This is a genomic window from Hymenobacter duratus, assembly GCF_014698995.1.
Taxonomy (GTDB): domain Bacteria; phylum Bacteroidota; class Bacteroidia; order Cytophagales; family Hymenobacteraceae; genus Hymenobacter; species Hymenobacter duratus.
Genome location: NZ_JACWZZ010000004.1, coordinates 172,618 through 228,492, shown reverse-complemented (window position 1 = coordinate 228,492; position 55,875 = coordinate 172,618). Strand labels below are relative to the sequence as shown.

Below are 55,875 nucleotides of genomic sequence, written 5' to 3'. Positions count from 1 at the left end.
ATTCCAACACTTCCTTTATAACAACTCCTATCATGCAGCTCGTGCTGTTCTGCGGAATCCAGGCCACCGGAAAATCGACGTTTTACCAACAGCGGTTTTTCCATACGCACGTGCGCATCAGCATGGACCTGCTGCGCACGCGCCACCGGGAACGGCGGTTGCTGGAGTTGTGCCTGGAAACCCAGCAGCGTTGCGTAATAGATAACACGAACCCCACGCAGGCCGAGCGGGCCGTGTACCTAACGGCGGCCCGGGCCGCGGGATTCGAGGTGGTCGGCTACTTCTTTCAGTCGGTGGCGGGGGAAGCGCTGGTGCGCAACCAGCAGCGTCCGCCGGAGCGACAAATACCCGACAAGGGTATTCGGGCCACCCGCAATCGGCTGGAACTGCCGTCCCGCGCTGAGGGGTTTGACCAACTATACTTTGTGCGGGTGCTCGATAACCAAGCGTTTGACGTTACCAGTTGGCAAGATGAAATTTAACGACCTCGACGCGCGACTACGGGTATTCGAAACAGCTCACGACCATTGCGCGCTGCCCGGCCTCTACCTGGTGGCCCGTCTGGATGGGCGCGGCTTCACCCGCCTGACCAAGGAAGTACATCCGTTTGAAGCTCCGTTCGATGTGCGGATGCGCGACTACATGGCTGAAACCACCCGGCACTTGCTGGAATGTGGTTTCCGAATCGTGTACGGCTATACGCAAAGCGACGAAATTTCTCTGCTGCTGCATCCTTCGGAGGACTCTTTCGGCCGTAAGCTGCGCAAGTACACGTCGGTACTGGCGGGGGAGGCGTCCGCCAAATTCTCGCTGTTGCTGGGCGACATAGGGGTATTTGACTGCCGAATTTCCCAGTTGCCGCGTCGGGAAAACGTGGTGGATTACTTCCGGTGGCGGCAGGAAGATGCTGGCCGTAACTCCCTGAATGCCCATTGCTACTGGTTGCTGCGCAAACAGGGCCGCACCGTGGCAGAAGCAACGGCGCAGGTGAAAGGCCAGCGCACCGCTACCAAGCACGATTTGCTGTTCGCGCACGGTATTAACTATAATGAGTTGCCGAGCTGGCAAAAGCGGGGTCTGGGAATTTATTGGGAAGATTACCTGAAGGACGGATTCAACCCCTACACCCAGGAACCCGTGCATACTCTCCGCCGCCGACTCGCTGTAAATCTGGAATTGCCGCTTGGCGACTCCTACGCAGGCTTCATTCGGAACCTGTTACCCGCGGCTGACTAAAGGCCGGGGTTTCTCTTTTTTGTTTCTCAAGCCGTGGAGCTACAGTGGCTCACCGGCATGTTTACTCTTCATGAAAAAAGTACTCTTCATTGACCGCGACGGGACCATCCTCATCGAGCCGCCGACGGACTTCCAGGTGGACGCGCTGACGCGGGAAAAATTTCAGTTTGTGCCCTGTGCCATCACCGGCCTGGCCCGCATTGCCCGCGAGCTGGATTACGAGCTGGTGCTGGTGAGCAACCAGGACGGCCTCGGCACCGAGAGCTACCCGGAGGAAACCTTCTGGCCGGCGCACAATATGATGCTCGACGTGCTGCGCTCGGAAGGAGTGGAGTTCGTGCGCGAGCACATCGACCGTAGCTTCCCCCACGAGAACCTGCCCACCCGCAAGCCCGGTACCGGCATGCTCACCCAGTATCTGGGCGAAGCCAGCGGCTACGACCTCAAAAACTCCTTCGTCATCGGCGACCGGCTGACCGACGTGGAGCTGGCCCAGAACCTGGGCTGCCAGTCTATCCTGCTGAAGCCGGAAGGGGAGGGCGACGACCGCGCCGCGCTGACCACGATGAGCTGGGAAAAAATATACCAGTTTCTGCGGCTGCCCGCCCGCACCGCCGTGGTACAACGCGACACCAACGAAACCAAAATCAGCATCGAGCTGAACCTCGACGGCAACGGCCGCCCCGAGATGCATACCGGCCTGGGATTCTTCGACCACATGCTCGACCAGCTCAGCAAACACTCGGGCGTGGATATGAAAATCACGGTGCAGGGCGACCTCCACATCGACGAGCACCACACCATTGAGGACACGGCCATTGCCTTGGGCGAAGCTTTCACCCAGGCCCTCGGCGACAAGCGCGGCCTGGCCCGCTACGGCTTCCTGCTGCCCATGGACGACGTGCTGGCCCAGGCCGCCATCGACTTCTCGGGCCGTCCCTGGATTGTGTGGGATGCCGAGTTCAAGCGCGAGAAAGTAGGGGATATGCCCTGCGAAATGTTTTACCATTTCTTCAAGAGCTTCTCCGATGCCGCCCGCTGCAACCTCAATATCAAAGCCGAGGGCCAGAACGAGCACCACAAGATCGAAGCCATCTTCAAGGCCGTAGCCAAGTCTATCAAAATGGCCCTGGTGCGCGACGCCGGCCGCATGGAAATCCCCAGTACGAAAGGTATTTTGTAGTTTATTCATTTGTTTAAACAAATGAATAAACAGTTGTCCGGGTGTGCGTTGTGTGCATAGCTTTCATTCTAGATGGAGCGAAGAACCTTATAACATCGGAACTAACCGCTCATACGTGGTAAGGTCCTCCGCTCTGCTCAGGATGACAACTGGTAAGCTTAAATGGCTTTATACATTTGTTTAAACATAAGAATAAACACCAGTCGACTTCTGATATTCTCAAATGGAAATAGCCATCATTGATTACAAAGGCGGCAACGTGCAGTCGGTGCTGTTTGCGCTGGAACGGCTGGGCGTGCAGGCCACGCTCACGGCCGACCACGACGTGATTCGCCGCGCCGATAAGGTGCTGTTCCCGGGCGAGGGCGAGGCTGCCTCCGCCATGCGGGAGTTGCGGGCCCAAGGCCTGCATGAGCTGCTGCCCACGCTCACGCAGCCGTTCCTGGGCATCTGCCTGGGCATGCAGCTGCTGGGCCGCCACACCCAGGAAGGCGGCGGTACCGAGCTGCTCGGAATTCTCCCGTTCGACGTGGTGCGGTTCCCGGCCACCGCGGAGTATAAAGTGCCGCACATGGGCTGGAACAATCTGCAGGCATTGCGCAGTCCTCTGTTCGAGGGTCTCAGCGCCGAGGACTACGTGTACTTCGTGCACAGCTACTACGCCCCAGTAGGCGAGTATACGATTGCCGAGGCCGCGTACCCCGCGCCGTTCAGCGCCGCCGTGCAGCACGAGAACTTCTACGCTGTGCAGTTCCACACCGAAAAGAGCGGCCCCGTCGGCACCCGCATCCTAGAAAACTTTCTCAAGCTGTAAGCTGGTGATAAAAGAACGTCATGCTGAGCTTGTCGAAGCATCTCTACCGCTTCGTTGCAGTAGTAATTCAACGAGGCGGTAGAGATGCTTCGACTTCGCCTCCGGCTTCGCTCAGCATGACGTTCTTTTGATCCGTTACCAGCACCAAGCACTAAATTCAACATGGAAATCATTCCCGCTATTGACCTCATTAACGGCCAGTGCGTGCGCCTGACGGAGGGCGACTTTGCCCAGCAGACCACCTACGACGCCGACCCGCTGGCCGTGGCCCAACGCTTCGAGGCCGCCGGCGTGAAGCGCCTGCACCTGGTGGACCTCGACGGAGCCCGCGCCAAGCGCCCCGTGAACCTGCCCGTACTGGAGCGCATTGCCCGCCACACCAGCCTGCACATCGACTTCGGGGGCGGGCTGCAGAGCGAGGAAGCCGTGCGCCAGGCCTTCGACGCCGGGGCCCGGCAGGTTACCGCCGGCAGTATTGCCGTGCGTGAGCCGGAAACCGTGAACGGCTGGCTACATGCCTTCGGGGCCGACCAAATCATCATCGGGGCGGACTACCGCGACAACCACATTTCCATCAACGCCTGGGCCGAGCAGAGCGAGCGGACTTTGCGCGAGTTTGTGGAGGGCTACCTGGCCAGCGGAGCCAGCACCTTCATCTGCACCGACGTGAGCAAGGACGGCAAGCTCCAGGGCCCGTCGCTGGGTACCTACACCGAGCTGCGCGAACAGCTGCCCGCTGCCCGCCTCATTGCCAGCGGCGGCGTCACCACCATTGCCGATGTGGAGGCTCTGGCCGCTGTGGGCATGCACGGGGCCATCATCGGCAAAGCCATCTACGAAGGCACCATCACGCTGGACCAGCTGCAGTCCTGGTTGTAACAGTAATACTTTTATAGAGCAGCTTCTTAAGGTAAATGTGCTAAGTCTGGATGATGGTGACGGCTTTTTGCATTATGAAATTGCCATGTCCAATGGTGATGCAGCGGCTGCCCTCGACTTCTATGGATACGATGACCAGTTCAGAGACTTTGGAGAGCAACTCAAGAATTTTCCGTTGACTGGCAAAAGCACTGTCAGGCTACAAATAGGAGAAAACTCCCCTAAATGGGCATACTACATGCTGCTGGAAGTCTTCTGCTACCAGCCAAATGGTGCATCAGCCATTCTAGTAGATATCAAGAATCACTTAGAAGCACCTTATAGCTGTGACTGCAGATTCTATATGCTGACTAATCCAGCAGAGCTAAATAGGCTAGGGTCTCTACTCAGTGGTTGGGACCCACGTGAAAAGTCAGTTCTTAACTGGCCCAACTCAAATCAGACAGAAGATTAATCTAGTCAACCAAGCATGCTAACCAAACGAATCATACCCTGCCTCGACGTGAAGGACGGGCGCACCGTGAAAGGGGTGCGCTTCGAGGGCCTGCGCGACGCCGGCGACCCGGTGGCCCTGGCCGCCCGCTACGCCCGCGAGGGCGCCGACGAGCTGGTGTTCCTCGATATCACCGCCACCAACCAGAAGCGCGCCACGCTGGTGACCCTGGTGCGCGACGTGGCCCGGGAGCTGGATATCCCGTTCACCGTGGGCGGCGGCATCGGCACTGTATCCGATGTGGAGGCCCTGCTCATGAATGGGGCTGATAAAGTGAGCATCAACTCGGCCGCTTTGGCTCGCCCCGAACTGATTGACGAGCTGGCGGCCCGCTTCGGCTCCCAGTGCATTGTGGTGGCCGCCGATGCCCGCTACCACGACGCCGACGGCTGGCAGATCTACACCCGGGCCGGCACCCACAACACCGGCCGTGACGCGGTGCAGTGGTGCCGGGAAGCTGCCGACCGGGGCGCGGGCGAAATCCTGCTAACCTCCATGAGCAACGACGGCACCAAGGACGGCTTCGCGCTGGACATCACCGGGGCCGTGAGCCGGGCCGTAACCATTCCGGTTGTAGCCTCGGGTGGTGCGGGTTCCAAGCAGGATTTCACGAACGTGTTCCAGCAGGCCCACGCCGACGCCGGCCTCGCCGCCAGCATCTTCCACTTCGGCGAAATCGGTATCCGCGAGCTAAAAGAACACCTGCGCCAGGACGGCATTGCCGTGCGGCTGTAATTTTAGTTGTCAGTTGGTAGTTGTCCGTTGTCAGTTTATTGACTGCTCGCGCCTGTACTAACAACTGCCAACTACCAACTAACAACTAGATCCAATGGATTTTGCCAAAATGCCCGATGGGCTGATTCCGGTGATTGTGCAGGATGCCCACACGGGGCAGGTGCTGATGCTGGGCTACCAGAACGAGGAAGCGCAGCGCGTAACCCGCCAGACGGGCCGCGTGACGTTCTTCTCCCGCTCCAAGCAGCGCCTCTGGACCAAGGGCGAAACGTCCGGGAACTACCTCACCGTGGTGAGTGAGCACGAGGATTGCGACCAGGATGCCCTGCTCATCCTGGCCCGCCCCGACGGCCCCACCTGCCACCGGGGTACCACCAGCTGCTTCGAGCAGCCCCAGCAGACGCGCTACCCAGCCCCGGCCGTGAGCTTTGTGGCGGAGCTGGAGCGCCTGGTGCAGCGCCGCCACCAACACCCCGACGAAGACCCCAAGTCGTACACCGCCTCCCTGTTCCGGAAGGGTATGCCCAAAATCGCCCAGAAAGTGGGAGAGGAGGCCGTGGAAACCGTCATCGACGCGGTGGGTGGCAACCTAGAAGGCCTGAAAGGCGAAGCCGCCGACCTGCTGTACCATTTGTTGGTATTGCTGACGGCCTCCGGGCTTTCCATGGAAGACGTGGTGGACGTGCTTAAGCAACGCCACACCACCATTTCCGGCGGGGTGCGGCGGGAGTAGACAAACTTCTCTAAACCTGAAAGCCCCTTACTGACTACAAATCGGCAAGGGGCTTTTTCGATTTAAGGGTTGTATCTATTTGTTAGTCAGATTCTTTCTTATTTTCTCTAACAGAATACGGACAATCTCCAGGTCGTCCACGTCCTGAATGCTTAGTTGGGTGTCCAGGCCCGGGCCGGCAATGTGAATAAGATAGCCTTCGGTGGGTGGAGTCATTATCTGCTCAGATACTCGGGGTGGGGCCGGCGAGGCTGGACGGGGCGCCGGTGTTTGGATGGGCTCAGGATTGGCGGCAGCGGCCTGAAGTATAACAGGAGGTACAACCGCTGTTTCCGGGGAATACTGTATGGCCGGATTGGGAGTTGTCCGGTTTAAACCAAACAGCGCCGACACCGGATCTGAGTCCATTGTAGCCTCTGTAAGCGACTCTGGAGGCGAGGCTGGTATAAGACTGGTCTCAGGTAATGTGCTATCTATGGCGTAGCGCCCTGAAGGGTCTAAACGAGAGGAATCAGAATATGCTGTAGCAGGAGAGACGGAATACGCTGTAGATACATCCGAAGCTTTGAAGAGATTCAGCGGCATCTCGCCACTGGCAAGCTCGCGGCGCGGACCCTGCTGTGCGGCGAGCTGGTCGATGTCGGCCACTACGTTGCGCTCATCCAGAATCCCGGCCATCCGGGCACCATCAATGAATGCCTTGGCTACGTTCTGTGCATTAATCTCTTCGACACCAAACTCGCGGATCAGCATAATGTCAAACATCTGCACGGGGAGTTCCTTGTTTCTGAATTTGCGGCTTATCTGGGAGAACAGCGGCGGATGCAGGAAAGCTTCGCGGTGGTAGAGTAGTTCCTCCTGCTTATCGTACGCGTGTTTGATGCGGCGAAATAAGTTTGTGGTTGTGAGTAACTCTCGTTTGCTGGTAAGCAAACCAAACTTCACTGCCGAACCGAGAATGGCTTTAAAGGAACCGCTCACTTTTCGGTTCAGCTTACGAGCACATGCCTCGATAGAGCACTTTCCACCAGTGTCGTCAACTACTTCTGCTACTTCCCAAGCTCCAGCATAAGAAGTTCTTGGGTAATCGATAGTCTTAGGCATATAACAGGAAGGTTCAAGTGGTAAAAGAGTATGTAAATATAAAAGCACATAATTACAATGCAAGTAGTAAAAAGCACAAAAAAGTTAATAAGAGTAATACTATTTAATACTTTTTGTGCTTTTTTGTGCTTAAACTGTTATTAGTGCTCATAACTCGTTTCATCAACCTTCTTTATTTATATACCACACTAACCTCGGGCAGGAGCGGGGCTTTGCCTAGGGGCCTGGATAAGGCATTATATCGGCCCTCAAACTAGCGCCCATCAAGTCTTGCCTAGTCCATGGGCTATTTCGACTTATTGCGGAGTGAGGCTGCTGTACACGTCAATATTGATACCCAAGACATACCCATGTAAACAGCTATAACGAACATTGCATTTCGGATACACGAAGTAGCAGAAGACACACGCAAGAAAAGATAAGGCAGATAGGGTAGAGGATCTACTTTTCTTTCCTGAGGAGCCTTTTCGACTTAGCGGAAAACTATCATGCCGAACGAAGCCCCAAATGCTACTTGGCTTCGGACGTAACTTGGTAACGGCTGGAAGTCGGCCACGCTGGCTGAAAAACCAGACAGAAAGGGGGAACATGACATCCACCCAAAATGTGCACATGCTGCCGTCTGACTAAATTGCCTAGTGAAAAATCCAGCATGCAGTTTTATTACCCGTTGCCAAACAACCACAGCAGCTGCTCTAATCAACCACGCATCATACGGAACACTCTTTACTGCAGGTAGCAGATATACGCTATGATTTTCCAGACGATTCTCAGAAAGCAAGCAACAGCTGAGCCAAGCCGGAGCTGGTAAGGCCTTACGCTTAGCAGGCGGCCAGCATCGCCAAAGCCTTTGTTGATCTTTACCATAATATCAGCATGAGCAAGTAGCTCATTTTCCTTGTCTTATAATTTATATTATGTTAAGTGATTATTCGAAAAAGAACCCCAAACATCGTTCGGGGCTCCTCTACTGCTACAGATTAACTCTTACTTCTTCAGGGTATCAAGCTTTGCCATCATGCGTTCAGAATCTGCGGTGCGCCCCAGCGTCTGATACGCTTTCTGCAGTGAGGAAATGGTAGCCCGATCCTCTGGCTGGATAGCCATTGCTTTTTCAAAGTATGGAACAGCATCAGAGATATACTTCTTGCCTTCCGCTTCCAGACGCTTACCCGTCTTCTGGTATGTCGCCAGATCCATCTTATTGGTACGCTTAAAGATGTCAGCCCCTCTGTTGAAGCTATATACTCCCAGGTTGAAGTTCGCATCAAAATTGCTCGGATCAATTTCCACCGCTTTCCGGTACGCTTTCAACGCTTCTTCCGGCTGCTTGTCCTGATCCAGAATAGAACCTTTTACGGCGTACAGGTTAGAATTTGTGGGGTCAGCCTGGATTGCCCGTTCAATTTTACCAAGGGCTTCTTTCCCACGACCAGCACTCAAATACATGTTGAGTTCTTCCAACATAAAACCCTTGTTGTTGGGATATGCCTTCAGCGCCTGCTCCACTACCTTCATAGCTTCCTGGTCGTTTTTCTCCTGGCGCGCAATCTGTAGCATGCGGCCATACATCTGCGGCGACTTGTAATTCATCGCCACCAGCTGGTCGTACGTGGATCTGGCAGAGGCAAAATCCTGCTTGGCTTCGGCAGCATACGCAGCATACAGATAGGCTGTGGTATCCTGTGGCCGGATCTGCTGGGCCATTTTATACGACTTGATGGCTTCGTCGTAGTTTTTGCCGTTGTAGCTTTCTACACCAGCGTTCAGGGCCGCACCATACAGGTTGTCAAGCTTGGCAACCGCCTGCTTGCCAAACTCGCCGTCTTTACCGTCGAGCTGGATAGCCTTCTGATAGGACTCAAACGCAACGCGGGTGCCTTCGCCGGCGCTCAGGTTTTTGCTATAGATTGGGCTGGCGGCCATGCCCTCGTAGATTTCGCCACGCGTGTACCAGGTTTTGGCTTTGCCCTGCGTTTTCTCGTTAACAATGGCCTTGTCAATATCAGTGCGTGCTTTATCAAGCAGGCCCTGCCGTTGGTTCAGGATGGCGTTGGTTACGGCCGAATTCTGGGCCGAAGCGGATGTCAGCGCCGCCGCAGCGACAAGCGTCAGAAGTAGCTTCTTCATAGGGAGTGTTTCTGAAGAATGTTCAGGTGAAAGAAAGGAATTGCACAGGAAACGGGGAAATACGATGCGAAGTTCAGCGCTACTACTACCCCGGCCGAAAGAGAGAAGCTGGACGCTTTGAAACGTCCAGCCTCCGCTTTCTAAAATTTCTTACAGTTCGTCATCAGATGCGTCGTCGTCGGTTTCCTCAACGTCCTCATCCTCATCGGCCTCAGTTTCATCCGGGTCTGCATCCAGCAGTTCCGCATCAACAGCCGTGGCAGGCACGCCTTCGAGAGCAGCCTCAGTCTCCGGATCCTTATCTTCTTCGGCCGCTACTTTAGCTACCGAAGAAATTTCGTCGCCTTCGTTGATTTTCAGCAGCCGCACTCCCTGGGTAGCCCGGCCGATAATGCGCAGATCAGCCACCCGCAGGCGGATGGTGATACCGGACTTATTGATAATCATCAGGTCGTCCGTATCATTGACGTCCTTGATGGCAACCAGGGCCCCGGTTTTATCCGTGATTTTCATGGCTCGCACCCCTTTACCACCACGGTTGGTAATGCGGTATTCGTCCAGCTCGGAACGTTTGCCGTAGCCATTTTCGGATACCACCAGCAGTTCCTGTGTCGGATCCGAAACACAAACCATACCCACTACCCGGTCTGAGTCGTCGGCCAGCGTAATACCGCGCACCCCGGCGGCAGTGCGGCCCATGGAGCGCACTTTGCCTTCCGGAAAACGAACGGCCCGACCGGAGCGCAGAGCTACGACCACCTCTGAGTTCCCGTTGGTCAAACGCACATCGAGCAGACGGTCGCCTTCGTTGATAGTAATGGCGTTGATACCGGCGGCACGCGGCCGCGAGTACGCCTCCAGCGGCGTTTTCTTCACGGTGCCCTGCTCGGTGCAGAACATCAGGTAGGTATTTTCCAGGTAGTCCGGGTCGCGGAGGCCGCGCACGTTGAGCACGGAGCGTACCGAGTCTTCGCGCGGAATCTCAATCAGGTTCTGGATAGGCCGGCCTTTGGCAGCCTTCCCTCCTTCCGGCACTTCGTACACCTTCAGCCAGAACACCCGGCCCAGTTCCGTAAAGAACAGCAGGTACTCGTGCGTGGTGGCCACAAACAGATGTTCCGTGAAATCATCCTGCTTGGAAGCGGCACCACGGGCCCCTACGCCGCCACGGCCCTGCGAACGGTACTCGTTCAGAGCGGTACGCTTGATGTAGCCGTCGTTGGAGATGGTAATGACCATACTCTCGTCTGCAATCATGTCCTCCATCGAGAAGTCGCCGCCGGCGTACTCAATGGCCGTGCGGCGGGCATCGCCGTACCGTTCCCGGATTTCGGTCAGCTCGTCCTTGATGATCTGACGCTGCAGCTCATCGGAGGCCAGCACCGATTTCAGGTAGTCCACGAGCTTCATCAGCTCGTCGTACTCGGCCACTATTTTGTCGCGCTCCAGGCCGGTGAGGCGCTGCAGACGCATATCCAGAATGGCACGGGCCTGCACTTCGCTCAGCGAGAAACGCTCAATGAGCTGGGCACGGGCCACTTCGCCGTCGCGCGAGCCGCGGATCAGGGCAATAACTTCGTCCAGATGGTCCAGCGCAATGAGCAAGCCTTCCAGGATGTGGGCGCGCTTCTGGGCCTCGGCCAGCTCGTAGCGGGTGCGGCGCACCACCACATCGGCACGGTGCTCCACGAAGTAATGAATCAGCTCCTTGAGGTTGAGCGTCATCGGGCGGCCTTTTACCAGGCACACGTTGTTGACGCCGAACGAAGACTGCAGCTGCGTGTAGCGGTAGAGCTGGTTGAGCACCACGTTGGGCATGGCGTCGCGCTTCAGGTCGTACACGATGCGCATACCGTCGCGGTCCGACTCGTCGCGCAGGTCGGCAATGCCTTCAATCTTCTTGTCGTTGATCAGGGCAGCGGTTTTCTCAATCATTGCCGCCTTATTCACCATGTAGGGAATTTCGGTAATGATGATCTGCTCCTTGCCGCTGGGCAATGTCTCGTAGTGGGCTTTGGCCCGGACCACCACGCGGCCCCGGCCGGTTTCAAAGGCCTGCTTTACACCCTCATAGCCGTAAATGGTGCCACCCGTCGGGAAGTCCGGCGCGGTAACATGCTCCATCAACTCGGCAATGGTAATTTCCGGGTTATCGAGGTAGGCAATAATACCGCTGACCACTTCCGTCAGGTTGTGGGGCGCCATGTTGGTGGCCATACCCACGGCAATACCGGTCGTACCGTTGACCAGCAGGTTCGGGAACTTGGCCGGCATCACGCTGGGCTCTTCCAGCGAGTCGTCGAAGTTAGGCTGAAAGTCAACCGTCTCCTTGTCCAGGTCGCCGAGCATTTCGTCGGCCAGGCGCTTAAGGCGGGCCTCGGTGTAGCGCATGGCGGCCGGCGAGTCGCCGTCGATGCTGCCGAAGTTGCCCTGCCCATCTACGAGCGGGTAGCGCAGGCTCCAGTCCTGGGCCATGCGCACCATGGTATCGTATACCGAGGAGTCGCCGTGGGGGTGGTACTTACCCAGCACCTCCCCCACAATACGGGCTGATTTTTTGTAGGATTTGTTGTAGGAGACGCCCAACTCGCTCATGCCGTAGAGCACGCGCCGGTGCACGGGCTTGAGGCCGTCGCGCACGTCGGGCAGCGCCCGGGAGATGATAACCGACATCGAATAATCGATGTAGGCGCCGCGCATCTCGTCTTCGATGTTAATCGGAATGATTTTTTCGCCTTCCGCCATAGGGAGAACTTGAGGAGGCCGGCCGCTGCTGAAAAAGAGCAGTTCCGGCACCGTGAATGAAGGTTGCGTTAAGCCTGCAAGATAGGCAAAAAAGGCCGTTTTTCCTACGGTCTGCGGCCCTTTCGGCCTACTTCAGCGACTTGCTCTTATCGGCCTTGTGCTTACCCGATTTAGGGTTGTAGGTCTTGATTTTTTCGCCGATTGCCGGGTTCTGCTTCTTGAACAGCGGCTGCCCACGATACTTCACTCCATCATGGAAATGAATCTTGCGGGTGTGGCAAGACATGATGGGACAATTGCGGCAGGAGGCCACCGTAAGCAGAACAACCAGCGGCAGCAGGAACCGGAAAACGAGTACTCGAAATGTCATGAAGCAAAGATGAGAGTTTCTTAGCAGCAGTAGCGAATCGGAAGCTATGAACTACTACGTTTTAGCCGCCGCTGGCAGGATGCAGGTCCTGGCCTTCCCATTCCCGAAGAAACTGCGTGAGGTAGGTTTCCATAAATGCGTGCCGCTGCGCAGCCACACGGCGGGCCGCCGGCGTATGTAGCCGCTCCTGTAGGTGCAGCAGCTTTTCATAGAAGTGGTTGATAGTAGGTGCCACGTTTTGCTTGTAGCTGGCAAAAGACTCGTGCTGCACTGGCGGAATATCTGGGTCGTGCAGCGGGCGCCCTTTGTGGCCACCGTACGCAAAGGCACGCGCCACTCCGATGGCCCCAATGGCATCGAGCCGGTCGGCATCCTGCACCAAAGCTCCTTCCACCGTACTCATGGGCGTGGGGACGCCTACTCCCTTGAAACTTACCTCCCGGATGATGGTTTCGACAGCCCTGATAACGTGTTCATCCGCCTGCAGGCCTTCCAGCCAAGCCCGCGCGGCCCGGGGGCCAGCCTCCTCGTCGCCATCATGAAACTTCCAGTCGGCAACGTCGTGCAGCAAAGCCCCTAGCTCAGTGATGAGCGGATTGGCTTCCGGGGTTTCTTCGGCAAGGGCACGGGCGACCTGCCACACCCGACGAATATGTTCCCAGTCGTGGCCGGAGCCTTCGTGCAAAAATTTCTCGCGAACAAAGTCGGCGGTGCGTGCAATCAGGTCAGTATTCAAAGGATGTAGCATGATGGGTTCTGGTCGCAAAGCAACGACTCCTTTTGCAGAATATTGATTCCCCCTCCGCTGCGTCGCGGACATGTATCCACTGTTCTTGCTTTCGACATAGAAAATACTTAACTTATCCCAACTGGTCTGCGTCGCTATCAAGACGGAAATTTTGCTTTCTGCCAACGGCTACATGAAGTAAATCTACTCGCTCAGCTCTTTACGGCGCTTCTTGCCCCTACTCCCATGGCTTGGTTAAGAAGTAGCGCACGCGCTGCTATTTTCTGGATGGTTCTGGCCGGTAGCGCGCTTGCTCCGGTGCAGTCATCGGCGAAAGAGGCCAACTGTTTCCTATCGGTGCCGGCTACTCACCCGGCCGCACTTACACTTCGCTCCCTGCTGGACACGGTAGCTCTGGGACCGACAGCTACTTATGCTCAGCTGGGCCTGCAGGCCGGAGCCGCCGTCCAGCAGTTTTACAGCCTGCGCAATTTTACGGCGGCCTGGACTCATCCCGATTCTGGCTGGAATCACTCAGCAGAGCAGGCCCTGGCACTACTGCGCCGGGCGCCGGAATTTGGTCTGGACCCTGCAACCTACATGTGGGCGGAACTAGCGGCCCTACCTGACTCACTTTCCCGCTCAACTACCGCATCCAGTAACATCACGGGGTATGAACTGCGCCTCACCGACGCCCTACTACGGTTTGCCACTCATCTCCGCTACGGGCGCCTGCAACCTGCAACCCTCACTCCTGTTCCCCTCAGCAGCAACTCGGCCCAACGGGCTGCCACGCATCTGCAGCAAGCCCTGCAAGCACCAGACCTGGCAGCGGAGTTTCTGCGCTACCAGCCCAGCAGCCGGGCCTACCGGCAGCTGCAGCAGACCTGGAGCCGGCAGCTTCCTTCGGACTCGACGCAGCCGACCCGGGGAAATGAAGCAGACTTTCGGCGGGTTGCGCTTAATCTGGAGCGCCTGCGCTGGGATGAAGCCCGAAACGACACTGCCGAGTATGCGCTGGTCAATATTCCTGCTTATCAGCTTCAGATTATTAAAAACGGCCTGATAGTGCAGACGCACCGGGTGGTGGTGGGCAAACCGCAGACTCCAACGCCACAGCTGGAAAGCCACATTAACGTGTTCATCACGGCACCCGACTGGCGCGTGCCCTATAGTATTGCCGCAAACGAAATCCTGCCGGAGCTACAGAATGACCCCAGCTTCCTGGCAGATAACCACTACCGCTTATTCGACTATCGGAATCGTGCCGTCAATCCGTGGCGGGTTCAGTGGGACCGAATTACTCCTCAGACCTTCCCCTACACGATTCGTCAGACGCCGGGCCGGCACAATGCCTTGGGCAATATCGTCTTCTACTTTACCAACGACCACGCCATCTACCTGCACGACACACCCGCCAGACTACTGTTTCGGGAAACCCGCCGGGCCCGCAGCCACGGCTGTATCCGGTTGGAAAAGCCGCTGGAGCTAGCGGCATATCTGCTCAAGAGAGAAGGCCAGCAGGCTGCCTTGGCGGATATGCGCCGGAGCATTGCCACCCACCAAAAATGCCGCTACGATCTGGCAAAAGGCCTGCCAATCCGGATTCGCTACTACACCTGCGAAGCACGCAACGGCCGTCTGTATTTTCATCCGGATGTATACTGCGAAGATGAGGTGCTGGCAGCGGCATTATTAGTGCCGTGAATCACAATACGTTGGATAAAAGTTGTGCTTTTTTTTCGCTTCCAGCTTGAAATAACGGCAGCAGCCCGTAGTTTTGCAGCACAATTCGCCTCCTTAGCTCAGCTGGTAGAGCAACTGACTTGTAATCAGTAGGTCGTTGGTTCGATCCCGACAGGAGGCTCTTCTTATCACTACCGGAATGCCCGGAAACTTGCTCCTCGCGCTGCGAAAGCTGGTTTCCGGGTTTTTTGCGTCTAGGGGTACTCGGTTCTCTGGGCGCGAATCTTTCAACTCTGGGTGGGAGTCACGCCCCCCCTTACGCCCCCCATACCGGTATGGTGACGCAATTCACGCTTCGCACCGACAAAAAAGACAGCACGGGCCGGTGCCCCGTACATTTGGTCGTCTACTTCGACGGGTTGCGCCTTCGCTGCGCCACCGGCGAAAAGTGTAAACCGGCCGACTGGAATACCGAACGGCAGCAGTTCCGGCGCTCCTATCCTCTAGCCGACGAGGCCAACGACCTACTGAAGCTAATGGCCGGAAACGTGCTGGCTTGGTGGCGCACCACGCGCGCGGCCGGCGAGACGCCCACAGTGGCTGGCCTAAAAGCGGCCCTGCGGCCTGCCCCAGCTCCCACACCTGCCTCCGAACGGCTGGTGGTCGAGGAAATAATGCAGTTCCGTGAGGTCATGCGCCGGCGCGGGCTGATGTTGAACACGTTGCGCCACTACCTGGTGACGGCAAATTGGCTGCGTGATTTTGAGAAATGGGCCGGCCGCTCGCTAACCGTCAGCGGCTACGACCTGGCCACCCACGACCTGGTACTGGCCTACCTTCGCCACGAACGAGAATTAAGCCCTAATTCCCTCTACACGGTGGGCAAGGATCTGCGGCGGCTTTTCGGCTACCTGCGCGATGAGCGAGAATTGCCCATCAGCGTGGAACCGCGCAAGCTGCGCGTAGCCTGTCAGGACACGGAAAAAGTGTACCTCACGGCACCGGAGCTGGAGCGACTTCGTGTAACCGTACTACCCACTACGCTGGCGCCGGTACGGGACGTGTTTCTCTTCTGCTGCTATACCGGCCTACGTTATTCGGATGTGCTGCAGCTACACGGGGGCAACGTGGAAGCCTTGCCCGACGGCTCGGGCAGGGTGTTGCGCCTGACCCAGACCAAGACCCGCACGCGGGTGAGCGTATACCTGACGGCCGCGGCCTCTACCCTGCTGGAAAAATACGCCGGCCCGGAGCGTGAAGGTGTGGGTGCGCGTCTGCTGCCGGTGTACCAGAACCAGGTGATGAACCGCTACCTCAAGCGCATCTGTCAGTTGGCCGGCGTCACGGCGGGCGTGGAAGTGGTGGAGGTACGGGCCGGACAGGTGATTAAGTCAATGCGGCCCAAGCATGAGCTGGTGACGATGCACACGGCCCGCCACACCTTCGCCACCCAAAGCCTGCTGCGAGGTATGCCGGTGGAGGTGTTACAGAAGATTCTAGGTCACGCCAGCATCAAAACCACGCTGGTGTACGCCAAAATCGTGGAGGATTTCCAACATCAGACCATGCGGCGCATCTGGGACGACGCGCCTACGCCGGCGCCGGTAGCTGCCGAAACAATCTGCACAGTGCAATCCTCGGCTGCCTGATTGACCGTCTGATTTACTGCTATAATACCCCAGCCCACCCAGTGGGCTGGGGTATTATTATGTCGTCGGGTGTGGGGCGGCGGCGTTGATGGCGATACTCAATAGCAGTGGCAGCAAGGCCAGCAGGAAATGAGCAGCAGCGGTAAAAAGGCAGGCACCGTCAAACAGATAGGGTAATACAGGAAAAAGGGCCGCCTTGGGCCTGAAGAAAATTTACCGCAGGGCGGCGGCTACCTCGTGCTCGGGCAGGCCAGTGAAGCGGCAAAACTCGCCGATGGATACATAGGATCCGGTAGGCTTGCCCAGATGCCGGCGCACGCGCTGGAGCAGGCGCTTGGCGCCGTCGTAGCTATGGCCGGTGAGGGTGGCTACATCCTTGGGAAATACGCAGACCTGGGGCATACGGGGTATCGTGGGGTAGTATCGGAAAGTGAAGATACGAAGCGCCAGGATGCGGTGCTAGGTTTGGGCCATGCAGGTTTTTCAAGCACTTCTGACGGGTATGCTGCTGACCGGTAACTGGTCGGTTCAGGCCCAGGTGCGCGCCAGCCGACTCCCCGCCCTGCTGCGCCCCACGCCGGCGACCGTAACGCTGCCGGCCTCGCCGGTGTGGCAGCTGATGCGGATAGAGCGGGTGGTGGACGCCGATACCTACGAGGTAGCCACGGCCGGCGGGCGGGCCAGAGTCCGGCTGCTGGGAGTGGACGCGCCGGAAGCAAATCAGCCCTTCGGACGGCAGGCCACGGCACTGGTCGGGGCCCTGTTGCAGGGGCAGCACGTGTGGCTGCAAGTGCGGGGCCGGGACCTGTATGGGCGGCACCTGGCCGCGGTACGACTACGGCCGGCGGCCTTCTCCCCCTTTGGAACAATGGCACTGGACAGTCTGCTGGTGGTGCGGGGCTGGGCCTGGGCCTATGAGCCGAGCCGGACCATTGCCCGCCGGCTGGCCGAGCAGCTACAGGCGCAACGGGCCGGCAGAGGCTTGTGGCAATGCGGCCCAGCGGGGCCGATAGAGCCGCGCGTATGGCGCAGCATGGACGCAGAAACGAAGCGGCGCAACCGGGGCGGCTGCCCCCGGATGTAGGAAGGCCGTTGAAGCAGCCGTTTTTCTCACCTCTTTCCTTTATTTACAATGGCACGCATTTACAGCCCGTTGGGCAACATCAAAGGCAGCCTGGGCAACCTGACCTTTTCGGGCGGCGCAGGTGACAACCAGATCCGCACCAAAATTGCCAGCAACAGCAGCAACACGCCCGCGCAGCAGAACACGCGCAGCCGCTTCAAGCTGCTGGCCGACCTGTTCCGCAAGTTCGGTGGCGCGGCCCAGGCCGGCCTCAAGCCCCAGGGCGGAAAGTCGGCTTACAACCGTTTTGTGCAGCTGAACTTCATTAACACGACGGCCGACGCGCTGGCCGTGGCCAGCATTGACTATTCGAAGCTGGTGCTGTCGGGGGGCTCGGTGGAGCCGCTGGCCGGCGTGGGCGCTGTGCTGGACCCAGTTACGGGCAAGGTAACGGTGAGCTTCGCCGACAACACCAACGGCAACACGGCGCTGGAAACGGACGGCGTGAAGGCCGTGGTGGTCAACAAAGCTACGGGCCGCTTGGTGGCTGCTTCGGATGAGGACATTGCCCGGGCCGATGGGAGCATTGAATTAAATGATGACACGCTGATGGGCGTGGTACCCGCCGATTTGATGGTTTTGGCCTTCGCCTACCGCGCCGACGGCTCGGATGCCTCGGCGACCTCGCAGGCGCAAGTAGCCTAATCGGGCAGCAGCACAACTGCCCTGGCCTGCCGTTGGTTGGGGCGGTTTTGTGTTTAAGCCAGTTGGGGCGGACGGGAGACGACTAGGAAGAAGCTAGGAGCAACCTACCGGAAAACCACCCGGCTCGGCTGATCATCCTTCTTGTATTTTTTCAATTCAGACTGCAGCACAATGCCTAGAAAGACAGATTATCAGAAACAAGCCGACAAGCGCACCCGGGATGCACTGCGGCTACGGGCCCGCTTTGATGGCCGCCTCCGCAAGTATTCGGGGGCGCTGCTGGCGGCGCTTGCCGGGGCACTGGACGCCAGAAACCGGATCAACCGGATCAACCTGCTTTACGGGGTTGATATCAGCACTGAAACCCTTTTAGCGCACGAAGTACGCGTATCCGGGCTCGGGGACCAGTTGGGCACTATGCTGGGGAATAGCACACCCGGCGAAGAAATTCAGCTATTCAACCTAACGATAGACGGTAACAGCGGCGCGGTGCTGGCGCTGGAAGCGTTGTTTGGGGAAATAACACCTGACCTTGGCACGGGTCCGGGCTCGGGTGTGGACACCCCACCAGCTCCGATGTACAATACCTCCTTGACGGGCCCAGACGAAAGCGCCTCCGGCGTGACACTGGCAGCCTCGGCCGGGGACGTGCTGCGCTTCAACACGCTGGCGGAGGGCGGCTCGGCTCCAAGCAGCATGGACGTGAACGTGGGTGGCCAGCAGGTAGCCAGCGTGGCGTACCTGGACCGCTACAACGGCAAGGCGTTCAGCTTCACGACGGGTGGGGTAACCCGCACGGGCAGCTTTGCGGCCGTGGTAAACTTCTAGGATCTGTCCTGGAAACAGAATGGGCCGGTCTGGGTGTGTAAGCCAGGACCGGCCTTTTGTTTTACTCTTTACTTTTTCTCAAAATGAGCACTATCAGCAAACAGCTTTCGGGTATTCTTTTCAACGGGGCGGCGCTGGCGCTGGCCTCGGCTCCCTGGAAAAACAACGTGCGGGCCATTTACGGCTTCAATGGGGCGGGTAATGGGTACACATTATTCAAGCCCACCAGCAACTTCAACTCACTCACGCAGCTGCAACAGGACGGGGCTTATATCGTGGACGCGGCCACGCTGGGGTTTGAGCTGCCGGGCGCTACGATGGTGGCGGGTGCCGGCGCCTCCACTGGGTCTAGAGCTACGTTATCAGTTACTCGTGCCGTTATTACCAACGTGACGTCTAACCCCGGTTCTACCATCGGGTACGTTAGGGCTGAGCTTACGGTGCATTCAACTGATAGGGATGATATGGCCTTTTTGGTGTACTACTCCCCTACTGTATCGCCGGGTATTGTTTATAGCAATCAGGAATCCACCATTCAACTCGGCTTCTTTGAGGCCGGTTCTGAGGGCACTTTTACTATTTACAATCGGCAAGGGGTTGCCATTGAACATCAGTTTGTTGTTCCTGCTGCTGAATACCGGGACCCGAACGCAGCATAGCCTGCATACATATTCAGTATAAAAGCCGGCCCATCACAGTGGGGCCGGCTTTTTTGTTTGGGGTGCTAGTTGCCTATATCGTTGTGGCTGGGTCGGCCGACCCCGTCGCGCGTGGCGCTGCTGGAGCACCGTTGGCGGCGGTGGGAGTGGAAATGGTTGTTAATCGGCCCATGTACGCGTCGGCACCTGCTGAACCAATGGAGCTACTACTTTCTGCCCTTGCTCAGCGTAATATTTTAGCAGCCGCTGGTACTTCTTGCGGCCTTGCTCCATACTGTAGTTGTCGGCCGACAGCTCTACCAGCCAAATATCGTGCGGGGCCTTCTTTTGCACGCCCACAATCAGAAAGCGGTCGGCGCCTAGCACATCCGTGTACAATGCGGCCTGGCGGTCGTAGTCGTAGGCTTCGATGGTGGCCACGAACTGGGCGTAATCCTGGCAGCTGGTGGTTTTGAAGTCTACAAGCACCTTGCGGCCGAGTCGAGGCGTCACTACGAGCAGGTCGGGGCGGATTTTAACGGGGAGGCCAGTTTCCGCGTGGATGGCGGTGTGGGTCACCTCGGCAGTGCCTCTATATAATAGGTCGCGGCAGTAGCGTTGGCGGCGCACGGCGGCGGCCAGGTTGTCGAGCAGGCGCAGCTGACCCGGGGGCAAGTCCTGCGGGGCGTGGTAAAGGTGCGGCTCCAGCACCGCCTCGTGGAAGGCGACGCCGAAGATGAGCGCCTGGGGGTTGCCGGTGCGCGTGATGCCCAGGGCCTCGTTTTTAAGGTTGGACAAGTCGGTGTTGCTGATGTGGGGCAGGGCGCGGTGTTCGGCCTGGGTGATGCCGGGGTGAGCGGTGAGGGTATGGAACATCGTGGGGGAAGCTGAAAGTCGGGAGTTAGAAGCTAGAAGGATAGCTAGCAGATGAAGGCCAGGCGTTGGGCTTCCCCCTGGCGGTGGAGCCAGATATGGGCGCCGCCGCACCCAACCAAGTAATCCGGGGACGGGAACAGCTCGCGCACGGCCGGGGCCAGGTCGCGCAGGTCAGGCAACGGTGCGACGCCCTCAATGAGCTGAGTCAGCCGGGTGAATTGCGTGGCTTCGGTTTCGTCGCGGGCAGGCTCGTGTACTACCAGCTGCGGCATATCCAGGGAAGTAGACATAATGAGTAACTGGGGACATGGATTCGTTTTGATGGCCAATAGCCTGGGTGGCCCCCTCTCCTGCTGCTGGGTCGGGGGCCGGTAGGTCAGGCAGCTAGTGCCGCCGCTTTGGCAGCCGGCGCGGCTTCCAGTTCAGCGGGCTGGGGCTCGGTGTAGCGGGCCGGCAGGCGGTAGCCCTGGCAAATGCGCAGCTCGGCGGTGTTAGTCATGGTTTCCGCGCGGTAGATGTCGTGGTCCTGGGTGAATTCCTGGCGGGCCTGCACTTCGGCTAGGTCGGCGGGTATGTAGCTGAACTCGGCAATGAAGTAGGTAGCGGGCTTGCCGTCCTTCTCGGTCTGCTTCTTCTGGGGCGTGACGGTGAGCAGCACATCGGTGAGCTTGAGGTCGTCGTAGAACAGGCTGGCGTTGAGCTTCTGCAGGTTTTCGACGCTGTAGCCGTGGAACAGTACGGCGCACACGGCCCCGATTTCGTCGACGAAAAAAAGCTCGGCCCACACCTTGCGGCCCATATTGAGGATGTTATCCGAGAAGATGCGCAGGGCCATTGGAATGAAGCTCAGGGTTTTGCCGAGCACCTTTTCTCCGTTGACGTTGAACACGCCGGCTTTCAGGTCGGCGCGGATCTGCTTGGGGTGGCCGGGCAGGTAGCGGAAGCGGCTGGATTCGGTGACTTCGCCGGTGGCCTCGTCCACGGTGGCCGTCAGGTAGGCACGGCTAGGCGTAAGGGGTGCGACCGAAGTGGCGGGCGTAACGGTAGCAGCTGAGGCGGTTTGTGGGGTTTTGGTGGCGGTTGCCATAATGGAAGGAGGTAAAAAAGTGGGGTCAGTCGGCGGCCGGCCCCTTCGCCGTGATTACTGGTGTGGGTGCAGGGCGCGGGGCCTAGCGGAACTGTTTGTCGTGGCAGAGAATGACGCGGCCCACGATGCTATCCTGGCCGCGGGCTTCGGGCTGGTACTGGTACCACAGGTAAGTAGCCAGCAGATTCAGGTAGCAGGGCTGGCGGAACTTGCCTTCGTCGTCGATGATGAGAATCAGCTCGGGCGTGAGGCGCACTACGTCCACCGTCTGGCAGTCGAGCAGCCGGTAGAGTTCGGCCAGCTTGAAGCTGCGGCCGTTGGCCGGGTGGATGGGTTGCGGCTCGGCGCTGTGCGGGTCGAGCAGATGGGGCTGGTATGTGGTAGCGGTGGCGGGCATGAGGTGAGGTATTGAGGCCCACGCCGGGTGGGCGCGGGCCGGTGAATAGCTTATTTCAAGTCCTGAGGGTGCGGGTGGTACTCGTCGCAGTGCGCGCTCAGCGGCAGGGTTCGGGCTTGTTTAGGGCCGCGGCAGCAGCCGTAGCGGCTTCCTGTGTGGTATGGCGGCCGGGCGCTGCTTGCATCTGGTAGAGGCCGGCGCGGCCGGGCATGGTACCGTGCTGAGGCACGTCGTGCACCACGGCCCAACCGGGGCCGGCGGCGTAGAGGCAGGCCGCATACCAGCGGCCTGCCTGCGTTGCGGGGCCTAGGCTCATGGCTGGCCTTCCTCAAATAGTAGCGCCTCCAACTGCTCAGTTAGCTCCTGCTCCTGGGCGCTGCCCACATACAGCGGGCGGCCGGTGCGCAGGCAGTACACGCCGCGCAGCCGTACGTGGGGCTGCCGGCGACTGGACCAGCTGAACTCATCGGCCGAAACCCACTGCACATAGTAGGACACGGCCGCCAGCACTTGCCGAAGCCCGCCGAACAGTGACACCGCTAGCTCACGCTCCGGAAAGCAGTGCCGGCGGGAGTAGCTGCCCGCCCCAGCCGGGGCAGGCGCTACAGTGGTGGCCTGGCTACGCATGAAGGCGGCGAACTACCTGGTGGCGACGCGCCCGGCAGGCAAAGCCGGGACGGGTGAGCTGCACCCCGCACAGAGCAGCGGCCGTGCGGCTAATGATGCGCTGAGCGTGGTGGCGGCTGACCGGAACGCCGGCAGCCGCGGCAGCGGCCACAGCGGCGGCTACGGCCTGAAACGGGCACGCTTGGGCGGCGTAATGACAAACGCCCTGGCTGGTGTGGTAGGAAACCTGGTACTGGGTGGCCTGGTAGCCGCAAGCGGCAGCGTAGACCTGGATGCTAGCATGATGGGCCACGGCCGGGCCGCACCAAGCGGCGGAAACGAGCTGCGAGAACTGCAGGGGGGTGAGCATAGCCTGTAGATGTTAGGCGTGGGGTGCGCTGCAGTGCGGGCCGGGCCCAACACGCGCCGCGGGCGCAAGGCGTCCGGGCCTCTCCCGAACTACTATACAAGTATACGGAAAACTGTAAATATATACAAAGAAAAGAGTAGGTATATTTTTACAGAATTACGGAAATATGTATTATATTTATATATGGAAAATATGCTAAAAACAGTGGGTGTAGTAGGTAGCCGTGGCCTGACGCACTGCCCGGCGCTGCTGAAGCGACTGGACGCGCTGCACGGAGCCGGTGAAGTGGCGGCGGTGGTAAGCGGCGGGGCGCGGGGCATAGATGGGCTAGCGGCCGGCTGGGCTATGCGCAACCAGGTGCCGCTGACCGAGTACCGGCCGGACTATGCTGCCCACGGAACTGCCGCCCCACTGGTGCGCAACGCCGCCATAGTGGCCACTGCTGATATAGTGCTGGTGTGCTGGGACGGGAAAAGCAGGGGCACGCTGGACGCCGCCCGCAAAGCGGCCCGGCTGGGCAAGCAACTGGAGTGGCTGCACAAGCCCGCACCCAGCAGCACCCAGGTGCCGGGCGGGCTGGGGCTATGATAACACCTGTCCGGCTGCCGGTGGTGGGCCGCCGGGGCCATGGCGGGCCGGAGCAGCACACCTACTGCCACTAAATGTCCGGGGGGGCTGGGGGGGCCGCCCCCAGAAAACACCGCCCGGAGGGCACCTTATGAGGCCCTGCTGCAGCAAGCCGCTGTTGCCGCTGCAAGCCGCCTCTACGCTGCAGGGCCGAGGCCAATGACTGGCCGACCAACGGAAGGCTGGGCATGAAAGCCGCCGTGCGAAACGTCCTTCAATGTGTGAAGCCTGACGCGGCGGGCTGGTGTGCACCAGACTCTTTGCCCGTCGTCTGCGAAGCCGCTGTAGCCACTGTGATGCAGTGGACGGGCGCCGGGGTGCTCGTGGGGATGGGTGGGTAGAGGCTGGCCGACCAGCAGGAGGCGGGCCGGGGCGGGTGGTTTTGGTGAGCGGAGGCCGGGGGCCCTTTTCGGGCCCTGGGGCGGAGCGTGGAACGACATTGGAGCAGAAGGCAACCTTAGAATCGACCGGAATGCGCTAGGGATGGGAAGGGCTGCGACGAAGGAGCGGGTGCAAAGCACCGGAGCGCAGCGGAGCCCTGGACAGCCTGGGCCGTAGGCAGCGCCCACCTGAAATAAGTCAATTTACACGCTTACATATTCTGCATTCATATATTACATAATAGTGTAAATCATACATCTTTGCAGTTACACCTTTTTACTGCACCCTTTATGCCACGTGTACTATCTGGGCGCTTGGATCAACCGCCCCGACTTACGGTAAAACAGTTGGCTGCCCAGGCACAGCGGCTCAATCAGGCAGTACCGTATCTGGCGGCAGCTTACCGGCAGGCGCTCAATCGGTGGCAGGGCGACCCGGTGCTGCGGCTAACGGGGCGGCCCATTATCACGGAGTGCTACCGTTCATCGGAGCGGCAGAACGAGCTGTTCGCGCTGGGGCGCAGCAAACCGGGACTTATTGTGACGTACAAACGAGGGGGCGACTCGAAGCACAACCAGGGCCCTCCCACTCCTGCTATTGACGTGGCGTTTCAGCTGGCCGATGGGTCGGTGTCGTGGTCGGGGCTGCTGCTCTCGAAGTTTGCGCGGCTGATGAAAGCGGCCGACGCACGGGTGGTGTGGGGCGGCGACTGGGTGACGTTCAAGGACCGGCCGCATTTTGAGGTGCTAACAGCGGGGAAAGGAGGTGATAAACGTGGATAGCCCGATACTAGCTAACTGGGGCGTGGTGTCGTCGGTGGTGGGCGGGGCAGTGGCGGTGCTGCTATACTTCGTGAAGAATTGGCGGGCGGTGGAGGAGCTGAAGATGACCTGCCAGAAGCAGGAGCAGCAGTCGGCGGCGCTGGCGCTGAAGGTAGACGACTACCACGTGTCGGCGGTGGCGCGGGAGGCCAAGCTGCGCGAGGAAATGAAGCTGCACGCCGAGCAGGTGCGGGTGGAGAGCCTGCAGCAGCGGGCCGAGCTGCGCAAGGAAATGACCGACCTGGTGCTGAAGCTGACGGAACGGCTGGCCAACATCGACAAGACCATGGCGCTGGTAGAGGAACGCACGAAGGTGCTAACTGAGGCCAGCAAGGAGCAGGACTCCCGGAATAAGTGGGCCGACCGGATTCTGGCGCGGCTGGAGCAGAAATAAAGTTGTCAGGGGGTAGTTGTCCGTTGTCAGTGGCTGCCTTCCCGACCGGTACTAACAACTGACAACATGCAACTAACAACTACTCACATGGACAAGAAACTTACAGTGCTGGACCGGGTAACGCTGCCAACGCCCCGGTTCTTTCGGAAAGTACGCACCATTGGGGCCGCGCTGGCGGCGGTGGGCAGCATCTTGGCGACGGCGCCGGTGGCGTTGCCGGCAGTCGTGGTGGCATTAGGCGGCTACCTGGTGCTGGCCGGCTCGGTGGCGGCGGCCGTGTCGTCCGTGGCGGTGGACCCGGATACGACACCGGTTCAGGTGGATGGGCGCACGGCAGCCGAGGTACGCGAGATTGTGGAGCGTGGGGACGCGGCTTCGCTGTAATCTTCTCTCCTACTCCTGTACTTCGTTTTCCAGGAGAAGATATGGCGGTGTTGCTCCCAGCATGTTAACTACAACGGCTAGCTATCCGGTGGGCATTATAATCTTTGAGTGCGGTCCCGCCCGAATAGTGTGTGCGGGCAGCAGAGGCGGGTAACTCAGTTAGTGGCTACACCACACCTGTTGTACTGGAAGCCTAGCCTAATGGCTAGGCTTTTTCTTTCAGCTGGCTACTGGCCGCCACAATGTGCACGTTCACGCTGATGAGCTTGGTGTCGCCGTGCTTGGTTAACTGCAGTGTCTCGAGTACCCGCAGGAACTTGGCCTGCACGTTCAGTTCCAGCTCGTCGATTTCGTCCAGGAACAGCGTGCCGCCGGTATCTTCTCCCAGTTGGCCCTTCTTAGTCGGCCAGCGCGCCCGTAAACGCGCCCTTCTTTTAGCCAAACAGCTCCGATTTCAGCAAATCCTTGGGGGAAACCAGGCAGTTCACGGCTACAAACGATTTGGCCTTCCATTCAATGGCCAAGTAAAAAGCCTGGGCAAACACCTTCTTGCCGGCGCCTGTGGGGCCTTCCAGCAGCACGGTGCTGTAGGTGGGCGCTACCTGGCGGGCAAAGTCTTGGGCGCGACGCAAGGCCGGGGCCGTGCCAATCATACTCTCGAAGCTGAACCGCTGGCGCATGCGCCGCTCCAGCTTGACTACGCGGTGGCGCAGACGAACTTTTCGGAGGCGCGCTTCACTACTACTACTAATTGCTGCTCGTAGTTGCCATTGGTGAGGTAGTCGAAGGCACCCTTCTTCATGGCCCCATAGCCCGCACGCCATCGAGGATGCTGCCATAGGCCGTGATCAGCACGATTTCGATGGAGGGAGCTTTGGCCTTGAGGCGCGACATGAGGTCTACCCTGTGGGCGATGGGCAGCTTCATGTCGTAGAGCAATACCAGCACCTAGTCGGCGTGTTACTAGAGAAGCTCCACGCCGCGGGTGGCATCGGGGGCGTGCAGGGTAGTGTAGCCTTCCAGCACCTGCTCCAGCAGGCTTCGTCATCGATGAGTAGCAGAGTTCCGTTGGGCATATTTTAGGGAGATTGGGAAATTGATAATCTACGAAAAGACATTACTGTCATTTATACCCCGCATACCTCAACAAATTCACGAAATTTAGGCTCACAAAATTCGTATATCTTATACCACTCATTATAATCTATTTTACCATTTATTTTTGCATTATTTATAATTTTATTAATACTCAAATGTTCGGTATCAATATAAGTGTCAGAACATAAGAAATTTGGGAAATCGATTTTATTGGCAAGTAAATCACGAGTTGTAATTGAGGATTGTCTGTTCAGGACAGATCCTTTTATATTTAGTAATATTTTTCCTGTATTTATTTTCTCCATCATTAAATCATTCAAGGGCCCATCAATAGCACTGGTTTTCGTATATGAATTTATTTCGTCTAATATGATTTCCTCTAATTGCATAGGATTTGGAAGATTTGATGATTTCAATAAATCATCAACAACAAAATCAAGTTTATCAGGATGTTCAATAGCATAATTTTCGAGTATTAAAAAAAACAAATATCCTTTATCTCTATTACTGAACATATTTACACCTGCTTGTCCATGCAAGAGAGCCGTAACAGGTAGTTTCATTTGTCGTATAGCTTTTTCCGGCAAATTCAATACAAGATTTGAGATAATACTTGCAATATGAATTGCCATGAGTGGTCTGTTAATTCTGAGTGTATTAGCAGTTAGATGTGTTACAACAGTATACAATATCATATTCGGGTCATAAAGCCATTTATAGATATAACGATCTAATTCTAATATTTCAATTATTTTATCATTTTCCTCTAAGCTCTCTATAAATAAACTTTTAGTTGCTAACTCTTGGAACATTGCATTGCACTCAAGCATAGATGCAATGGAAACAGGAACTCTAGCAATATCTATATCTGCGCTAGACGCAAAATTGACTAACAGCAACGGTTTTTTCATATTCAATTGACCATCTTCATTAAACCTATGCCCAATAGTCATGCCCATCTTCCATACATCTTTCCCATTGCCATATATTTTATTTTTAACCTGAGTATAGTAATAATAATATTTGTCTTGCTTGAATTCATTAAATAAAATCTTTATATGTAAAAATTCCGACTCCTTTCCATTCAGCCAAGCATTATATGCATTGTACATATTCACCATTTTTTTCATACCCCATAAAGTACTTGTATAATCAACCCAATGTTGCCATTCGTGATTTATTATGCTAATATTTTTTATGTTATCAAATGAAAGCTTATCCGTATTAAGTATTTCACTTAAAGTTGTTTCATTTACTTTATTCAGCATTATATAATCCCCTAAAGGGCTATAATATGCAACTGTTTGTATGCTGGAAAATAACGACCATTCGTTATTTTGAAGTTGCTCTTTCATCATTGCTTAATCTTCTTTGCCAAAGTTCAAACTTATTAAATTATTAGCATGCTGGGCAATGGCGGTGTCCTGGCGCTGCCCGCTCGAAAGGTACGCCGGGGTACTTTTTGCGGTGTGGCGTGAGCTGAAACCGGTCGAGGTAGGCGTCGATCTGGCGCTGGGCTTCCTACTGCTTAATTAGACCCCAAACGCGGATTGTGTGCCAAGGTGAAGCTGTGTATCTCCTCTGTGATTTTGCGGGCGGCCGGGCTCATCGAGTCCCAAGTAATGTGCTTGATGGCTTCTTCCGCGAACTTGCGCTTTACGCCACTACCGATAGTACCGCTTCCTTTTGCTGGGGCAAAGCTGTCAGGCAACAATGGAAACTTGTTGCGTAAATAGGTACCAATGTAGGAGTTCGTGTAGGCGTTTTGCTTTAGGTTTGCGGAATCAAATGTTTGTTTCTTATATAACCCTTGTAGCGTTTCCACCAAAACAGACGGTGTAAGTAGGTTTTCAATTTCTCTAACGGGCAGAATGTGATAAACAAAGCCGGAGTGCTGCTGGCGGGTGCGGCCTTCGTGGCGCGTTTGTTTCCCGGCGTCCTGATCGGCAATGAGCATGATTCGGTTGGCAATAGATAGGGCGCGGATTTTATCAAGAATATCGGGAGTTATCTGACCATTCGGGGCCAGCTCATCGAAGCGGTAGTGCTCGACATTGGCACCGGCGTATTCGAGGAAAGTGTAGTGCAGCCCTTCGAGCAGCGAAACAGTTTTGCCTTCTTTCTGCAACTGATTCCAATATGCTTGCAGGTAGGCACGCAGATATAATCTATCAGTAATGCCCTCCACCCATAGAGTGCAGTTGGCTAAGAATACAGAAGAGTTCTGCACGCCCAGCGCAGTTAGGTTTTGCAGGTCGCGGGGAGCGGATAGCTGAATCTGGAAGGACGTGCGCCCAGCTTTACCCTCCTGTCGCCGAAACGTGAAAAGGTTGATATGGCGGGCCTCATCAATAGCAAAGTCCAGAATGTGGTTTGAGTGCGTGGTGAGAAAGACAGTGAGCTGCTTCTTGCGCAGCACCGGGTTGGAGGTTATCGTTTCGATGAATAGACGCTGGAAACCCGGATGCAAGTGCGTTTCGGGCTCCTCGATAAAGAACCACGCTTTGTCGGGAGCAATGAACAAAGGATAGAGGAGCATGATGATGGCCTGGATACCATCTCCTAGGTCGTGAATATCCCGCTCTACCCCTGCTACGGTTACTGTGATGTTACCCCCACGCTTGTCCTTAACCCGTTCGGCTACTACCTCTACCGTTTTGCCACTGAAGAACGTTGCGGACAGAAAATCCTCAAAAGCCTTGAAGCTGGTACGGCCCTTGTGCCGGGCGTTGCGAGTGGTGTCCACGGCCTCATATAGCCCGAAGCCAGTATCTACGATTACTCCGGAATCAGCTAAATCGTAGTCATGTTGAGTGGTATGTCGGAAAATATCGTTTTCGGATTCTAGTCGGGCCTGTTCTTTTGAAATGAGAGTTCTAGAAGTTCGTAAAGTGGGTATATAAGTGCGAACTGGCAGGGCAGTAATGGTGGATTGCAGCTGTTTCATTTGCAGTTGAATAGCAGATAGATCCGCCAGCATACTACCTATTTTATCCATGATAGTCTCAGCATCTTTTTTAATGTTCTTTTCAATATCGTAGCCATTTATTTCCCAAAATGTATTATAAAATGACAATCCATTTTGTTGATTATCCATAAAATAATTGTTATGGCTGTAATATTCGTATACACCTGATGCTATTTCTTTAAATATGTTTCTTATTTTCTCGAATATCACTGTTAGCTTTAATGTAGTGTCAAACAATTCATTTTTATTAATACTTGCATTTATAGCATTTGCAATATTGTTATATGATTCTTTGATATTATTACAAAAATCATTCATCTCATTCCAGTAGCTACCAAGCTTTATTTCATTCCCACTAGACGAAAGGTCATTAGAAAAAAGCTTGCCGAAGGAATTTTCAAAGTTACTTTGCCTGGCACTGTTCCTTGTGCTAATTGAGGAACCAAGAGCATAATTTAACTCAATATTTATATCGTGCAAACTATTGACTATGTTAATTATATCCTTCTGGTTGCCCTCGTCTTTTATAGTTTTTATTTCCGCACTCCGCATTACCTCTCGCATAAAACGACTTTTACCTGAGTTGTTCTCTCCAAGAAATATATTAACAGAGTTGATTATGCCGAAATACCTGGGAAGTAGTTCGGCGCCGCTAATAATATATGATTCTAGCGGATTAGACTTGCGCTGATTTTGAGCGTCACTGAAAGCGAGGTAACGAGGCATAAAAGCGGTGGTGATTTAGCTTTTGTAATCGTCTTTAAAATTGCGGGTAGCGGTCAGAACATCCGCTATTTCAAGCAGGAGTTGCTTCTTCTCTGCATAATTGAGTCTGTTGTAGGTACCAGCGGTAAGCTCGGCTTTCCGTGCGGCTTGTACCTGATCGTAGTACCCCTGCCCACCGCGTTTCACTGAGTAGTCGAATGCAGCGGAGCGAAAATGCTTGGCCGCCTTGGCGGCAAACCTATCTGCTTCACTGCTGGACAAAATCCCTTCTATGGTCAACTTTGGAGAAGACACTCCCCGAATGACTACCGTGAATGAGTTGTTCAGCGCCCGGATGGACAACTGCTTGGCATTTCCTTCGATGGAACAGCGGCGGTCAATTCGGGACGCCAGATAATCGGCTAGGATGGCGCCGAACTCCTGCTCCGCAAACTCGCGTTCCTCGCGGCTTGTGGGTGCGGCAGCTACTACAGGAGTTGTGGCCTGGGTGGGAACAGCTGGCGTAGCAACCGGATCGAACGGGGTGATGAACTGCTCAACGAACAGGCGCAACTCAGCCAGTTCCTCGGCCGTTTCCAGCTGGGCCCCTATTTCGATGGAATTGCCGATGGAGCTGCTCAGCAGATTGAGCGAAGCAATGATGCCGGTAGTTTCGTTGAAATAGAGCTTGGCATGTAAGTTAGGAATCGGGCGGGGCGTGAGGCCCATATTCTGCACTTGTTCCCGGCTCACACTATTGGACTGGTCGTCGCGGATGTAGAAGGCGATTTGGACGTTCCGTTTTTGAGCGGCTATGAGGGCATTGGAAACCGACTTAGTGTAGGTCAGGTTAACGTAGGGTGAAACAATAACCAGCTCCTTCTGAGCGGATAAAATAACGTGGAGCAGCTTACTCTGCACGTCATGGGATTGAATGAGCTTCATGTGGATTCTTAAGCAGCGCCGTTAGGCGGAAATATCAACGATTTAGCGCTGTAAGGCTACTGGATATCATAGTTCATAAACCACTTGTCATTAATTGGTAGGGCCAGTGTCTACGCTGACCTCTATCTGTTGCTGGATGGCGCTTGGCACGGCGGATAACAGGTCGAGGCCGGTGGCGGCTTCGATGGCGTCGACGCTGACGCGGTACTGGCCCCAATTGGTGTTGATGGAGTTGTCGTTAGGCGTGTCAATGGCAATGATGCGGGTGTTGGTGCTAACGCGGGTGGCGTCGTCGGTGCCGGTAGGCAGGATGACTACGACCTTCCAAAGACGATTAGGAACGGTTACACGGCCCTGGTCGAGCGTTTGGGTGAGGCCACCGTTGGAGCCGGTGCCACCGCGGCCGTAGGAGCCGCAGATGATGTAGACTTCGTTGCCGGTGGCTAGAAAGGAGCGGGTGTAGTCTTCCAGATTCGCCCAGGTCTGCTGGTTGTTGCGCGGGGCCTGGGGCACCATATTGGTCATAAAGAACGTGGCCGAGTTGTCGGGCACCGTGTTGGTGCGGTCGGCGCTGGGACACATGTGGCCGCGGTCGAAACCGGAGCCGGAGTAGCTGGTGGCCTGGACCTGATACCAGCCGGCGGGCAGCGTGTTGTCGGGGCGGAAGTCGTCCTGGCGGGCGGCAGAGCCGCGCCAGCTGGCGTCGAGGTGCCAGCTGACCCAATTGGCGATGCCCCGGTCCCGGTGGTAGCTCAGGGCGTACTGCGTCTTGCTCAGCAGGTAGTTCGTGGGCTGGTTGATATCGGCAGTAGCCCCGCTGGGGTTGCCGAGCGTTAGATGGATGGGCAGCGGAACCAGCTGTACCGTAAGGGCGGCTAGTTGCGTAGTGGCGCCGGCGCGCACCATGATAATTTGGCTAGCTGGCGTCAGGTATCCCGCGGCTGCTACGTAGGCCACGGTATACTCGCCGGCAGGCAACTCCGCAAAGGAATAGGTACCCGCTTGCAGGCTAGCCGTAACGGCGGTGCCACCGCTCACGGGAGTAGCCGTGACGCTGGTCAGGGAGTTGGCCGGGGAAAATAGCCCGGTGACGGTCCCAGATTGCACCTGGACCTGTGGGGTGGGCTCGTTGGTATCATTGCAGCCGGACGCCAAGAATAGGCTGCTGGCGAGAAAAACGAGGGCAGGTGTACGAACCGAACCGAACATAAGGCAGGAAAACAAGTGGCGGGATATCGAAAGATACGCGGCCGTTTTTTTGGATAGACTATTGGGCGCGACGAAGCCACAAACGGCGGATGTTATCAGCAAGCGGCAATCCAGCGTACAGGTCAGCGAACATCTACCCTCAGTTTACCACCATCATATCCTCGAACCGGGTGGTGTAGGCCTGACTGCGGTGCTGGGCTTTGCCTTGCCAGGGTGCGGGCTGGCCGACGGGGGTAATAGCGGCGGCGGGCCGTACGGTGCCGCGGCCGAACTGTCGGTTGAGGGCGTCGAGGCTGCGCATGAGCTGTTGTGCGCGGCCGGCATCGGGGGCAGGCAGGGAGGTTTCGGAGGTAGGCGCGAACAAACTCAGCTGCTGACCGCGGCCGGGGGGCTCCAGGCCATCGAGCACCACCCCTGCTTTCACATAGACGCGGCCGGGCTCGTAGATCCGCTCCAGCATCCGGCGGGCGTAGGCCAGCAGCTGGAGGGTGTCGGAGGTGGGGCCGCTGGGAAGGGTGAGCGTGGTAGAGCGGGTGTGCGGCGGCGGCAGGCGCTGGTCGTAGCGGTCCTGGCTGAGAAACACGGTGAGGATATGGGCCTGGTCGTGCTGGGCGCGCAGCTTTTCGGCGGCCCGGCTCAGGTAGGTGGTGACGGCGCCCCAGAGGTCGTCGAAGGCCGTGAGGCGTTGGCCGAAGCTGCGGGAGCAGCTGATGCTTTGGCGGGCCAGACTACCGTCCTCAGATGGGTTCAGGTCCTGGCAGGGCTGGCCGCGCAGCTCCTGCACCAGCCGCCACCCCACTACCCCACCCAGATGCTTGCGGGCCCAGACCTCGGACACCTGACTTAAGTCCCAGGCGGTGCGCAGGCCGTGGGTGTGCAGCTTGCCGGCGTACTGGCGGCCAATGCCCCAGACGTCTTCCACGGGCAAAGCCCGGAGGGCCCGCTCGCGGCGGCTATCAGTATCCAGACGCAGGATACCTTGCAGCTCGGGGTATTTCTTGGCCAGGCGGTTGGCGACTTTAGCCAGGGTCTTGGTAGGACCCATCCCTACGCAGGTAGGAATGCCGGTGCAGCCGAGCACGTCGCGGCGCAGCTGGCGGGCGCGGGCATCGAGGGTGCCGCAGAAGGTGGTGAGGCCGTGCAGGTCGAGGAAGGCTTCGTCGATGCTGTACACTTCGATGGCCGGCACCTGGTCGGCGAGGCGGGCCATGACGCGGCGGCTCATGTCGCCGTAGAGAGCGTAGTTGGAGCTTAGGGCGTGGCCCTGATGGTGGCGCAGCAACTCACGCACCTCAAAGAACGGGGCACCCATAGCAATGCCCAGCTGCTTGGCCTCGGCCGAGCGACTCACGACATTGCCGTCGTTGTTGGATAAGACCACGACGGGGCGGCCGTCGAGCCGGGGCTGAAAAACCCGCTCGCAGGAAACGTAAAAGTTGTTGCCATCCACTAATCCGAACATAGCTCCTCTCCTAGTCGCGGCTACGTAGCAGCGCGGTGAGCTTGCCGGGGATGAGCTCGTGGACGACGTGGGTGACGACGCCCCAGATGCGCAGGTTTTCCGGGTCGGTGATGGGGTAGTCGGGGTAAGCAGGATTTTCGGCCTGCAGCCACCAGTTGTTGCCGCGGCGCACGAGGCGCTTAACAGTGCACTCCCCTTCCACCACGGCTACCACGATATGGTTGTGGTCGGCTTCGAGGTGCTTGTCGACGGCCAGTAGGTCGCCGGCGTGAATTTCAGCGCCCTGCATGCTCTCACCCGACACGCGAATCAGGTAGGTGGCCTCGGGGTGGCGGAACAGGATGCGGTTCAGGTCGAAGAGCTCTTCCAGCTCGTCGGAGGCGGGCGAAGGGAAGCCGGCAGGGACGAGAGAGGCGAATACAGGCAGCCACAATGTGGTGGTCGGCTCACCTACTTCTATTAGTTCGATGGACGTCATAAAGGTGTGGGTAGAGTAGCGGGCACAGCAAGTATACTAAAATAGTTAGCATTTTGTTTGTATACTAGCGCAGAGCTGCCACTAACACAATAGATCAAATGGTATGCAACATGCTCATAAAACACCTATATCATATAGATAAAGCCATTTTGTCAGACACTTCAGTTAATTGAATGCTGGCCAACCTTTCTTCCAAACATCCACTAATTTAAATAGCAAAAACACTATGAGACATTTCCTTCCTGACCAAGCGTCGCTAAATGAGATATTCGGTGCCTACATCACCAAAGGCTTACGGTTCGAGGTGAAGCCAGAGCCTTACTTCGGGGGGTACGCGCTGAAGGTGCTATTTGCCGAGGGAAGTAACGCTTCGCCCCTATTGCCGCTGCCGGCGGCGGAGATGCAAACGCCTGAGGCGGCGCAGCAGTGGCTGGAGCAGCTGCGGGATACCAAGCTGGCAATGATTACTCGCGGGATGCTGGGGTAAGTGGCAAAAAATCAGCAGCCCCGGCCGGTGTGGTCGGGGCTGTAAGTTTGCGGTGGTAAGCTAGATTTTCGCTCCTTCCCATCAGTATTGCAGAAAGAGATAGTGCAGCCCGAAATAGCCCTGCACATCAAGCCGGGAGACGGTAATCTTATCTGGTTTGGCTAGTACCCGGTCAGTAGTGAAGACTTGGCTTTTGCGGTCAACGTAGCCACCAATCAGGCCGCCATCGAGCAGAAACTTATGCCGGTTTCCGAAAGCAAGGCCACCGCCTACCATCAGCCGGGGGCGCACTTTATCGGATATGGATAAGGCAGGGCCGAAGCCGCCATGAATGGCAACAGAAGAAGTAAGCTGACGGCCATAGCGCAACATGGCACTTACCCCAAACTCGGCGCGGCCGGGCCTCTCCTGCACAATCTGGTACTCGGCGGTGGTATCCTGAGGGGAATCGAGAAGGGTGCGGGTGGAATAGGCGTCGTTGCGCAGCCAGCTACCATAGAAGCCGGTGCTGACGCCCCAAAACTGGTCAGTATTAAGTGGAAATAGCAGTTTAGTACTATAGGGCTGCAGCAGAAGTTTATCGTCGCGGGGAATAAGGGATATTTTAAGGTGGCTCTGGTCTTTCGTGAGCTGAATAGGCAACGACAAATAATACTGCTGAGAGCTGTTGATGACATTTACCAGGCCATCGAGCAGGGTGCGGGTATTTTCGGCCGACACACTGCTTTTGGCAGCTTCGATACCTTTATCCAACTCTTGTGCGGCGGTAGAAGCTCTTTCGCTCCTGGCTTTAAGCGAAGCGTTGTTGGCAATGACTTTTTGATATGGGGTACTCAGAGTGGTGAAGTTTGCTGCGGCTTGCTTTGTTTCCGTTGACAGAGTAAGAATACGGTTTCTTGCTGACTGCAGGCGCCGGTTTAAGTCGCGCAAGCTTTCTGCTGTAGGTCTGCCCCCTGCGCCTTCCTGCAGCTTGCTTTCCAGATTATAATTGTCTGCAGTTAGCACAATAGTTTGAAGTGTATCCTTTATCGCCGACAGTTCACTCGCGTGCTCAGAGAGCGTGCTGATGTATGTATTGATGATCTGCCCGGCTTTAGTGGTATCAATTGCATACTGCTTTTTAGGATTACTAGCTTTTGCTTTGCTCCAAGCTGTTTCCTCTAATGAAATCCTGTATTTGTAAAATAGAGCTATGTCTCTCATTTCACTGGCCTTGGTAGTTGATGCTGCTGGCCCAAGAATGCTACCCAAGGCGGACACACTCGCGGCAAGAGTGGTCAACTCGGTAAGGCCAAGACTGCCAAAGCCAGGAGGTGGCAGGGCTTTAGACGAAGAGGTATCGGATACACCTGTGCTGATTTTGTAGAGGCTTGGATTGAAGCAGCGGATACTAATACGATAGAAATCACCGCGCTTTAGCCCTCTAGGGATGCTAGTAAATAGCTTACGTCGGAAATCCAAGTCAACTACGGCAGGGTTCTGATAGCTACCTACAGGCTTTGAAGAATCTGAGACACAAAGCACCTTTATAGCGCAAGAATCACAAATTGACGAAGCAGCAACTTCTAGACTATCGCCAGCTGTGGGAACAGTAATTGATAAGGTGTCGCCTGCTGGCCCTCCTATCGAGTAAGGTCTGATCGGTGTTTTTTTAGGCGTTTGGGCGAAAATCGGAAAACAGTAGAGCAGGGCCATCCACAGGCCGCTGAGTAGGTAGCATGTTCTCATAAATGCGTGATTCTATATCTGGCTAGCTAAATATTAAGTTTTAATAATACATTTACAATACTTTATAAATAATTTATTGTACTCAATTTTATCCTCAAGCAATCTTGCTAGGTGTGTTCTACTAGCAGTAGGGCCTTACACGCTGCTTCCATTCGGCGTAAGCAGTGTGCGAAATCCAGTCGACCATGCCCAGGCGGCGTTGCAACTCAGGGTTGCGGCACAGCGTGCTCCGCTTATTTACCACGGTATCGTTGACGATGTAGTTGAAGACGTTTTGCAGGGAGTGCGACAATGCGAAGGCAGTAGTGCGAAACACGTAGGTCGCCTTACCTTCCTCGGTGCTCTCCCAAAAGATATAGGCTACATGGCGGCATATGAGTGTGAACAGGAAGGAGTCCTGAATGGTACGGCTACCGCTAGTATTCATCACCAACTCGGGCGTGGGAACAATACAGGCTTCTTCGTCCATGGCCTCGCAGAGGTAGCGCATGCTCGTGGAGCGAAAGAAATCGGGCAGATGGGTGCGGCAATACTGTTTGGTATAACTGGAAATTTTCTGGAGCACGGACTTGGCATCGTCCAGGCCGGCGGATTCTATGGCCTGCACAGTGATATTACATGTCGGTGTGCGTAGGTTTAACGCGTATCTGACGTCCCACACCGTGCATTACCAAGTCAATGACCCTTCCCTAGAGTCGCAATGGCGCGCCCTTATCCTTTTCGGGAAAAACTCAGCCACGTACAAGTTTGCCTTTGCCAAGTCTCTGCTGGAGCTGGCCGAACGCGAAACCACCACCATCACCCTGACGGATCTGGCCGAACCCTTCTCGCGCCATCTTGTCGAGCACCTGCGCCTGCATGACAAGCAGGGCAGCGCCGGGTCGAGCAAGTTCCTTACGGCCTGCCGGCAGTACCTGGCGGGCACGCTGCCCCTAGAGCGCCTTCTGCAGCAAACCGAGCAACTGGGCTTCGTGAACGTACTGGATGCATTTCAGGTGGTGCACAACGGCCTGATTCCGCAGCCCTTCTATGAGCAGCACCGCGTCAATGGCAAGCCGCAGCTCACGCTCACGGACCACTTCCTGCGGCTTAAGGAGTCGTTTCACTTCCAGAACCTGCCGCAGGAGGCGGAAGCCCGCTGGCGGCTGGTGGAGACGGCCTGGAACCTGCAAGTAAGCCCTAACGTGCTGGAGGTGGAATACGACGAAGTGCAGAGCATGTTCTTCATTGAGCGCAACCTGATGCGCCGGGTCAACATTACGTCCGTGCGCGACGCCCTCAACGGCTACCAGAAGGGCAAATGCTTCTACAGCTTCCAGGATATCAGCATTGTTTCCGGCTCCGAGCAACTGTGCGCAGTGGATCACTTCCTGCCCCACCTCAACAAGCGGGCCCACCTGCCCGCCAACATCAATGGGGTCTGGAACCTGGTGCTGGCGGATCGGGCTACGAACGGGGCCAAGGGGGCCCGGGTGCCGGCCCTGCGCTTTCTGCAGCGGCTGCATCAGCGCAATGAGTTTTTCATTGAGAGCAAGCACCCGCTGGCCGAGACCATCATCAACCAGACGGGGGCCACCAGCGAACGGCGCCGGCAGTTCCTGCTCAAGCACTATCAGCTGGCGCTGGATTATTCGATTCACCAATGGCAGCCTGAGGTGGAGCTGCCGGGCAGTTTTTAGGGTATGAGCGTATTTCTAGAGGTACCTGCTGAACGCATTCTGTACCGGGACGCGCTGTTCTTCATCATCCGGGACGGATATCCGGTTTCGCCGGGCCACACGCTCATCATTTCCAACGAGGTGCGGCCGGATTACTTCGCCCTGACGCGGGAAGAGCAACTCCACCTGCCGCTGGTGCTTGCGCAGGCAAAGCTTCTCATTGAGCAGCACTACCGACCGGATGGCTACAACATCGGGATGAACTGCGGAGCGGCAGCAGGTCAAACTGTGCCGCACTTTCACTGTCACCTTATTCCGCGCTTCGAGGGTGATATGGACAACCCGCGGGGAGGCGTCCGGCACTGTATTGCTGGCAAGGGATACTACTGACAGCTGGCATCTAGTACCGGTCGGCAACGTGGCGGCAGCCATTACATCAGTGGCAGTGAAGCGGATGGATACATGCACAGCACTAGGACAATTATGGTAGCGCGCTCCTACTATCTTGCAGCGTATTACCCCACCCTATTTAATTATCATGCAGGAATCAGACGTTGAGGAAGTATGCCAGCAGCTGCTGGAAGATATTCAGGATAAGAAGAACAAACTCGTAGTCAGGAAATACGCCGGCTTTCTGGCGAATTTCAACATGGAGAACCGGCGCAATAGTGCGCGCATCAGCCTCATCGACACGTTCCTGCAGCAGCAGGGTGTTACCGTGTGGTGCGGCCGGGAGCAGCGGGAATCCATTGCGGACTTCGACCGGGAGGACTGGATTACGTTCCGCCTCAGCAGGGCAGACCGGGTGGCGGATCCGGCCAGCAGCCGGGGGCAGACCCGCCCGGATGCAGACAGTGGCCGGGAGCAGATTAGCTACGAGCACGCCGGCACGATCATGGTAGCCCGGCAGGACAGTGGCATCAAGCTCTATTCGCATCAGGACGATGCTATCCAGCACCTCAACGACAAAATCACTAAGACCGGTCAGTACCCATTTGCGGGGCTGCTGGTGCTACCGACCGGGGGCGGCAAAACACTGACGGCAGCGTACTGGCTATGCGTGAACCTGCTGAACCAGCACAAGAAAATCCTGTGGATTGCGCACCGGCATGAGCTGCTGGACCAGGCCAAACTCACTTTTCATGAGCGGCTGGCCTACCAGGATATTCTGCATAATCGGCAGTCATTTAATTACCGCATCATTTCCGGCATCCATGACAAGCCGGTCCGGATTAAGGCCTCCGATGATCTGATTATTGCCAGCAAGGACAGTTTGAACGCCGGCTTCGACTACCTGCTGAAAAAATGGCTGTCCAAACAGGAGGAAGTTTTCCTGGTGATTGACGAGGCCCACCACGCCACGGCCAGAACCTACCGCAAGCTGATCGATGACATTCGCAGCAGCGTCCCGCGGTTCCGGATGCTGGGGCTGACAGCAACGCCCTTCCGGACGGCCGAGGAGGAAAAAGGTTTGCTTGCGAAGGTTTTCCCGGACAATATTGTCCACAAGGAGGATCTGCGCACGCTCATTCACCGCGGCATTCTCTCGGACCCGGTTTTTGAGAGCGTCGACACCGATTTCGACATGACCAGCCTGTTCAACGAGCAGGAGCTGGACCGGCTGGCACATTTCGACATCAGCAGCATCGGGGAGCAGACGGCCAAAACCATTGCTCAGAATGACCAGCGCAACTGGTGTATCGTGAACCAGTACTGTAAGCACCAGACCAGGTACCGGCAGACGCTGGTGTTTGCGCTGAATCAGGATAATGCCATTGCCTTGAAGAAGCTGTTCCAACAGCAGGGGGTGCGCTGTGAGTACGTGCTCTCCTCCATCCGTGACGAAGCCACGGGCACCACCATTTCCAGCAAGGGCAACAAGGACATCATCCGGCGCTTCCGGGCTGGGGAGTTGGACGTGCTCATCAACGTGAACATCCTGACGGAGGGCACGGACCTGCCCAATGTGCAGTCGGTGTTTCTGGCCCGGCCCACCGTATCGGCCACGCTGATGACGCAGATGATCGGGCGGGGTCTGCGGGGCGAGAAGGCCGGCGGCACGAAGCAGGCCTACATTGTCAGCTTCGTGGACAACTGGCAGGACAAGGTGCAGTGGGTGAATCCGGAGCGGCTGCTGATTGAGGAAAACACGGATTTCAGCGATAAGCAGAAGAGCAGCCAGCAGCAGTTGGTACGGCTGATTGCCATCAGCAAGATTGAGGAGTTTGCCATGCTGGTGAATGCCAGCATGGACAGGGCCGCGCGGGAGAAGCTGGAGCAGCTGACCTTCACCGAGCGGCTGCCGCTGGGCATCTATCATTTCTCCCTACTCACCCAGAGCGGGCAGGAAGCGCTGGAAAAGAACTGCGAAATCCTCGTCTACAGCAATATCGGGCAGCCATACGCTGACCTGATGCAGGCGCTGCCGGACCTGCTGGCGGACCTGCAGGCGCCGGTGGCCGACTATCTGTCGGATGCGCAGCTGGAGCAGATCAGCCAGCTGGTGGAGCAGGAGCTTTTTGAGGGCCACGACCTGTATCCGGGCTACAGCCGCCAAGATGTAAAGGACGTGGTGCAGTTCTACTACCAGAATGGCGAAGCACCCGGCTACATTGCGCTGGAGGACCGCGCCAGATTCGACATCAGCCGCGTAGCTCAGGAGATTATGAGCAGCGGTATGCCCCGCCCGGAGGAAGAGGTTTACAAGAGCCGGCTCTGGGATGAGCAGGAGTCGCAGTGGCGGCTCTTCTTCGGCCGGGACAAGCGCTACTTCCTGAACGAGCTGGACCTGGCCATCCGGCGGCTGGCCAACCCGGACCTTTACCGGCGGCCCACCACGCTGCCGACCGACCAGAAGGAGTTCCGGCGGCTGGAGGAGTTGAGCATGGGTGAAATCCGGGAGCAGAATCAGGCCTACTGGAGAAAACTCAGAGACGAAGTGTTTGAAAAGCACCGGGACGCGGAGGGCTACTACGTCAGCGCGCAGGGCAACTTCCGCAGCAAGAATAAGCTGGCCTTCCAGATAGACCACATCAGGGCCCTCAGCCGGGGCGGGCTTACCACACCGGATAATCTGCAGCTGCTGACCCGCCGGCAGAACGCGCTGAAGGGGTCTTCCTAGTGGCGGCTATAACTACCTCGCGAGCTATCTATCATTGGCGTTTTAAAGCGTTAGCGCATGCCCGTAATCATTGTTGAAAATGACGAATCTGAGTGGGACGATGCCACGGGGGAGAGTTATCACTTCCCCAAAAGGTACCTGCAGTATTTACAGCCGGGTACACCCGTTATCTACTACAAGGGCAAGCAACGAAGTAACCAGTATGCCCACGTTCGACTAGATAAGAACCCCTATTATTTCGGGGTAGCGGAAGTTGGGAAGATTACGCCTGACGGCAATAGTTCGAAAGGTGACCACTACTGTGAAATCCTTTATTACCGAAGCTTTGAACAGGCCGTGCCAGCTAGCAACCCAGTGACGAGGGAAACATTAGAAGTCATTCCGGCCTCTAGAGCGAGCAACTTTTGGCGGGATGGAGTAAGGCCTTGTAGCCAGGAAGTATTCGACCGAATTCTTGAAGCGAGTGGGCTTATTGTGCTACCGCAGCAAGTGGTGCCGGTTGAGACGAACGATGACAGGCAAGGCGTGGCCGATGCCTACGAAACCATTGTTGAAGATGGGACGGGGCGCAAGGTTTATGGCACCCGCTACGAGCGAAATCCCCGGCTACGGGCCCGGGCGCTTCAGGTGCATGGGCCGGTGTGCAAAGGCTGCGGCTTCGACTTTGAAAAGGTATATGGTGCACATGGCCGCGGGTACATCCACGTGCATCATCTAAACCCAATTGCTAGCACTGGCGGCATGTTGGCTGTCAATCCGCAACATGATATGACAGTGCTGTGCGCTAACTGCCATTCGATGATTCACCGGTATCCTAAAAAGATGCTCAGCCTGCCAGAGTTGCAGGCTATTATAGCTCGTCAACACCCTTCTTTAGCTTTTCCGCCCTAATTTGACTTATAGAGCATCTGCTCTGAACAAGTGTCAAATAGGCCCATTTTCTATCCAATCCGTCTTCCATGTACATTGTAATTGATACCAATATTTTTTTCAATGATTGGACGTTACACAAGGATTTGGCGCAAGCATTTCTTGATTACGTTCGCAAAACGAGAACTAAGGTCATGATGCCAAGAGTTGTCATGGATGAAGTCCGTGTCAACTATCGTCAGGAGCTTGAAGAGAGAATCAAGTCATATGAACGCAGTTGTCGTGAGCTGAATGGCATGGAGCTTCAGCGAACAGAGCTTACTGATTTGTCAATAGATATTGATGCGAAGCTTGATGAATATGTCGAATATATTTTAGAAAGGCTTCGCATTGATGAAGGGAATGATATTATCGATTACAGCGCTGGCTTACTGGAAAAAGTAACTGGACGTGCAATCCACAAACGGAGTCCTTTCAATAGTGTTAACCAACGTGAATTCAAGGATGCACTGATATGGGAATCAGTGCTTGAAGTTGCTGCTTTCATTGAGGAAAATCATGAACAACAGCCTGATGACAGGGGACTCACGTTCATATCAAACGATAGAGCATTTAGTATTAGTAAAGACAAGCCCAAGATTCTTCATCCAGAACTAAAGGAAGACCTAATGGACTTTCCTAATGTGGATTTCAATTTTTACAATGACTTTGAAAGCTTCGTAGCTGCTCACCATACTCCAATTGCTGCTATTACGAAAGAGGCTGTTTTAAATCATATCGAAGCATCCGATTTTCTCTCCAAGTTCTTTGATGATGTCATCGTCAATCTAGATGAAGCAGTCGAATTAATTAAGGGATACAATCCCAGCTTAGAATTTCCTCACTTACATGATGAACTGTATAACAAAATAGTATCAAGACAAGATGCCAGTATCGCGAGGCAGCTACTAATGTTTGTTTACCTGTATAAGGAACCGGAAAAGACAATAGTATTCCAACGATTGGAGGTGCTGCAGCTCGCGGAAGTAAGCTACTATGAACCCTATGTTTCAACTGAAATTAGTAAAATTACATTAAAACTAAGTTTTAGGGTGCAAGTCACTATTCCTTATGAAAACCAGGCTTTTGGTGAAGTGTCCATTGACAATGCTGACCTTAATCCCGGACCTGGTATTTATATTCTGAGACCTCCATCTGAGCAGCGTATAGCCAAAAGCATAAGAGTTTTCCCGCGCCGGAAATGAATTAGATAATGAGCTTATACTGTAGGCGCAATCACATGATTTATGTTCATCTTGAACCAAGACGAGCGAGCCACCTGGCCCGCTCGTCTTGGTTTAAGATGCTGGGGTGGCAGTCACAAGCCGTGGGTGAGGGGGAACAGAATGGTGGAGCGGGTGAAGCGCAAGGCCTCGGCGGGCTGTTGGGCGAGGTAGGTGTCGGCGACGTATTCAAAGAGTAGGCCGGAGCCGAGCCGCTGCAGGTGCCGGCGTGGGACTGTGACGGGGTAAAAGTCGTGGCCGTGGAAGTCACGCTGGAAAGTGAACGTGAAGGAGCTGTTAAGGGGACGGTTAGGAGGAAGCGGGCATTGCTTTCGTGCTGCATGGCGGCTTGGATGAGTAAAAGCGTTATTTACCGAAGTGACCAAGCCTACTTCCCATAGCTCGTCCCATGACGTGATGCGGGCGGGGGTGCGGTGCTGAGTTTGGCCTTGCCAGGGAGCAGTTTGGCCTTTAGGTGAGAGAGCGGCGGCTACCTGGACGGTGGCGCGGCCGTAGCGGAAGTTGAGCTTGTCGAGTTGCTGCATGAGGGCCACGGATTGGGGACGGGTGATTTCGGGGCCTTTCTCGAAGAGGTTGAGCTGAGGCTGGCCAGCGGCTTCGAACCCATCGAAGTCGACACCGGCCTTGACGTAGATGGTGCCGGGTTGCCAGATGCGCAGCAGGATGGCGTGGGCGTAGCTTACCAGGTCAAGGGTGTTGCTGGTGGTGGCGGGCAAGGTGATTTGGGCGGAGCTGGTGTGCGGGGGCGGCGTATTGCCGAAGCGGTTTTGACTGAAGGACGTGGGCCACGGAGCCTTGCTGGCGCAGCTTTTCGGCAGCGCGGGAGGGAAAGGCAGCGACGGCAGCTAGCAAGCTGGCGATGATTACGCGGGGGATGTTGGAGTAACAGACTTTTGAACCAGACTTTTTTCCAGGTAATCGATAATATCGTTCCCGAGGCTGTCGTTCAGCACAGCTCCATTACCCAGCACCGGAGCAAAGTAGGCGTGCCCTTCGATGGCGATATCAGGTGCCCAATGGCTGTCAGAATACCGACGACGGATTTCGGCTGGGGCTTTGCCGGCGCGAGGATAGAGCAGCACACCGTGGCCGGCTTTCCACAGATGGCAGTAGGCAAAAATCTGCTGCATGTCATCGGAAGAGGGACGGTGGTTTTTGGGCAGCTTCCACTTGGTATCGAGAATGAACGTGTGGCTTACTTCTGCTGGTTTGGCGCCGGTTGTTAGCGTGAGCACCAGATCGGGACGGATGCTGATACCGGGCCAGAATACCCTGGAGTTTTGGAGCCGGACGTGGCCGCGGCGCTTTGCGGCGGCGCGCTGCAGGTGGCGGGCGACGTAGCGCTCGAAGAGCGTATTCATATCAAAGAGCAGCGCTACGGCTTCCGTACGGCCGCTTCGGAGCGTGGGACTATGGCCGCGCAGCAGCAACAGGGCCAGCTCCAGGGCTTTGTGGTAGCGCTCGGTCTTGCGGTTGAGCTGGGGAGAATCGGCGGGTACAGCTACCGGGGGCAGTTCGGGCCAGTGAAGCAGCAGTGCCCGGGTACGGGCAGCCAAGGCAGGGCTACGGACCTGACCAGTGGCCAGCTGCAGGGCCATTCGAATCAGGGAGTTGAGCGGGTGGGCGTGGTCGTAGGTCTGGTGGCGGGTGAAGAACCGCTCGCCGTGGGTGAGGTTATGGGTGATATGCTGCTGAAAGAGCAGCCGCCCTTTGAGGGCGGAGCGGTTGCCGTCGGTGGTGTGGTACTGCTTGACGAGGCCCTGGCGCAGCAGGCTATCAGCCTCCTCTACCAGCGCAGCTACGAACAGGTCGAGCATGGCGTGGGGCGAGTGCGCCAGGTGGGCCGCGTCGGGTACGGCGACGGAGAGGTCGTGGACGTAGGCCAACATCTGCAGCAGTACCTGGCGCCAGTGATCATCAGCTTCCGGAGAGCTGGTGCGGCGCACATCGTCGGTCTTGGGCAAAATTTCGAGCAGCAGGCCGGTCACCTGGATAACACCGACGAACTGGTTGAACCGCAGGCTGCTGTGCAGGCGGGTAAACCAATTGGCATTTTGCTGCAGCTGCAGCCGGTCGAGGGCATCGAGATGGGAAGGCAGCAGCTCCGGATAGCGAGAGAGCGGCAGGGTTTCGTACTCGTAGGCCGTCAGGCAGAAGGGCCCCGACTGGCTCATGGCTTTTTGGTGTAAATATTCTGGAAGTGTTGGATGCTCCAGTCGGCGGTGCTGATTCCGTAGAGACTCCTCCCCTCCCCATCGGGTTCGTCTTCAAATTCCAGCAAGGGTGAATCGGCGGCCGCAGTTTTTACCACGAAATCGGGCCCCAGGATCTGCCCAATTCGGCCCCAGTTACCATAGAAGTACTCCTGGAGTTGAGGAATGACCTTGTTGCGGAACGCTTGGCGCAGCTGCTCGAGGCTCCCCACGCCCATCAGCCAAGCGTGGCCGAGGCGGTAGTCGCGGCCCAGCAGATACTCCAGGCGCTGGTTGATGACACCGAGCAGGCGCTGCAAATCAACTCCAGTAAATTTGACGGCCTTCAATACCAGCGTTGGGTCCTGCCCTTTCTGGACCGCATCCCATAGTGGCCCCTGCTCCGATTGCGTTGTCAGGGGGCAGCCCAGCAACTCGTAGAGCGGCAACTCGGCGGCGCGGTAGGTTTTATCGGCCCAGGCAAGCTCCTCGAAGCGCCACCACAACCGCGCCACCATTTGAGCCGGACTCAGCAACTCGGGCAGCGGCGGCATCTCGACAAAGGCGAACCGGCGCCGTAGGGCCGTATCCAGGGCTTCCACGCTGCGGTCGGCGGTGTTCATGGTGCCCAATAGGTGCAGGTTGGGCGGGACGGAGAATTGGTTTTTGGAATATGGCAGCTGCACAGATTGCTCGTCGGTCTGGCCGGCGCGCTTATCGTCTTCTAGCAGGGTGATGAGCTCTCCGAAAATGCTGGCCACGTTGCCGCGGTTCACTTCGTCGATGATGAGTACGAAGCGGGCCAGCCCATCGGCAGCTGTTATGGGGGCCAGCGCGACGGCATCGGGGTTTTGCTCGGCCGGGAAGCGCTGCTGTTCGAAGGCTTTAAAGTCCCGGAACAGTGCCCACTGCAGGGAGGCATTGGGGCCGCCGATATCGAGCATTTTCTGGTTCATGGGTACGATGTCCTCGGCGCGCTCGTACTTCTCATACACCAGGGCCGACCACTTCTTGCCGACGCTAAAGGAGTACTGTGAGCCTTCGTGCTTCATGACGATAACATCCCCGCTCTTGATGCCGGTGATTTGCGCCTTGGCACCCGTCATGGTTTTGACCGGGACAGTAGTACCCGCCGGATTGAGCTGCTGCTGCAGGTGCTGGATGTAGGCTGCGTACACCGTGTCAAAATCAGCAACGGGCGCGGCGGCAGTGGCCGCCTGGCCGGGGTACTGCCAAGCGCGTTTGGCGGTCTGACTAAGCTGCTGGAATACGCCGGGCTCGACGCGGTAGGCGAGTTTATCGCCGGTGAGCTTAGGTTTGATGCCCTCGACAAAATCCTCGTAGCTGAAGGACTGGTGGAACGTGACGAACTGCAGCTGCTCCGTTTTCCGGTATTTATCCAGCTCTGCGCGCAGTAGCTTATGCCGGTGCTGGTATGCATCCTGCACATCCGACACCGGCTTGTTTTGCAGCATGGCCAGGGCCCATTCGGCGGTGGAGTAGGTTTTGCCGGTACCGGGGGGGCCGTAGAGAATCTGGTTGAGCGGGTGCACGGAGGTTACGTTGGCTAGGCGCTGTTTGGCAGCTGCTTTAGAATCGTCGCGGATTTTTTCGGCGATTAGGAAGGTCTTCAGAAGTTTCTTTATCAGCATGTTCAGCACCATGCTTGCTCCCACTTTTTCGGAAGTGGAATTTACAGCAGAAAGCGGGATTCCAGCCAGCTTGAGCCACTCTCCGGGAAGATGGGCATGGCTGATGAACTGGCCACCGTTGCTTAGCCAGGCCTGGCGAATCTGGTCACCGGCTTGCTCGACTTCTGCTTTGGTTCGCTCATCGTTGGTGTTGCGACCAAACCAGCGGTTTTTTCCGCCTTCGCCATTACCTGACCGAAAGCCCGGATACAGAAATGCCGCATCTTCCAGAAAATGGCTCAGGGCAACACCGACCAATTCAGCGCCTGGCTGGCGGGTTATGGTGAGGTAGGAAAAGGGCACTTCTATGCCCTTTTTAGTTTTCCAGTTTGAAAGCCTCAAACCGAGCGGTTCATTGGCGGAACCACGATGCCACGTGAACTTTTGAAGGGCTTCCGGGCCCGAACCACCAGGGTGCACAATACGATAGTCCTGGTAATCTATATCCAGGGGCTGGATGGTCAGACTTGTATCACGAATAATGCTGATCAGATTATCCAGATGCGAACTGCTGATCTGAGCCAGCGGAAAATGATTTGAATTCATAGATATAGAAAATATGCCCGGCTTACCATAGGTAAGCCGGGCTACTCCTCTTTGGAGTTACATTATGGTTATGAAACTTATTGGGGGCAGCTACTTATGCGGGGTCTACGTCAGGTAATTCGTCGTTACTGATTACATCAGCCATCCTTTCGGCCTGCTCCAGCACCAGATCAATAGCGTCCTCCTGTTTATCGGGTGGGTAGTGGTAGCGGCGGAGCGTGATACGCACCAGGTTACGCAACCGGGCGCGGACGCTTTCCCGCTTCTGCCAGTCGATGCTGGCGTTGCGTTTAATCTTATCAAGCAGCTCGGCAGCAATTTTGCGTAGCACGTCGGCGCCCAGGGTGCCGGCGCTGCCGTTGTCGTTCAGCGCGTCGTAGAAGGCCATTTCGGCGGTATTCAGGCCCAGGGCCACGCCCCGCTGGTCGGCCTCGCGCAGCTCCTTAGCAAGCACTACCAAATGGTCCACCAAGTCGGCCAGCTGCACGGCACTACGGATAACGCGGTTGCGGTAGTCCTCAATGGTCTTGTCCAGCCGGTCCGTAAACAGCTTTTCCTGCACCAGGTTGGTGCGGGTGCGGGCGTGTATCTGGTCGTGCAGCAGCTTTTGCAACAGTTCCACAGCCAGATGGCGCTGGGGAAGGTCGCGCATTTCGTCCAGGAAGGTATCCGACAGGATGCTGATGTCGGTAGGCTCCGCCTGTACGCCGGCCAGCGTGAACACGCTCTGCACGCCGGTTGGATAGATAGCCCGGTCCAAGAGGAACTTTAGCATAAACCGGTTATGCTCGTGGTCCAGCTTTTCTTCTGGCGTGGAGCTTTCCGTGATAAAGCCGCGAACCGCTTTATAGAAAGCCACCTCGTTGTCCAAGGCCTTGGCTTCGTCAAGCGAGCTGCATAGCCCGTATGCTTTGGTGGCGGCCAATACCCGGTCGAAAAACTCCTTACGCTTCTCTTCCTCCAGTTCCAGCACGTAATTACTAACCTCCCGTAGCCGAGACAGGCTTTCGGTTAGAAACGTGCTCATGTACTCGGCTCCGCGCAACAGGTAGCGCACGTCGCGCACGGCTTCCTGCAGCTGCTTCAGGGCTTGATCTACGTCGATAGTGAGCGTGTCGGTACCCACGGCTTCGGTGCCGGTTTTACCGCCCTCGGCGGTGTAGGTCTTCAGTGCCCGTTTCAGCTCGGTGGCAATGCCGATGTAGTCGACGATAAGCCCACCGGCTTTGTTCTTGAACACCCGGTTCACCCGCGCAATGGCCTGCATGAGGTTGTGGGCCTGCATGGGTTTGTCGATGTACATGGTATGCAGGCTGAGCACGTCGAAGCCTGTCAGCCACATGTCGCGCACGATGACGAGCCGCAGCTCGTCGGCGGGATTCTTAAAGCGCTTCTCAAACTGCTTGCGCACGCCGGGGGCGTACACGTGCTGCTTAATATGCTCTTTATCGGCGGCCGAGCCGGTCATTACCACCTTGATTACGCCCTTCTTGGGGTCTTCGTCGTGCCACTCGGGGCGCAGCTTCACAATGGCGGTGTAGAGGCGGGCGCAGATGTCGCGGCTCATGCCCACAATCATGGCCTTCCCGCCGTTTTGGATGTTGCCAGCGGCTGAGCGCTCCTCAAAGTGCGTCACGATATCCTGGGCTACCAGCGCCAAGCGGGACTCGGCGCCTATTACCTTTTCCAGCTTGGTCCAGCGGGCTTTTTCCTGCTCCCGGCGGACTACATCTTCCTCGCTTTCCAGTACCTCTTCAACCTCCTCGTTGATTTCGGCTATTTCCTGAACGTCGTCTACCAAGTGCAGCTCGGCCAAGCGGCTTTCATAGTAGATGGGCACGGTGGCCCCGTCGCGCACGGCATCCTCAATGTCGTAGACACTCACGTAGGGACCGAATACCTGGCGCGTGTCTGCGTCGTCGGTTTCGAGCGGGGTGCCGGTGAAGCCCACGAAGGTAGCCAGCGGCAGCGCATTGCGCAGGTGGCGGGCAAAGCCAGTTTTATACTCCCCACTCTTCTTGTCGAGGCGGCTGCTCAGGCCGTACTGCGAGCGGTGCGCCTCGTCGGCAATGACCACGATGTTTGTGCGGTCGGAGAGCTGGGGAAATGCCTTTTCACCGGGCAGCGGGCTGAACTTCTGGATGGTAGTGAAAAACACGCCGCCCGAGGGCCGGTCGGCCAGCAGGGCACGTAGATGTTCCCGGTCGTAGGCCTGCACGGGCGCTTCTTTCAACACGCTCTGGGCATTCGCGAACTGCTGGAACAATTGCCCATCCAGGTCGTTGCGGTCAGTTACGACGACCAGCGTGGGGTTGCGCATTTCGGGCTGCTGACGCAGCTTGCCCGCGAAGCAGGCCATCGAAATGCTCTTGCCCGAGCCCTGCGTGTGCCACACGATGCCACCCTTGCGCGAGCCCAGCGCCACGGCCTGGGCGCGGTCGGGCTGGAGCAGGCGACCAGCGTAAGGCTCGGGCTCGTCGTGCATCAGTGTTTCAGTGGTGCCCGGCGTGGCGGCGGCCCGGATGGTGGCCTGCACAGCCGTACGCACAGCGTGGAACTGATGATAGGCGGCTATTTTCTTGATCAGGGTGCCGTCGGCGCCGGGCTCGAACAGCACGAAGTGGCGCAGGTAGTCCAGGAACAAGGCCCGGTCGAAGAAGCCGCGCACCACGGTTTCAAGCTCATATTCCAGCTGGGGCTGGTCCCGCTCGTTGCGGATGGTACGCCAAGGCATAAACCGCTCCTTGTCGGCCGTGAGCGAACCTACGCGGGCATGCCGGCCGTCCGACACCACCAGAGCCACGTTGGGCAGGAACAAGTCGGGCAACTCCTGGCGGTAGGTTTGCAGCTGCTCGTGGGCCTTCCATACGTCGGCCTCGCGGTCGAGAGGGTCTTTCAGCTCCAGCACAGCCACGGGTAGGCCGTTGAGAAAGCACACCAAGTCAGCGGTACGGTGGCGGCGGTTGGGGTGCATCCGAAACTGGCTAATCACCAGCCAGTCGTTGCGCTCTACGTCGTTAAAATCCACCAGCCAGGCCCGGTCGCCGCGCAGGCCGCCATCGGGGGCGGGTACATCTACGGGCACGCCGTCGGTGAGCCAGCCATGCAGCAGGCGGTTGCTTTCTACTGGCAGCGGGTCCTGGGCGCGCACCACGCGCTCGGCCGCTTCCTGCACCACGGCCTCGGACAGGTTAGGGTTGAGGCGGCGCAGCGCCCGTAGCAGCCGCTCCGGCAGGTGCGCCTGCTTGTAGCTGCTGCGCTCCGGCGTGGGGCCGTTGGGCGACACGTCGGGGCCGTGCGCGATGGGCCAGCCGGTTTCGTGGAACCACTTGAGGGCTTCTTCTTCAAGGGCACTTTCAGAAACCATAATGCTTCATTATATAGCGGTTATCAGCTAATTCAACTATTGAGTCAAGAACTTCAGTGCTTATGCCTCGGCGTAGTATAATTCGTCGCGCACGATTCTGTAGCTCGGTCTTTTTGACTTCCGAATTTGGCCAGTCCAACGGCGGGTCTAATTCAAACAGCCCTGCCAACGACTTAGCAGCCGTTTCTATTTCTATTCTTGGGGAGTCAGAGGCTAATTTTAAAAGGACCTCTTGATAAGCAATAACAGACTCATCAGCAGCTTGTAATTTGGCTAGGTCGTTGTCTGTCTGAGATGGGTTTACAGGTGGATTTTCTACTGGCAACTGAGGTACAACAGTATCTATCACATCATTTACCCCGTCTATCAATTGTTGTGATTTAATTTTTTCGGCTTGCTCAATAGAGTATTCCTGCGTGATAAAATTGCAATAGTTTGACGCTCCGATAATGTCGGGAAACAAGCTACCGTGGTGTACGTTCATTTGGCGTAGGAATTGCAAGCATTCCTGGCGACCAGTATTAGGAATATAGATTTTGATGATAAAATCAGCGGGGGTCTTCGTTGTTCTATCTTCTACATTAAAGCTCTCAACATCAATATCCAATTCTGTGTTGCTACCTAATGACTCCAGTAGACATGCTTCGGTGGTGTTTTCAAAGGGTGCTACTGTAAAAAGACCTGCTTGAGCTACAAGCCTGCCGTATGCATCACGCTTTGGCTGGACAATATCAATCTTGTGAGGAGTGTCACTTTCAAGATACTCCTCACTAAGCAAGTAGTTTTTATTTAGCGCATAAATCACCCGCGCATGATTCGCTTCGTCCTTAGTTTCATAACGAACATCAGGACTTTCAAAGGCAAAAAACAACGCCACATAGGGAGACAAAGTCCAGTCAATTAGCGGCGTTGCTAATCCGTGGTGCTGTCCCACTGACCACAATTCATTTATAAACTCTTCGTCTACCAAGTCGTAATCGTTCAGACGTGCTCTGACAGCCTGTCTGAATAGCTCGATTTGCTTATTGTAGTTTGCCTCACGAACGATGCCATTATCATACCTGGCAAGTGACGGGGCCAATGCCCAATCATATCTGCGTTGCCCTCTAAAAATAAAGTCCGCCTGATGTTCTTTAAAAAAAGGCTGCCTTAATAGACCAGGCAATTCTTCCCAACTTTCGATTCTAGTAACAGGAATTCGAGAGTTTACGTCTGTGCCTAATATAGCAAAATCCGGAAAAAGTGGCACGTCATCTAGCGGGCCTTTTGTTTTAGCTGGTCCTTCGAATATAGGTTTCATGTGACTTTAAGAATAGATCAGACTAACAATTCTCCTGACAGGAGTTTTGGTAAGAGCTCATCGCGCAGTGTGGCGAGGTAGCGAGATTCCCGGCGTCTATTTTCACTTTGTGAATAAAGTTCGCTCGCTTGCTTATGGTACGCTTGTAGAATAGCGGAGTCAATTGGCCAAGCAAACTCCCGTTTGCCAATAATGCTTGGGTTTACGGTTGGGTAAGCAGCTCCATCAGCAACGTGCCCGAGATGCTCTAGCATCTTCTTGGATGTTACCGCTGAATAGATAAAGCTCCAAGGAGCTTTTGTTGGAGAAACGACCGCAAATCCGGTTGAAACAATCATTTCGGGTGTTGGCTCAAGGCAAAGGAAATATGCTCCCCGGTCTGGTCGAACAGTAGAAATAACAGTATCACCGTGCCGTACTCGACGCTTGGCTCTGCTTGGTTCCTGGCCCGGCTCATAGCGCGTAATGCTGCCAATTTCTCCACGATTGACTTCGGCAATTTCCACATAGTCGATATGTGCCAATGTGTCGCGCTTTGAAAGTGTCCAGTCATTAATGGCGGCCAACGAATCGACTGTTTCCCAAGACCACCCCACCGGCGCCTCCCCTAGTGCCGACGCCTCCAGCTCCGCCGGAAACAGCGCCAGCAGCTCCGGCGTGAGGCCGAAGCGTCGGCAGATGCTGTCCGTTGGCTCGCCGCTGGCTTTAGCCCGCACCGGGTCAAAATCCACGAACCACGACTGAAACAGCGCCCGCGCCATCTGCTCCAGCGTGGCGTTCAGTTGGCGGTTTAGCTCGATTTTGTCGTCCAGCGTGCCGAGGATGTGGGCAATACGGCGTTGCTCTTCTAAGTCTTCTGGATAGTCAATTTCGACCTTTAGAAGCTCCGACTGTCTAATGCCTAAAGCAGTAGTGCCCGTGGCACGAATCTGTAGGCGATTCTGGACTATGGGAGACGTTAAAGCATAGTATAGATATCGGCTGTCTATAACGTCCTTCTTGGCTCTCAGTCCAAAAACACGCTGACCTAGGACGAATTTGAACTCCTGTTCTGGTAGTAAATAAACCTCACCTAATGGCGCTTCTGAAGTGAGCAAAATGTCTCCTGGCTCAAGCTCAGTTGGCATCCATCGGCGGTATAATTTGTTGTCAGTATACCTTAAATCGTTTCGCCCTATTATTTCTCCAGTCTTAACGTGCTTAGCAGAAAGCACGGGGACGCCGGCCAGAGAAAATTCACCCCCAAGCTTTGTTGGCGTTTTACCTCTGTGGTCAATAATTAATTCCAGTAGGTTTTCTATAGGCTCACGCATAGTATTTAGATGTTATATCCAAGTTGACGCAGGTTGGCGCGTATATCGACATTCAATGCATCACCTTTATCCATTAGGAAGTCTAATTTTTCAACCAGTTGAGGCATGACAACCTCAAACGCTTCGCCCTGGCGCTCCTTGACTTCGGCGCCTACGTAGCGGCCGGGCGTCAGCACGTAGGCGTGGGCAGCAATGTCGGCCGTAGTGGCGCTTTTGCAGAAGCCGGGTATGTCCTCGTAGCCCTCGCCGCGCTGCCAGTTGTGGAAGGTTTCGGCAATTGTTGTGATGTCGTGCGCCTTGAAGTCGCGCAGCACCCGGTCCTTCATGTAGCCGATTTCGCGGGCGTCGATGAAGAGGGTTTCGCCGTGACGGGCGCGGCGGCCGTCACGGGCAGCCTTGCTTTTGCTCATCACCCAGATGCAAGCCGGAATCTGGGTATTGGTGAAGAGCTGGCCGGGCAGGGCCACCATGCACTCCACGTGGTCGTCGTCGACCAGCGCCTTCCGGATGTCGCCCTCGGTGTTGGTGTTTGACGACATGGAGCCGTTGGAGAGCAGCAGGCCCATTGTGCCCGTGGGGGCCAGATGGTAGAGCATGTGCTGCATCCAGGCAAAGTTGGCGTTGGCGTTGGGCGGCACCGCAATGGTCCAGCGGGGGTTATCGCGCACCTGCTCCACGCCCCATTCCTTGAGGTTGAAGGGTGGATTGGCCATCACATAGTCGGCCTTCAGGTCCGGAAACTGGTCGCTGAGCAGCGTATCGCCCAAGCGAATATCGGCCTCGATGTTGCGAATCACGAGGTTCATCTGGGCCAGACGCCAGGTGGTGGGGTTGCTCTCCTGCCCGTACACCGACACCTTGCGCTTGCGCTCCTCCACCAGCCGCTGGTACTCCTTGGAGCTGCGGTCCTTCACCCGTTGCTGCCAGGTGCGGGGCTGGTAGGGCTGCTGGTCGGCGTGCTCCTCAATGAACTTCTCGCTCTGCACGAAGAATCCCCCAGAGCCGCAGCAGGGGTCGTACACGCGGCCCTGATAGGGCTGCAGCAGTTCCACGATGAGTGTTACCACTGATTGGGGCGTGTAGTACTGCCCGCCCTTCTTGCCCTCGGCGCTGGCAAATTCGCCCAGGAAATACTCGTACACGTGTCCCAGGATGTCCCTAGCTTTCAGCTCGCCGTGTTTAAAAGGAATGCCAGCTACTAAGTCGAGCAGGCGGCCCAGTTTGTCGGGGTCGAGCTCCAGGCGGGCGAAGTCCTTGTTCAGTACGCTCTTAAGCCGCTTGTTATCGTCCTCAATGGCCTGCATGGCCCGGTCGAGCAGCACGTCCAAGCCCTTGAACTTTTCGGGCTTCCCTTTCGGATTATCCTTGTCGATACTGCCCGGCTCAATCAGGGGCGGTCCATCTAATATGATTAGCGGCTCGCCGGGCGCCAGCTTGGCGTTGGCCTGCAAAAACTCCCACCGGGCACGGGGCGGCACCCAGAAGATGTTTTTCTCGGTGTAGTTGTCGCGGCGCTCCAGCTCTTCCTTTTCCAGCGCCTCGTCGCCGCCCAGGTAGTAGTCGCTGTTTTCGTCCTGAAACTCGCGCTGCAGTTCGTCGCGGCGGTCTTTGAAGGAATCAGAAATGTACTTGAGAAAAACCAGGCCCAGCACTACGTGCTTGTACACGGCGGCATCGAGGTTGGAGCGAAGCTGGTCGGCCGAGTTCCAGAGGCGGCGGTCTAGGTCGCGGAAGAACTGCTGGTTATCTGCGGGTTGGGACATTGGAGGGGGTAAGAAGGATAATTGCAAGGG

General features: G+C 56.4%; 56 protein-coding genes and 1 tRNA gene (1 of these 57 only partly in view). 26 read left to right on the top strand and 31 right to left on the bottom strand.

Going from position 1 to position 55,875, the window contains the following annotated elements; genetic code table 11:
• The 9 genes from IC231_RS17070 to hisIE all read left to right on the top strand — a co-directional run.
• Nucleotides 1-21, top strand: the 3' end of a protein-coding gene (locus IC231_RS17070) for an Imm50 family immunity protein (protein WP_190785700.1). It extends 390 nt beyond the left edge of the window; only the last 21 of its 411 coding nucleotides appear in the window; the start codon falls outside the window, past its left edge; its stop codon occupies nt 19-21.
• Between the two features lie 11 nt (nt 22-32).
• Nucleotides 33-482 (top strand): AAA family ATPase, encoded by a 450-nt coding sequence (locus IC231_RS17065; RefSeq protein WP_190785699.1) that lies wholly within the window; start codon nt 33-35, stop codon nt 480-482.
• On the top strand, nt 472-1,236 hold the full coding sequence (locus IC231_RS17060) for a tRNA(His) guanylyltransferase Thg1 family protein (protein ID WP_190785698.1): 765 nt from the start codon (nt 472-474) through the stop codon (nt 1,234-1,236). The genes IC231_RS17065 and IC231_RS17060 overlap by 11 nt, the downstream gene beginning before the upstream one ends.
• A gap of 70 nt (nt 1,237-1,306) precedes the next feature.
• Complete coding sequence (gene hisB / locus IC231_RS17055; protein WP_190785697.1) at nt 1,307-2,419, top strand: bifunctional histidinol-phosphatase/imidazoleglycerol-phosphate dehydratase HisB; 1,113 nt, start codon at nt 1,307-1,309, stop codon at nt 2,417-2,419.
• Nucleotides 2,420-2,642: 223 nt separating this feature from the next.
• Nucleotides 2,643-3,233 (top strand): imidazole glycerol phosphate synthase subunit HisH, encoded by a 591-nt coding sequence (gene hisH / locus IC231_RS17050; RefSeq protein WP_190785696.1) that lies wholly within the window; start codon nt 2,643-2,645, stop codon nt 3,231-3,233.
• A 162-nt stretch (nt 3,234-3,395) separates the two neighbouring features.
• Nucleotides 3,396-4,112 (top strand): 1-(5-phosphoribosyl)-5-[(5-phosphoribosylamino)methylideneamino]imidazole-4-carboxamide isomerase, encoded by a 717-nt coding sequence (gene hisA / locus IC231_RS17045; protein ID WP_190785695.1) that lies wholly within the window; start codon nt 3,396-3,398, stop codon nt 4,110-4,112.
• Between the two features lie 37 nt (nt 4,113-4,149).
• Entirely contained in the window at nt 4,150-4,566 is a 417-nt protein-coding gene (locus IC231_RS17040; protein ID WP_190785694.1) for a hypothetical protein, read from the top strand.
• A gap of 15 nt (nt 4,567-4,581) precedes the next feature.
• Nucleotides 4,582-5,340 carry an imidazole glycerol phosphate synthase subunit HisF gene (gene hisF, locus IC231_RS17035; RefSeq protein ID WP_190785693.1) on the top strand — a complete coding sequence of 253 codons (759 nt, stop codon included), beginning with the start codon at nt 4,582-4,584 and terminating at the stop codon, nt 5,338-5,340.
• A gap of 94 nt (nt 5,341-5,434) precedes the next feature.
• The gene (gene hisIE / locus IC231_RS17030) at nt 5,435-6,073 is read left to right on the top strand and encodes a bifunctional phosphoribosyl-AMP cyclohydrolase/phosphoribosyl-ATP diphosphatase HisIE (RefSeq protein WP_125418360.1); all 639 of its coding nucleotides are present in this window, start codon (nt 5,435-5,437) and stop codon (nt 6,071-6,073) included.
• Nucleotides 6,074-6,148: 75 nt separating this feature from the next.
• Here hisIE and IC231_RS17025 read toward each other — a convergent pair whose 3' ends face one another.
• The 5 genes from IC231_RS17025 to IC231_RS17005 form a co-directional block, all read right to left on the bottom strand.
• The gene (locus tag IC231_RS17025) at nt 6,149-7,177 is read right to left on the bottom strand and encodes a hypothetical protein (protein ID WP_190785692.1); all 1,029 of its coding nucleotides are present in this window, start codon (nt 7,175-7,177) and stop codon (nt 6,149-6,151) included.
• Nucleotides 7,178-8,164: 987 nt separating this feature from the next.
• Nucleotides 8,165-9,307: a tetratricopeptide repeat protein gene (locus tag IC231_RS17020; protein WP_190785691.1), complete on the bottom strand. Its 1,143-nt coding sequence runs from the start codon at nt 9,305-9,307 to the stop codon at nt 8,165-8,167.
• A 150-nt stretch (nt 9,308-9,457) separates the two neighbouring features.
• Entirely contained in the window at nt 9,458-12,052 is a 2,595-nt protein-coding gene (gene gyrA, locus IC231_RS17015; RefSeq protein ID WP_190785690.1) for a DNA gyrase subunit A, read from the bottom strand.
• A gap of 127 nt (nt 12,053-12,179) precedes the next feature.
• A complete protein-coding gene (locus IC231_RS17010) occupies nt 12,180-12,422 on the bottom strand; it encodes a hypothetical protein (RefSeq protein ID WP_185889862.1) in 243 nt (80 codons plus the stop codon).
• Nucleotides 12,423-12,483: 61 nt separating this feature from the next.
• Nucleotides 12,484-13,158: an HD domain-containing protein gene (locus IC231_RS17005; protein WP_211539153.1), complete on the bottom strand. Its 675-nt coding sequence runs from the start codon at nt 13,156-13,158 to the stop codon at nt 12,484-12,486.
• 237 nt (nt 13,159-13,395) lie between these two features.
• On the opposite strand from IC231_RS17005, the gene IC231_RS17000 reads away from it, so the two are divergent.
• From IC231_RS17000 to IC231_RS16990, 3 genes are all read left to right on the top strand, one after another.
• On the top strand, nt 13,396-14,856 hold the full coding sequence (locus IC231_RS17000; RefSeq protein ID WP_190785688.1) for a L,D-transpeptidase scaffold domain-containing protein: 1,461 nt from the start codon (nt 13,396-13,398) through the stop codon (nt 14,854-14,856).
• Nucleotides 14,857-14,943: 87 nt separating this feature from the next.
• A tRNA-Thr gene (locus tag IC231_RS16995) sits at nt 14,944-15,016 on the top strand.
• Between the two features lie 154 nt (nt 15,017-15,170).
• The gene (locus IC231_RS16990; RefSeq protein WP_190785687.1) at nt 15,171-16,484 is read left to right on the top strand and encodes a site-specific integrase; all 1,314 of its coding nucleotides are present in this window, start codon (nt 15,171-15,173) and stop codon (nt 16,482-16,484) included.
• Between the two features lie 213 nt (nt 16,485-16,697).
• Here IC231_RS16990 and IC231_RS16985 read toward each other — a convergent pair whose 3' ends face one another.
• The gene (locus tag IC231_RS16985) at nt 16,698-16,886 is read right to left on the bottom strand and encodes a hypothetical protein (protein ID WP_190785686.1); all 189 of its coding nucleotides are present in this window, start codon (nt 16,884-16,886) and stop codon (nt 16,698-16,700) included.
• A gap of 100 nt (nt 16,887-16,986) precedes the next feature.
• On the opposite strand from IC231_RS16985, the gene IC231_RS16980 reads away from it, so the two are divergent.
• The 4 genes from IC231_RS16980 to IC231_RS16965 all read left to right on the top strand — a co-directional run bounded on the left by IC231_RS16980 (nt 16,987) and on the right by IC231_RS16965 (nt 19,739).
• Nucleotides 16,987-17,568, top strand: coding sequence for a thermonuclease family protein (locus IC231_RS16980; RefSeq protein ID WP_211539152.1), 582 nt, complete (start codon nt 16,987-16,989; stop codon nt 17,566-17,568).
• 48 nt (nt 17,569-17,616) lie between these two features.
• On the top strand, nt 17,617-18,252 hold the full coding sequence (locus IC231_RS16975; RefSeq protein ID WP_190785685.1) for a DUF6266 family protein: 636 nt from the start codon (nt 17,617-17,619) through the stop codon (nt 18,250-18,252).
• Between the two features lie 171 nt (nt 18,253-18,423).
• Nucleotides 18,424-19,080, top strand: a complete 657-nt coding sequence (locus IC231_RS16970; RefSeq protein WP_190785684.1) for a hypothetical protein — start codon at nt 18,424-18,426, stop codon at nt 19,078-19,080.
• Nucleotides 19,081-19,163: 83 nt separating this feature from the next.
• On the top strand, nt 19,164-19,739 hold the full coding sequence (locus IC231_RS16965; protein ID WP_190785683.1) for a hypothetical protein: 576 nt from the start codon (nt 19,164-19,166) through the stop codon (nt 19,737-19,739).
• A gap of 159 nt (nt 19,740-19,898) precedes the next feature.
• Here the strand turns inward: IC231_RS16965 and IC231_RS16960 are convergent, their stop codons facing one another.
• From IC231_RS16960 to IC231_RS16930, 7 genes are all read right to left on the bottom strand, one after another.
• Nucleotides 19,899-20,594 carry a PD-(D/E)XK nuclease-like domain-containing protein gene (locus IC231_RS16960; RefSeq protein WP_190785682.1) on the bottom strand — a complete coding sequence of 232 codons (696 nt, stop codon included), beginning with the start codon at nt 20,592-20,594 and terminating at the stop codon, nt 19,899-19,901.
• A gap of 44 nt (nt 20,595-20,638) precedes the next feature.
• Nucleotides 20,639-20,884 carry a hypothetical protein gene (locus tag IC231_RS16955; RefSeq protein WP_211539151.1) on the bottom strand — a complete coding sequence of 82 codons (246 nt, stop codon included), beginning with the start codon at nt 20,882-20,884 and terminating at the stop codon, nt 20,639-20,641.
• Between the two features lie 86 nt (nt 20,885-20,970).
• Nucleotides 20,971-21,681: a hypothetical protein gene (locus tag IC231_RS16950; RefSeq protein ID WP_190785681.1), complete on the bottom strand. Its 711-nt coding sequence runs from the start codon at nt 21,679-21,681 to the stop codon at nt 20,971-20,973.
• 82 nt (nt 21,682-21,763) lie between these two features.
• The gene (locus IC231_RS16945; protein ID WP_190785680.1) at nt 21,764-22,078 is read right to left on the bottom strand and encodes a DUF3846 domain-containing protein; all 315 of its coding nucleotides are present in this window, start codon (nt 22,076-22,078) and stop codon (nt 21,764-21,766) included.
• A gap of 97 nt (nt 22,079-22,175) precedes the next feature.
• Nucleotides 22,176-22,394 (bottom strand): hypothetical protein, encoded by a 219-nt coding sequence (locus IC231_RS16940; RefSeq protein ID WP_190785679.1) that lies wholly within the window; start codon nt 22,392-22,394, stop codon nt 22,176-22,178.
• Complete coding sequence (locus tag IC231_RS16935) at nt 22,391-22,705, bottom strand: hypothetical protein (protein WP_190785678.1); 315 nt, start codon at nt 22,703-22,705, stop codon at nt 22,391-22,393. Before IC231_RS16935 ends, IC231_RS16940 begins: the two co-directional genes overlap by 4 nt.
• The gene (locus IC231_RS16930) at nt 22,698-23,054 is read right to left on the bottom strand and encodes a hypothetical protein (RefSeq protein WP_190785677.1); all 357 of its coding nucleotides are present in this window, start codon (nt 23,052-23,054) and stop codon (nt 22,698-22,700) included. The genes IC231_RS16935 and IC231_RS16930 overlap by 8 nt, the downstream gene beginning before the upstream one ends.
• Nucleotides 23,055-23,237: 183 nt before the next feature.
• Between IC231_RS16930 and IC231_RS16925 the strand changes: the two genes are divergently transcribed.
• From IC231_RS16925 to IC231_RS16910, 4 genes are all read left to right on the top strand, one after another.
• A complete protein-coding gene (locus IC231_RS16925) occupies nt 23,238-23,642 on the top strand; it encodes an SLOG family protein (protein ID WP_211539149.1) in 405 nt (134 codons plus the stop codon).
• Nucleotides 23,643-24,376: 734 nt separating this feature from the next.
• Nucleotides 24,377-24,844, top strand: coding sequence for a M15 family metallopeptidase (locus IC231_RS16920; RefSeq protein WP_211539147.1), 468 nt, complete (start codon nt 24,377-24,379; stop codon nt 24,842-24,844).
• The gene (locus tag IC231_RS16915; RefSeq protein ID WP_211539146.1) at nt 24,837-25,277 is read left to right on the top strand and encodes a hypothetical protein; all 441 of its coding nucleotides are present in this window, start codon (nt 24,837-24,839) and stop codon (nt 25,275-25,277) included. The genes IC231_RS16920 and IC231_RS16915 overlap by 8 nt, the downstream gene beginning before the upstream one ends.
• Before the next feature lie 87 nt (nt 25,278-25,364).
• Nucleotides 25,365-25,661 (top strand): hypothetical protein, encoded by a 297-nt coding sequence (locus tag IC231_RS16910; protein WP_190785675.1) that lies wholly within the window; start codon nt 25,365-25,367, stop codon nt 25,659-25,661.
• A gap of 205 nt (nt 25,662-25,866) precedes the next feature.
• Here the strand turns inward: IC231_RS16910 and IC231_RS20255 are convergent, their stop codons facing one another.
• The 9 genes from IC231_RS20255 to IC231_RS16870 all read right to left on the bottom strand — a co-directional run bounded on the left by IC231_RS20255 (nt 25,867) and on the right by IC231_RS16870 (nt 34,526).
• The gene (locus IC231_RS20255; RefSeq protein WP_190785674.1) at nt 25,867-26,103 is read right to left on the bottom strand and encodes a sigma 54-interacting transcriptional regulator; all 237 of its coding nucleotides are present in this window, start codon (nt 26,101-26,103) and stop codon (nt 25,867-25,869) included.
• A complete protein-coding gene (locus IC231_RS20250; protein ID WP_190785673.1) occupies nt 26,096-26,341 on the bottom strand; it encodes a sigma 54-interacting transcriptional regulator in 246 nt (81 codons plus the stop codon). The genes IC231_RS20255 and IC231_RS20250 overlap by 8 nt, the downstream gene beginning before the upstream one ends.
• 118 nt (nt 26,342-26,459) lie before the next feature.
• Nucleotides 26,460-26,588: a hypothetical protein gene (locus tag IC231_RS20245; protein WP_262892777.1), complete on the bottom strand. Its 129-nt coding sequence runs from the start codon at nt 26,586-26,588 to the stop codon at nt 26,460-26,462.
• 200 nt (nt 26,589-26,788) lie between these two features.
• On the bottom strand, nt 26,789-28,117 hold the full coding sequence (locus IC231_RS16895) for a hypothetical protein (RefSeq protein WP_211539144.1): 1,329 nt from the start codon (nt 28,115-28,117) through the stop codon (nt 26,789-26,791).
• 170 nt (nt 28,118-28,287) lie between these two features.
• Nucleotides 28,288-30,453: an AAA family ATPase gene (locus IC231_RS16890; RefSeq protein ID WP_190785671.1), complete on the bottom strand. Its 2,166-nt coding sequence runs from the start codon at nt 30,451-30,453 to the stop codon at nt 28,288-28,290.
• Between the two features lie 15 nt (nt 30,454-30,468).
• Nucleotides 30,469-31,377 carry a phospholipase D-like domain-containing protein gene (locus IC231_RS16885; RefSeq protein WP_190785670.1) on the bottom strand — a complete coding sequence of 303 codons (909 nt, stop codon included), beginning with the start codon at nt 31,375-31,377 and terminating at the stop codon, nt 30,469-30,471.
• Nucleotides 31,378-31,467: 90 nt separating this feature from the next.
• On the bottom strand, nt 31,468-32,532 hold the full coding sequence (locus IC231_RS16880; protein WP_211539142.1) for a DNA/RNA non-specific endonuclease: 1,065 nt from the start codon (nt 32,530-32,532) through the stop codon (nt 31,468-31,470).
• Nucleotides 32,533-32,725: 193 nt separating this feature from the next.
• Nucleotides 32,726-34,048, bottom strand: coding sequence for a Y-family DNA polymerase (locus tag IC231_RS16875; RefSeq protein ID WP_190785669.1), 1,323 nt, complete (start codon nt 34,046-34,048; stop codon nt 32,726-32,728).
• A 10-nt stretch (nt 34,049-34,058) separates the two neighbouring features.
• Complete coding sequence (locus IC231_RS16870; protein WP_190785668.1) at nt 34,059-34,526, bottom strand: LexA family protein; 468 nt, start codon at nt 34,524-34,526, stop codon at nt 34,059-34,061.
• Nucleotides 34,527-34,752: 226 nt separating this feature from the next.
• Here IC231_RS16870 and IC231_RS16865 point away from each other — a divergent pair, with 226 nt between their 5' ends.
• Complete coding sequence (locus IC231_RS16865; RefSeq protein WP_211539140.1) at nt 34,753-35,013, top strand: hypothetical protein; 261 nt, start codon at nt 34,753-34,755, stop codon at nt 35,011-35,013.
• An 81-nt stretch (nt 35,014-35,094) separates the two neighbouring features.
• On the opposite strand, the gene IC231_RS16860 is transcribed toward IC231_RS16865, so the two are convergent.
• Complete coding sequence (locus IC231_RS16860) at nt 35,095-36,708, bottom strand: hypothetical protein (RefSeq protein WP_190785666.1); 1,614 nt, start codon at nt 36,706-36,708, stop codon at nt 35,095-35,097.
• A gap of 154 nt (nt 36,709-36,862) precedes the next feature.
• Nucleotides 36,863-37,348 carry a hypothetical protein gene (locus IC231_RS16855; RefSeq protein WP_190785665.1) on the bottom strand — a complete coding sequence of 162 codons (486 nt, stop codon included), beginning with the start codon at nt 37,346-37,348 and terminating at the stop codon, nt 36,863-36,865.
• Nucleotides 37,349-37,367: 19 nt separating this feature from the next.
• On the opposite strand from IC231_RS16855, the gene IC231_RS20385 reads away from it, so the two are divergent.
• The 5 genes from IC231_RS20385 to IC231_RS16830 all read left to right on the top strand — a co-directional run bounded on the left by IC231_RS20385 (nt 37,368) and on the right by IC231_RS16830 (nt 43,634).
• Nucleotides 37,368-38,420: an HNH endonuclease family protein gene (locus tag IC231_RS20385; protein WP_211539138.1), complete on the top strand. Its 1,053-nt coding sequence runs from the start codon at nt 37,368-37,370 to the stop codon at nt 38,418-38,420.
• A 3-nt stretch (nt 38,421-38,423) separates the two neighbouring features.
• Entirely contained in the window at nt 38,424-38,789 is a 366-nt protein-coding gene (locus tag IC231_RS16845) for an HIT family protein (RefSeq protein ID WP_190785663.1), read from the top strand.
• 148 nt (nt 38,790-38,937) lie between these two features.
• The gene (locus IC231_RS16840) at nt 38,938-41,520 is read left to right on the top strand and encodes a DEAD/DEAH box helicase family protein (protein ID WP_190785662.1); all 2,583 of its coding nucleotides are present in this window, start codon (nt 38,938-38,940) and stop codon (nt 41,518-41,520) included.
• A gap of 57 nt (nt 41,521-41,577) precedes the next feature.
• A complete protein-coding gene (locus IC231_RS16835) occupies nt 41,578-42,411 on the top strand; it encodes an HNH endonuclease (protein ID WP_190785661.1) in 834 nt (277 codons plus the stop codon).
• Between the two features lie 68 nt (nt 42,412-42,479).
• Nucleotides 42,480-43,634, top strand: coding sequence for a PIN domain-containing protein (locus IC231_RS16830; RefSeq protein ID WP_190785660.1), 1,155 nt, complete (start codon nt 42,480-42,482; stop codon nt 43,632-43,634).
• A 113-nt stretch (nt 43,635-43,747) separates the two neighbouring features.
• On the opposite strand, the gene IC231_RS16825 is transcribed toward IC231_RS16830, so the two are convergent.
• The 7 genes from IC231_RS16825 to IC231_RS16795 form a co-directional block, all read right to left on the bottom strand.
• Nucleotides 43,748-44,491 carry a DUF4113 domain-containing protein gene (locus tag IC231_RS16825; protein ID WP_394368208.1) on the bottom strand — a complete coding sequence of 248 codons (744 nt, stop codon included), beginning with the start codon at nt 44,489-44,491 and terminating at the stop codon, nt 43,748-43,750.
• A 45-nt stretch (nt 44,492-44,536) separates the two neighbouring features.
• Nucleotides 44,537-45,847, bottom strand: coding sequence for an McrC family protein (locus IC231_RS16820; protein WP_190785658.1), 1,311 nt, complete (start codon nt 45,845-45,847; stop codon nt 44,537-44,539).
• Nucleotides 45,844-47,859: an AAA family ATPase gene (locus tag IC231_RS16815; RefSeq protein ID WP_317173288.1), complete on the bottom strand. Its 2,016-nt coding sequence runs from the start codon at nt 47,857-47,859 to the stop codon at nt 45,844-45,846. Before IC231_RS16815 ends, IC231_RS16820 begins: the two co-directional genes overlap by 4 nt.
• A gap of 337 nt (nt 47,860-48,196) precedes the next feature.
• Nucleotides 48,197-51,469, bottom strand: coding sequence for a type I restriction endonuclease subunit R (locus IC231_RS16810; protein ID WP_190785657.1), 3,273 nt, complete (start codon nt 51,467-51,469; stop codon nt 48,197-48,199).
• The gene (locus IC231_RS16805) at nt 51,459-52,769 is read right to left on the bottom strand and encodes an FRG domain-containing protein (protein ID WP_190785656.1); all 1,311 of its coding nucleotides are present in this window, start codon (nt 52,767-52,769) and stop codon (nt 51,459-51,461) included. The genes IC231_RS16810 and IC231_RS16805 overlap by 11 nt, the downstream gene beginning before the upstream one ends.
• 17 nt (nt 52,770-52,786) lie before the next feature.
• Nucleotides 52,787-54,082, bottom strand: a complete 1,296-nt coding sequence (locus IC231_RS16800) for a restriction endonuclease subunit S (RefSeq protein ID WP_190785655.1) — start codon at nt 54,080-54,082, stop codon at nt 52,787-52,789.
• 5 nt (nt 54,083-54,087) lie between these two features.
• Nucleotides 54,088-55,845: a class I SAM-dependent DNA methyltransferase gene (locus IC231_RS16795; RefSeq protein ID WP_190785654.1), complete on the bottom strand. Its 1,758-nt coding sequence runs from the start codon at nt 55,843-55,845 to the stop codon at nt 54,088-54,090.
• Nucleotides 55,846-55,875: the final 30 nt, after the last annotated feature.

What these genes read in the sequence shown, in the direction of transcription:
- IC231_RS20250 (WP_190785673.1), bottom strand. Translation starts at nt 26,341, where the DNA reads ATGCGCCAGCGGTTCAGCTTCGAGAGTATGATTGGCACGGCCCCGGCC.
- hisA (WP_190785695.1), top strand. Translation starts at nt 3,396, where the DNA reads ATGGAAATCATTCCCGCTATTGACCTCATTAACGGCCAGTGCGTGCGC.
- IC231_RS16840 (WP_190785662.1), top strand. Translation starts at nt 38,938, where the DNA reads ATGCAGGAATCAGACGTTGAGGAAGTATGCCAGCAGCTGCTGGAAGAT.
- IC231_RS16950 (WP_190785681.1), bottom strand. Translation starts at nt 21,681, where the DNA reads ATGGCAACCGCCACCAAAACCCCACAAACCGCCTCAGCTGCTACCGTT.
- IC231_RS16870 (WP_190785668.1), bottom strand. Translation starts at nt 34,526, where the DNA reads ATGACGTCCATCGAACTAATAGAAGTAGGTGAGCCGACCACCACATTG.
- gyrA (WP_190785690.1), bottom strand. Translation starts at nt 12,052, where the DNA reads ATGGCGGAAGGCGAAAAAATCATTCCGATTAACATCGAAGACGAGATG.
- IC231_RS16865 (WP_211539140.1), top strand. Translation starts at nt 34,753, where the DNA reads ATGAGACATTTCCTTCCTGACCAAGCGTCGCTAAATGAGATATTCGGT.
- IC231_RS16830 (WP_190785660.1), top strand. Translation starts at nt 42,480, where the DNA reads ATGTACATTGTAATTGATACCAATATTTTTTTCAATGATTGGACGTTA.
- IC231_RS16925 (WP_211539149.1), top strand. Translation starts at nt 23,238, where the DNA reads ATGGAAAATATGCTAAAAACAGTGGGTGTAGTAGGTAGCCGTGGCCTG.
- IC231_RS17065 (WP_190785699.1), top strand. Translation starts at nt 33, where the DNA reads ATGCAGCTCGTGCTGTTCTGCGGAATCCAGGCCACCGGAAAATCGACG.
- IC231_RS16890 (WP_190785671.1), bottom strand. Translation starts at nt 30,453, where the DNA reads ATGCCTCGTTACCTCGCTTTCAGTGACGCTCAAAATCAGCGCAAGTCT.
- IC231_RS16990 (WP_190785687.1), top strand. Translation starts at nt 15,171, where the DNA reads ATGGTGACGCAATTCACGCTTCGCACCGACAAAAAAGACAGCACGGGC.
- IC231_RS17010 (WP_185889862.1), bottom strand. Translation starts at nt 12,422, where the DNA reads ATGACATTTCGAGTACTCGTTTTCCGGTTCCTGCTGCCGCTGGTTGTT.
- IC231_RS16860 (WP_190785666.1), bottom strand. Translation starts at nt 36,708, where the DNA reads ATGGCCCTGCTCTACTGTTTTCCGATTTTCGCCCAAACGCCTAAAAAA.
- IC231_RS16940 (WP_190785679.1), bottom strand. Translation starts at nt 22,394, where the DNA reads ATGAGCCTAGGCCCCGCAACGCAGGCAGGCCGCTGGTATGCGGCCTGC.
- hisB (WP_190785697.1), top strand. Translation starts at nt 1,307, where the DNA reads ATGAAAAAAGTACTCTTCATTGACCGCGACGGGACCATCCTCATCGAG.
- hisF (WP_190785693.1), top strand. Translation starts at nt 4,582, where the DNA reads ATGCTAACCAAACGAATCATACCCTGCCTCGACGTGAAGGACGGGCGC.
- hisIE (WP_125418360.1), top strand. Translation starts at nt 5,435, where the DNA reads ATGGATTTTGCCAAAATGCCCGATGGGCTGATTCCGGTGATTGTGCAG.
- IC231_RS16980 (WP_211539152.1), top strand. Translation starts at nt 16,987, where the DNA reads ATGCTGCTGACCGGTAACTGGTCGGTTCAGGCCCAGGTGCGCGCCAGC.
- IC231_RS16960 (WP_190785682.1), bottom strand. Translation starts at nt 20,594, where the DNA reads ATGTTCCATACCCTCACCGCTCACCCCGGCATCACCCAGGCCGAACAC.
- IC231_RS17020 (WP_190785691.1), bottom strand. Translation starts at nt 9,307, where the DNA reads ATGAAGAAGCTACTTCTGACGCTTGTCGCTGCGGCGGCGCTGACATCC.
- IC231_RS16820 (WP_190785658.1), bottom strand. Translation starts at nt 45,847, where the DNA reads ATGAGCCAGTCGGGGCCCTTCTGCCTGACGGCCTACGAGTACGAAACC.
- IC231_RS17000 (WP_190785688.1), top strand. Translation starts at nt 13,396, where the DNA reads ATGGCTTGGTTAAGAAGTAGCGCACGCGCTGCTATTTTCTGGATGGTT.
- IC231_RS16975 (WP_190785685.1), top strand. Translation starts at nt 17,617, where the DNA reads ATGGCACGCATTTACAGCCCGTTGGGCAACATCAAAGGCAGCCTGGGC.
- IC231_RS16935 (WP_190785678.1), bottom strand. Translation starts at nt 22,705, where the DNA reads ATGCGTAGCCAGGCCACCACTGTAGCGCCTGCCCCGGCTGGGGCGGGC.
- IC231_RS17060 (WP_190785698.1), top strand. Translation starts at nt 472, where the DNA reads ATGAAATTTAACGACCTCGACGCGCGACTACGGGTATTCGAAACAGCT.
- IC231_RS16895 (WP_211539144.1), bottom strand. Translation starts at nt 28,117, where the DNA reads ATGATGAAAGAGCAACTTCAAAATAACGAATGGTCGTTATTTTCCAGC.
- IC231_RS16985 (WP_190785686.1), bottom strand. Translation starts at nt 16,886, where the DNA reads ATGCCCCAGGTCTGCGTATTTCCCAAGGATGTAGCCACCCTCACCGGC.
- IC231_RS16795 (WP_190785654.1), bottom strand. Translation starts at nt 55,845, where the DNA reads ATGTCCCAACCCGCAGATAACCAGCAGTTCTTCCGCGACCTAGACCGC.
- IC231_RS17025 (WP_190785692.1), bottom strand. Translation starts at nt 7,177, where the DNA reads ATGCCTAAGACTATCGATTACCCAAGAACTTCTTATGCTGGAGCTTGG.
- IC231_RS20245 (WP_262892777.1), bottom strand. Translation starts at nt 26,588, where the DNA reads ATGAAGCTGCCCATCGCCCACAGGGTAGACCTCATGTCGCGCCTCAAG.
- IC231_RS16810 (WP_190785657.1), bottom strand. Translation starts at nt 51,469, where the DNA reads ATGGTTTCTGAAAGTGCCCTTGAAGAAGAAGCCCTCAAGTGGTTCCAC.
- IC231_RS16875 (WP_190785669.1), bottom strand. Translation starts at nt 34,048, where the DNA reads ATGTTCGGATTAGTGGATGGCAACAACTTTTACGTTTCCTGCGAGCGG.
- hisH (WP_190785696.1), top strand. Translation starts at nt 2,643, where the DNA reads ATGGAAATAGCCATCATTGATTACAAAGGCGGCAACGTGCAGTCGGTG.
- IC231_RS16955 (WP_211539151.1), bottom strand. Translation starts at nt 20,884, where the DNA reads ATGTCTACTTCCCTGGATATGCCGCAGCTGGTAGTACACGAGCCTGCC.
- IC231_RS16970 (WP_190785684.1), top strand. Translation starts at nt 18,424, where the DNA reads ATGCCTAGAAAGACAGATTATCAGAAACAAGCCGACAAGCGCACCCGG.
- IC231_RS16910 (WP_190785675.1), top strand. Translation starts at nt 25,365, where the DNA reads ATGGACAAGAAACTTACAGTGCTGGACCGGGTAACGCTGCCAACGCCC.
- IC231_RS16885 (WP_190785670.1), bottom strand. Translation starts at nt 31,377, where the DNA reads ATGAAGCTCATTCAATCCCATGACGTGCAGAGTAAGCTGCTCCACGTT.
- IC231_RS16805 (WP_190785656.1), bottom strand. Translation starts at nt 52,769, where the DNA reads ATGAAACCTATATTCGAAGGACCAGCTAAAACAAAAGGCCCGCTAGAT.
- IC231_RS16945 (WP_190785680.1), bottom strand. Translation starts at nt 22,078, where the DNA reads ATGCCCGCCACCGCTACCACATACCAGCCCCATCTGCTCGACCCGCAC.
- IC231_RS16965 (WP_190785683.1), top strand. Translation starts at nt 19,164, where the DNA reads ATGAGCACTATCAGCAAACAGCTTTCGGGTATTCTTTTCAACGGGGCG.
- IC231_RS16800 (WP_190785655.1), bottom strand. Translation starts at nt 54,082, where the DNA reads ATGCGTGAGCCTATAGAAAACCTACTGGAATTAATTATTGACCACAGA.
- IC231_RS16845 (WP_190785663.1), top strand. Translation starts at nt 38,424, where the DNA reads ATGAGCGTATTTCTAGAGGTACCTGCTGAACGCATTCTGTACCGGGAC.
- IC231_RS16930 (WP_190785677.1), bottom strand. Translation starts at nt 23,054, where the DNA reads ATGCTCACCCCCCTGCAGTTCTCGCAGCTCGTTTCCGCCGCTTGGTGC.
- IC231_RS16835 (WP_190785661.1), top strand. Translation starts at nt 41,578, where the DNA reads ATGCCCGTAATCATTGTTGAAAATGACGAATCTGAGTGGGACGATGCC.